This window comes from Collinsella aerofaciens (assembly GCF_040910245.1).
In the GTDB taxonomy this organism is placed as follows: Bacteria; Actinomycetota; Coriobacteriia; order Coriobacteriales; family Coriobacteriaceae; genus Collinsella.
This window is the reverse complement of sequence record NZ_JBDGAY010000002.1, coordinates 1-57,671: the sequence shown is the minus strand read 5'-3', so window position 1 is coordinate 57,671 and position 57,671 is coordinate 1. Positions and strand designations below refer to the sequence as shown.

The window sequence follows — 57,671 nt, the reverse complement described above, 5'->3', positions numbered from 1 at the left end:
TAATGCACGCGAACGGCGCGGTTGCGCACGCTCGTGATGAGCAGCTTCTGGCGGCGCTTGACGTCGTCGTAATCGAGCTGCGGGCACCACTGGAAGGGCGTTGCTGCCTTGGGGATAAAGACCGAAACAGAGATAGACACCGAGATAGACCTGCGGCGCGCCTTGGGCACCACGGAGCGGCCGAGCTCCAGCACATGATCGGCCAGGTTGGCGATAGCCACGATGTCCTCATCGCGCTCGCCGGGAAGGCCCATCATGAAATAAAGCTTCATACGGTTCCAGCCGGCCTCGAAGGCTGCCTTGGCCGCGCGATCCAAGTCCTCCTCGGTCACGTTCTTGTTGATGATGTCGCGCATACGCTGACTGCCCGCCTCGGGCGCGAACGTCAGGCCGCCCTTCTTTTCGCCGGCGACCGACTCGGCCATATCAACGCCAAACGAGTCCAAGCGCTGCGACGGAATGGACACGCGAATGCCCGTGTCCTCCAGGCGACGGTTGAGCCTACCGAGCACATCGCGGATGCAGGAGTGGTCGGTCGTCGAAAGCGAGGTAAGCGACACCTCGTCATAGCCAGTCTTTTCCAAGCCCTGGATCACCGATGACACGATTTGGTCGGCCGAGCGCTCGCGTACCGGACGATATGTCATGCCGGCCTGGCAAAAACGGCAGCCGCGGGCGCAGCCACGCAGGATCTCGATAGACAGGCGATCGTGGACGAGCTGCGCATACGGCACGCACGACTGAGAAAGCGGATTGGTTGCGCCAAAGTCCTCGACGACGCGCTTGTAGACTACCGGCGGGACGTCCTTGCCCTCGCGCGGCACGGTGTAGCCATGCGGCGAGCATGGCTCGTCATAGCGCACCTCATACAGGGACGGCACATAGGTACCGGCGACCGTCGCGAGCTGCTCGACAATCTGGGCGCGCGAGACACCCTCGTCGCGCAAGCGGCGATGCAGCTGGCAGATCTCGAGCAGCGACTCCTCGCCCTCGCCAATGAGAATGGCATCGAAAAATGCCGCGTACGGCTCGGGGTTATACACCGAGGGACCACCGGCGACGATGATGGGATCGTCCTCGGTACGGTCGGCAGCCAGCAGCGGAATGCCGGCGAGATCGAGCGCTTCGAGGAAGTTCGTCACGGCCATCTCGTGCGGCACGTGCATGCCGACGATGTCGAACGAGGCCACGGGCGCTGCACCCTCGAGCGACAGAAGCGGAATCCCCGCCTCGCGCATGGCATCGCCCATATCGGGCCACGGCACGTAGCCGCGCTCGCAGGAAATGCCCTCGGCCTGATTAAGAATGTTGTAGAGAATGGCGATGCCTTGGTTGGGCAGACCGACCTCATACACGTCCGGATAGATCATGCAGCAGCGATAGTCGGCATCGGCCTTTGAGAGCGTCCCCCACTCGTGGTCGATATAGCGACTCGGCTTTTCGACCTTGGCGAGCAGCGGCTCGATCAGATGAAAACAGTCTTGGTATGGAACGCGCAAAAGAAACCCCTAAGCAGCGAGATCGGATGCATCCTCGAAAGGACTCATGGGACGGGTGGCACCGGCGACCGTGGTCACCAAGTCGCGAACGCGCGAGAACGTGGCAGCAGCGACCTCGTTGGCGCGGCTGTAGTCCACATCGCGCTCGTAGAGCGACACGAGCGCGCGGCCCATGCCATAGGTACCCGCGGCGGCGGTAAGCGCCTTAACGACAAAGCCGATGTGCGGCGTCTGCTTCACCAATGCGCGGGTGACGGCGCGAATCACCAGACCGCCGGCGAGCACGCCCGCCACCTCGTAGCCGCGCTCGGGCTTAATGCCGCGGCCAAAGATGGCCGCGAGCTCAAAGAGCATACCCACCTGCGCCAGAGCCATCACGGGATAGTCGGCACCCGGCAAAAACACCAGGGCGCCCGTCGCCATGTTGGTGAGCGCGCACGAGGTAATGATGCGATTTGCCGCCGCGATGCGCATAAAGGCAAAGTTGGCGGCAAAAGCCGTCTCCTTGTCCGTACGATCGAGGATCCAGCGGGCAAGCGTCTCGAGCAGATAGGTCTTATCGGTCGCCGCCACCACGCCGAGCATGGGCGTAGATTCCTCAACGAACGGCACCTCGACGGCGGACTCGGCAAGCAAGCACACGGGCGCGCCGGCAATCACGAGCTCCTGCACAGCACTCTCCAGGCGGTCGGATCCGCACGAGAGGACCAGCACCACGTCGGTATCGGCCTTGGGAACGATACGGTCCTCCCCCAGGCGATCAACACGCACAATGCCCGAAGTCGTCTGCGGCACAAAGGCATCGCGCACCGTCTCGACCAAAAAGCGAGACGCAGTCGAATCAAGGTAAACCGAGACACGCACCGGTGTATCGGAATCCTTCTTAACAGACGCGCCCATCTTAAAAGCGCTGGTCAACTTATCTACGGGAATCTTCATGGCAAACCCCTCCAGCGGTTACGCGGCGCCCGAACGATGCCGCCATATGGATTGTACGATACCCACCGTCAGCAACTGAATCATCATCGACGACGAACCAAAACTAATAAACGGCAGCGGAATACCGGTAATCGGCATCATGCCAATGCACATGCCGATGTTCTCGAAGGTCTGGAACGCCCACATGCCGACGATACCCACGCACGACAGGCGCAAGAACAGTGACTCGCACTTAAAGGCGACGCGAATCGTCGAGAAGATCAGCAGCACGTAGAGGCACAGGAGCAAAAAGGAGCCGCAGAAGCCGAACGTCTCGGACAGGAAGGCGAAGACGAAGTCGGTGTGGAACTCGGGTAGAAAGCCACCGGCCGACTGAGTCGCGTGGCCCAGGCCCTTACCAAAGAAGCCACCCGAGCCGACGGCAATGAGCGACTGCTGCAGGTTGTAGGCATCATCCGAATCGGCTTTGTCGGGGTTGATGAAGACTGTCAGACGATTCATCTGATACTGCTTGATAAGCACGTCGTGTCCAAGGAGCGAATCAAAGACCGAGTCGAGCGCCAAGATGAGCGCAATCAAACCAACCAGCAGGGCCAAGGTCGACAGCACCCATTCGCGGCGTGCACCGCTCATGCAGATGACGATTGCGCCCGACACCAGCACGACCAGACCCGAGCCCAGGTCGCCCATGGCGACGACGGCCAAAAACGGAATGGACAGCATGCCGCAGAGCTTAATGTAGTCGCGAACGGTATCGATACGCCCGTTGTACTGCGAGCCAAGCGTGGCCATAAAGAAGATGGTGATGAGCTTGGCGAGCTCAACGGGCTGGAATGTCAAACCGATACCGGGGATCTTGATCCAGCCCGTCATGCCCAGACCGCCCGTATAGGACAGGCCCGGAATCTTAGGCGAGAAGATCACGATGAGATCGATGACGAGCAGGGCCGTCGAAAAGTTGGAAATGCCGCGCAGGTCGGTGCGCCAGACGAGTACCGCCAGAACCGCGCCAATACCGATACCCAGCAGGTGGCGCGAGAACGAGGCATCGGCCTTAAACTGCGACGCCGACCAAATGATGATGGCGCCATAGGCAACGAGCGCGACGGTAGCCAGCAGCACGCCGATGTGTACCTTCTGGCGGAACGTGCCGCGCGAGGCCGAGAGCTGCTTGTTAACGCGGTCCAGGCTGCTACGAGAGCCGGTTTTGGTTGAGCGGAACAGGTCCGCCGGCGAAAAGTCCATCGCAACCTCCTATCGAACCGAGGAATCGCCCGTGGCCGTCGACGTGTCGGGCTCGTCATAAATCGCACCGAGAACATCGCGCACGACGTGCAACGCGGTATCGGAGCCGCCACCGCCCTGCTCCAAGATGGTGGCAATCACGTACTTGGGGTCATCGGCCGGCGCGTAGGCGCAAAACCACGCGTAATCGTCCTCGCCGCTCTTCTCGCCCGTGCCGGACTTGCCGTAGACCGTAGGGGTCAGGGAGTTAAAGTGCGCGGCGGTCGAAGTCGATGCGGAGTAAATCACATCGTGCATGCCGTTGCGAACAAGAGCCAAATCCGAATCGCTGTTGATCTTGGCCTCCAGGCGCTTCTTCTTGCCCTTGCCGTTGTACTTGTAGGCGTCACCGTCGCCATCGCGCGACACCGCCGACAAAAACACATGCGGCACATACTGCTTGCCGCCGTTGGCAATGCCCATATAGGCACAGGCCATCTGCAGCGGTGTCACCAGGATGTCGCCCTGGCCGATGGCAATGTTGGTCATATCGCCGGCATTCCACTTGCGGTCCTCGGCAGATGCGTCGGTAAAGTAAGACTCTTTCCACTCGGCGTCGGGAATACGGCCCATGCCCTCACTCGGCAGGTCGATGCCGCAGGTCTTGCCCAGGCCCCAGCGACGAAAGACCTCCTGCAGGCCCTCGGGGTGCTGGTCGTTGTAGAAAAACGCCTTGCCCATATCGTAGAACACGGGGTCGCAGGAATTGGCGATACCGGACTGCAGCGTCATCGTGCCGTGACCGGAGTGCAGCCAGCAGTATTTTCCCCAAGATTTGCCCAAGCCGGTCCAATATCCCGTGCAGTTGGTCGTTTGACTCGAAGTGTACGTGCCAAACTCAAGGCCCGCCAAGGCCGAGAGCGGCTTAATGGTCGAAGCGGACATGTACTGGCCGCTAATGGCGCGGTTGAGCAGCGGGTGCGAACCCTCGTCGTCGTTGAGCTCGGTCCACACGTCGTTGGAGACGCCGCCGATAAACACCGAAGGATCGAACTTGGGCTCGCTGGCCATGCCCAGAATCTCGCCGTTATTGGGGTCGAGGCACACCACGGCACCGTTGCCGGCGTCGCTGTGGCCTGTGGTCTTAGCGAGCTCAATGGCACTTGCAAGCGCCGTCTCGCAGGCTTGCTGAATCTTGAGGTCGAGCGTGAGCTTAATGTCGGAACCGGCCTTCGCGGGCACGGCGCCGGCCTGACCGGTCACATTGCCCGAGGCATCGACCTTCACCGTCTGCTCGCCGCGAATACCCTGCAGCAAGTTTTCGTAGTAGCTCTCGACGCCCGCCTGGCCCACGATATCGCCCGACTGGTACGTAATCTGACCGGCGGCGCTATCGTTATCGCCCGAAGCCTTCTTGTTCTGTGCCTCGAGCTGCTCGGAGGTAATGGTGCCGGTATAGCCCAAAATGTGACAGGCCGTCTCGCCGTACGGGTACTGGCGCTCGGTGCGCTCGGCAATCTTCACACCCGGGAACTCGCCGGCATGCTCCTTGATATAGGCAACCGTGGAGCGGCGCACGTCCGTTGCGATGGTATGCAGGCTCTGGGCGCCCTCGGAATTGTCCTGAATGTTGCGCAAAACCGCGACGTAGGGCATGCCGAGCACATTCGCGAGGTGATGCACCAGCACGGTGTCATCGGCCAGGTCGCGATAGGCGACAACGGCAAGTGAGGGACGGTTTTGCACAAGTGCCACGCCATTGCGATCAAGGATTCGCCCGCGCACAGCCGGCGTGGTGACGGTACGGGTCTGGTTGCTCTTGGCCTGCTTGTCGTAGTAGTCCGACGAGACCATCTGCATGCCCCACAGCTTGACGGCGAGTGCGGCAAACATTGCGCCCACGCCGGCGGTGAGGATGGAGAAGCGACCCTTGAAGGCGGTCGCGGCGGTATTGCCCTCGCCCTCAGTGGCGCGCGGGGCCGTTCCATGCTGCGTGTCGTAGGTAAAACGGGAATCGCCGCGGCGCATGATGACCAGCGCGACCACAATGGCCACGACAAGCACGATACCGGCGATGATAACCGTCATCTGGGAAGACATCTATGAGCCTCCCCTATTTGAGTTTGCGGGTCTTGGGCTTGAAGCGCATACCCGTCTGATGACCACCGCGTGCGGAGAATCCGTAACCGGACTGCGGCACGACACCGGACATCAAAAACGGAATGGCAACCAGACCCGTCAGGATCGAAGACGGCAGCGCATGGCCAAAAACAGCCACCACAAAGCTCGTCTCCAGACCCATAAACAGCAAGATGATGCTGTAGACCACGTTGATGGCAAGCGCGAAGGCGCCCACGGTAATACCGCGCGCGCTCGGGGAGCCGCCCGTCTGACCGGCCGCGCTGTGCACCAGGGCAAAACTGCCCACTGTCAGCAGTAGCGACATAACGCCCACCGGCACAGCAGCGGAAAGATCATAGAACAGGCCGCTGCAAAAGCCGCAGACGACAGCCCGCGTGGGATCGCCCGAGAACACGCTCAGGCACACCAGGATAATCATAAAGTTGACGCGACCGCCCGCAATGGAGATCTGCGGCGCCAGACCCGCCTGCAACAGCACGCACACAATGGCGGCGATTACAAACATGCGGGAGCTCATCCCCTGCTCGTGTAGATCCATGGACATGCCCCCTATTCGCTCGAGCCGGAATCGGTCGTCTCGGACGTGTCGGAACTGTCATCCGAGCTCTCGTCCTTCGTCTTGGTCGCAGCATCGCGCGACGTTCCCTGCGGCGTGCTATTAGCGGTGCTCACATCCTCATCCGAGGCCGACTGTTCGTCGGTCAGCGAGGTAATGACGAGCACCTCCTCGTTATTCTCTGCCGTGGTCTGGGCGCGCACCACAATGGTGTAGTACACATCGTTGGCCGACTTCTCCACCGAGGAAACGGTGCCGAGCGGCAGGCCCTTGGGGAACACGCCGCCGATGCCAGAGGTCACGATGATGTCGCCCACTTTGACGTCGGAGTCGACGCTCACGTACTCAAGGCGCAGGGTGCCATCGGGCTGGCCCTGCAACATACCCTGGGCGCGCGTGTCCTGCACCATAGCCGACACGCCCGAGTTCTCGTCGCCAATCAGGCGCACGGTAGAGGTCTTGGCCGATACTTCGATAATCTGGCCGATAACACCGGCAGAACTCGTCACGGGCATGTTGATGGTAAGGCCGTCGGCAGAGCCCTTGTCGATGGTAACGGTCGAGGTCCAGGCATCGCCTGAGGCGCCCACGATGCGAGCAGCGGTCGACTTAAGGTTGTAGGTCGATTGGAGCCCAACCAGGCCCTCCAGGCGCTCGGCAGTCTTTTGAGCCTCGGAAAGCTCGGCGACCTTAGAGGTCAGCACCTCGTTTTGCTTCTTGAGGTCGTCGAGCGACTCCTGCGAAGCCGTGAGGTTGGAGAACACGTTGCCGATCGCGTTGAAGGGAGCCGCCACGACCGAGCCCACAAAGCGCACCGGCGAGGTAATCGTCGTCACACCCGAGCGCACGGCATGAATCGGCCCGGCCTCGCCCTCACGGATATAAAAGGTGAGCAGCAACACTGAAACCAGGCTGAAAACAATCAACGGGCGCATACCCGTTGATTGTCGCTTGGTATTCAGATTTGGAGAGAAACCCGAAGATCGTGCCAAATGGAATCCACCTTTTGGAAATTAAGCATTGGTCTGGACGAAACCACCGTCAAAGGCGTTGGCCTCGAGCACGCGGGCGCAGCCGTTTACGACGTTATCGAGCGCCGTGGGGCTGACGTTGACCGAAACGCCGGTCTCGTCGCGCAGGCGCACGTCGAGGCCGCGAAGCAGCGCACCGCCGCCGGTCAGCAGAATGCCATAGTACATAAGGTCCGAGGCAAGATCGGGCGGCGTGGCGTCCAGAGCGTCCTTAACGGCCTTGACCATCTCGTCGAGCGGCTTGTTAAGCGCGCGACGAATCTCCTCGCTCTCGATACGCACGGTCTTGGGCAGGCCCGTGATAACATCGCGGCCGTTGACCTCGACGTCGAGCTCATCCTTGAGCGGCACGGCGGAGCCGACCTTGATCTTGATGTCCTCGGCCGTGCGCTCGCCGATAGCTAGGTTGTAGGCATCGCGAACATGGGTGAGGATCGCTTGGTCGAACTCGTCGCCGGCAATGCGGATGGACTGCGACACGACAATACCGCCCATAGCGATAACGGCAACCTCGGTGGTGCCGCCGCCGATATCGATGACCATGGAGCCCGTGGGCTCCTCGACGGGCAGGTCGGCGCCGATGGCAGCCGCCATAGGCTCCTCGATCAGATAGGCCTGGCGAGCGCCTGCCTGGATCGTGGCCTCAAAGACGGCGCGCTTCTCGACCGACGTGACACCGGAGGGGACGCAGACGACAACGCGCGGACGCGGGGTCCACGGATAGCGCTTCTCGGACGCCTTGTCGATAAAATAGCGAAGCATGGCCTCGGTGACATCGAAGTCGGCGATGACGCCGTCCTTAAGGGGACGAACGGCCACGATGTTGCCGGGCGTACGGCCGAGCATGCGCTTTGCCTCGATGCCGACTGCCAGGATGCGCTCGTCGTTCTTGTCGATAGCGACAACGGAGGGCTCGCGGATGACGATGCCCTTGCCGCGCACGGAGACGAGCGTATTGGCGGTGCCGAGGTCGATGGCAAGATCGCCCGCATAGCTACCGAAGAACATATCCATCAAAGAAAACAACGCAACTCCTGATGTGTTGGATGATTGCTGGAAAACTACTAGCCCATCATACTAGCGCAAGCCCGGCACCTCACTTGCGGTGAAGCGCCGGGCAAAGCCAAATCTCATAAGGTCACTACTGGTTGTCAGCAGCCGAGAAATCGATGTCGAAGGAGGAAACGGCCCAACCGATATGGTTGTCGGAGCGCACGAATTTAACGGTGTACTCCTGCTCGCCGCCCTTGGACAGCGAAGCCTTCACCTTGGCGGTGGTCTCGGTCATGGACTGATCCATACCCTCGATGGAGACGGTGGCGCCCTGCGGGATCGAGGAGATGATCATCGCCTTGGCGTCCTCGGACAAGCTCGAGGCCAGGCAGGACTCGGCCTTGGCGGTATCGCCGTCACCGGCAGCCTGGAACAGGTCGGTGATGACGGACTCCTGCGAGGGGCAGCCCATGCCGCGCGTATAAGCATAGCCAAGACCGCCGGCAGCGATCACGATGAGCAGAAGCATTACCAGGAAGATCTTGAGACCCGTGTGGCGGTGGCGACGACGAACCTTGGCCTGCTTGCGGTCCTGCTGGACCATCTCGGACTCAGACAGCGTAAAGAAGCCAGTGTCAGAGGGGTCGGGCATAAACTGACCGGTCGCGCCCGTGGGATCGAGCGGGTCGACAGCGGGAGCGTCCATCGCGGGAGCCGGGGCCGTGAACATGGCCGTCTGGGCCGAAAGCGCGGCGAGCGAGTCGTGCACGCGGGCAAGCTCGTCAGCCTGCTCGGGCGTGAGCTGGTAGATGCCGTCGGCGGTGGCGGCGTTAAAGGCATCGAGCGCATCGGAGGGACGGCCGGCGGCGGAAAGCGCTTGGCCCATGCCGGCGTTAAGGGCGCGCGTATCGTCGCGCGGACCGGCAAAGTCGATAGCCGTGCGGTAGGTCTCAACGGCGTCCGCGGGGCGGCCGAGCTTGATGAAGCAGCGGCCCAGATCGCCGAGGGCGGCGGCAGGAGCCGGGTTGGCGCCGTCGATGGCAGCCTGACGGAAGGCGGTGCCGGCGTTGGCATAGTCGCCCGACTGGAACAGCGCGTTGCCCAGACCCAGGTAGGCCTTAAACGGTGTGGCGTAGGAAGCGTCCTGGGTGGCTGCAGAGAACGCCTGGGCAGCCGTGGTGTAGTCGCCCACCGCGGCGAGTGCCTTGCCGCGGTTGGTGAGCAGGGCACCGCGCTTGCCATAGGCGCCGTCGTTGAGGGCGGCGGCGTAGGCCTCGGCGGCCTCGGCGTACATGCCCAGATGCATCAGGGCGTTGCCGCGCAGGTGGTCGGCCTCACCCATGATCTCGTTGGGAGTCTTTGCCGCGCCAAGCATCTGGGCGGCAGCGGAAAAATCACCCGCGCGATAAGCGGCGCGGCCCTGTTGGATCAGCTGGCTATTCAAGGAAGTCCCCTTTACTCGTGAACGATCTCGACATGAACGATCTCGTCGCCGGCGCGCAGCTGCGAGATGACGTCGAGGCCCTCGACCGTGGTGCCAAAGACGGTATAGCCGGAGTCGAGGTTGTGCTGGGCACCCAGGCAGAAGTAGAACTGCGAGCCCGCGGAATCGGGATCCATGGAGCGGGCCATGGCAAGCGCGCCGTCAACATGGCTGTTACGCGGATTGGTGGCGAACTCGCCCTTGATGCAGTAGCCGGGGCCGCCGGTGCCGGGCATGCCGTCGGGGCCCTCAAGGCCGGCAGCGACGTCGGCGCCGGACATATCGCGGGTATTGGGGTCGCCGCCCTGGATCACAAAGCCGGGCACATAGCGATGGAACTTAAGGCCGTCATAGAAGCCCATCGTGGAAAGCTCGCAGAAGTTCGCCACATGGATGGGGGCGCCCTCACCGTCAAACTTGACCTTGATGGTGCCCTTCGACGTCTCGATCACCGCGCACTCGTCACCGACGAGCTGGTACTCGGGCGTATAGAGCTCTTTCTTAAAACCAAACATGTGGTTCCTTCCTCGTGCGTTTAAAGCATATTTGTACGAATTGTAGCAATAAGCACGGGCTTACATCAATTGCGCACGCAGGTTATGCAGCCGGAGGGCAACTAATTACGAACGCTGCTGCGGCCTCCATGCGCTCACGTTGGCGTCGTACTGGTTAAGCGCGCTGTTGCCGCCTTGTGCGATGGGCGCCAGGATCTCGCTCTGACGGGCGCTCAGCGACTCGCCGTCGGGAATGGACAGCGAGATATCCCAGCTCTGGCAGATCACGTCGACACGCTCGTACATCCACTGGGCAAGCTGCTTTAGATGATCGATGTCCTCCGCATAGACCGTGTCGTCCTGAACCTTGAGGTTGTTGAGCTCATCCTGGGTCTTTTTAATCTGATCGCGCAGGGCATAGGCGCTCTGCGACAGCTCCTGACGGGTGGAGAGCGGCGTACGCAGATAGCCGTTATTAAACGAATCGATGACCTCGCCGATCTGATCATCGTCGCTGTACGACACGATGGTCTGATACAGGCCGTCGAGCCTGGTGTAGAGCTGGTCGTCGGTTAAGACGGTCTCCTCCTGAACGACCTCGGACGCATCCTCTTGCTTGGGCTCTTTCTCGGTGGCCTCGCCCTTTTGGCGCGACGGGAAGGTGGTCTTGGCGGCCTGGCCAAACTGGTCGTAGAAGCCGGGCATGACGCCCATGGGATCGGCAGTCACAAACCAATACGCACCACCGCACAAGGCGGCGAGCACCGCGATGACGATGAGCGGTTTGGGGATATGGCGCTTGTGCTTGTGATAGGCGTCCTCGTCGGGGTGGACCTTGCGCTTGGGCTTTTGCTTTTTGGGCTGGGCATCATCGCGCAGGGACACCGGCGTGGGGATATCGACCTTGGGGATGCCAAAGTCCTTATCGAAGGCAGGCAGCACGCAGGTCTCGTTGGGGTCGGCTGCGTCGGAGAGCACCGCGGCGGCAGATGCCGGCGCATGGGGCACCTCGGTATCGATCTGTTCCTGCGTCAGGCGCGGAAAGCCGGCCGTACGCCCTGCGGCCAGGTCGGATGCGGCCGCGTCCTCGGAAAGGATGCCAGGCGCGGGGCGACCGCACTTGGGACAGGTACGGTCATGCGGGGACAGACGGGCGCCGCAGCCGTCGCAGAACACGAACTCGGTATGCTCGGGGCCATCGCCCGGACCAACGTATGCGTTGCAATAGGGGCAGAACGAGGCGCCGTCCTCGATGGTCTTTAGGCAATGCGGGCAGATCACGGCATCCTCTTTCCGAAGCAATTCAAACAATTGATGTTAGAGCATAACATCGACACGGCCCCGCAAGCGCAAGGCACCAATTCAACATCGCAGGACATCCCTGAAGGCCGCGAACTACTTTTTCTTCTTGGGCATCGAGACTTTGATGCCCTGGGCCGATTTGGTCACGCGGGAGCGCTTGGCGCCGGCGCTCTTCTTTTTCTTGGGCTGGGTCTGGGCCACGCCCTCGAGTGCGTGTGCCTCGGCCTCGCGAGCAGTGCGGCTCTCACGGCGCTGCGCCATATCGGCGGCAACGCGCTTGGCAAAACGCTCGGCGGTCGATCCCGTCGAGCTCACCTTGCCGCCGCCACGACCCAAGCGAACGCGCACGCCACGGCCAAAGCCGGTGGCCGCATGACGGCGACGGGGCTTAAGCGAGTCCATCATCGTGGCAAGCTTAAAGAACACCGCGCAGGTAAAGACGACGATAACCGCCAAAATGACCATCTGGCCCATCGACAGGTTGGCAATCGACAGCAGCCCCGGGAACCCGATAACGCCCGTCAGGATGCCGGCGACGACAAAGACGAAAAGCACCACGCGCAAGGGCGTGAGCGGCTGCGAGATGCGCCAGATCAGGCTGACACTCGCCGCGCACGACGTGAGCAGGCACATGGTCGAAAGCGTAAGCTGGCTAAAGCCAAATACGCGCGCCACAAAGATATCGAGCGCCGCGGCCAAAATGACCGCAATCGACGCCGGCAGCGCACGCTTAAGCACGTTGGTCAAGAACGACCCCTTCACGCGGGCGTTGTTAGGCTCCAGGCCCAGCACAAAGCCCGGCGCGCCGATGCAGAAGAAGTTGATGAGCGTCATCTGAATGGGCTCGAAGGGATACGGCGGCAGCGCGATGCACAGCGCCGCCAGGCCCATCGAGAAAAGCGTCTTGGTCAGAAAGAGCGCGGCAGAGCGCTGCAGGTTATTGATGGAACGACGGCCCTCGGCCACCACAGCGGGCATCGAGGCAAAGTCGTTATCGACGAGCACGATCTCGGCCACATTGCGCGCGGCATCGGAGCCGGCGGCCATCGCCACGGAGCAGTCGGCCTCCTTGAGCGCCAGCACGTCGTTGACGCCGTCGCCCGTCATGGCCACGGTGTGCCCGCGGCGCTTGAGCGCCTGTACGAGCTCGCGCTTCTGTTGCGGCGTCACACGCCCAAAGACGTGATAGCGGTCCACCGCCGCATCAATCTTGGACGGCGTATCGAGCGTCGTAGCGTCGACGTAGGCATCGGCGCCCGGCACGCCCACCACGCGCGCGATCGACGACACCGTACGCGGGTCGTCGCCGCTGATCACGTTGAGGGTCACGCCCTGCTCGTTAAAGTAGCCGATAGTCTCGGCCGCCGAGGTGCGAATCTCATCGCGAATGGTCACAAAGCCCACGGGCTCGGCCTCGCCCACCATATCGCCGTCGGGCGTAAAGCCGTCCACGCGGGCTACCACAAGCACGCGGCAAGTGTCGGCAAGATCGGCCACACGATTCTCGACCTGCGCAAATGCGCGATCAGAGAGCACAAACTGCGCGGCACCCATCACATAGGAGCCCTGCGCAAACGACGCGCCGCTCCACTTTTTGGACGACGAGAACGGAATGACCGACAGCGGCTCGGACACCTCGACCGGACGATCGGCGTAGTAGTTGAGCAGCGCCTGACAGGTCTCGTTGGCATCCGCCGAGGTCGCACGTGCCACGTTGGCAAGCGCAAAGTCGAGCACCGTGGTCTCGACAGGGACAGCTGCCTCGTCCGAGTCCGCGCCAAAGCCAACACCCTCAACAGGCAGCGGGTAGGTGCCCTCGACCTCCATACGGCCCGAGGTAATGGTGCCCGTCTTGTCCAGGCACAGCACGTCGACGCGCGCGAGCGTCTCGATGCAGTAGAGCTGCTGTGCCAGCACCTTGCGACGCGCCAGGCGCACCGTGGCGATCGCGAGCACCGACGAGGTCAGCAGCACCAGGCCCTGCGGAATCATGCCCAGCAGGGCACCCACCGTGGACAGCAGCGCCGAAGAAGGCACACGACCAGCCAGCAGCTCGGAGAAGCACCAGGAAAGCGCGCTATCACCCGGGGTCCCCGCAGCATCCCACAGCTCGCTCACACTCGAGGCAAAGAGCGCCAGACCAAGCGGAATCATGATAATGCTCGCGAACCGCACGATGGCGTTCAGCGCGTTCATGATCTCGGAATTGACCTTCTTGACGTACTTGGCCTCGTTGTTGATCTTTGCCACGTAGTTATCGGCGCCGACATGGATCACGCGGGCGCGCAGCAGGCCCGAGTCGATAAAGCTGCCGCTCATGAGCTCGGAGCCCGGCTGTTTCTTGATGAGGTCGCTCTCGCCCGTCAGCAGGCTCTCGTTAACGAGCGCCTCACCCGACACTACCACGGCGTCGGCCGGAATCTGGTCACCGCGACCCAGGCGAATGATATCGTCGAGCACGATCTGGTCCAGGTCGAGCTCCACCTCGGCGCCGTCGCGCACCGCGATGGCCTTCTTAGAGGTGAGCAGCGTAAGCTTGTCGACCATCCGCTTGGAACGCATGGACTGAATGACGCCAATTGCCGTGTTCAAGAACACCACGAACAGGAACGTCAGGTTCTTAAACGAACCGGTCAGCAACACCAAAATCGCCAAGACCACGTTGATCAAGTTGAACAGCGTGCAGAGGTTCTCGATGATGAGCTCGCGGACCGACTTGGTCTTGAGCTCCATGTTGCGGTTGATCTTACCGGCGGCGATGCGCTCCTCGACCTCGGCGGTCGAGAGCCCGCGCTCGATATCCGTTGCTGCCATACCACGTCCCATCACGTCGCGTCGGTATAAGAAAACCGCCCGGACCATGCGAGGTTCGGACGGTCTTACGTTCGATGGTGCCCCATGTTGGATTCGAACCAACGGCCTTCTGCTCCGGAGGCAGACGCTCTAATCCCCTGAGCTAATAGGGCGAACGGTAGGCATTATACCCAAGTGCGCCACGGGCTAACAAAATAATAGAAAAAGCTTTGCAATTACGTGGGAGACGCGGCGCGACGGCGCGCTTTAGGCGGCAAAAGCGAGTCAGATAGTATAAACTCTCATGCACCATAGTAATGCGGCTCGCGATGCGGGCCGTTTTTGCAAGGACTATCCATCGAGGTGAGAGGCACACCATGATTGCGATTTTAAAGCAGAGCGCCAGCGACGAGGCCGTAAGCCACATCGTCAGCTGGATCGAGAAAAAAGGACTCAAGACCGACGTCTCGCGCGGCGAGAACGAGACCATCATCGGCCTGGTGGGCGATACGACCAAGATCGACCCGTTCCTGCTCGAGTCCATGGACGTCGTCGAGCGCGTGCAGCGCGTCTCCGAGCCGTTCAAGCGCGCCAACCGCAAGTTCCACCCCGAGGACTCCGTCATCGACTGCGGCCACGGCGTCAAGATCGGCGGCGACCAGTTCCAGGTCATCGCCGGCCCGTGCTCCGTCGAGGGCGAGAACCTCATCCGCATCGCCCGCCGCGTGAAGGCCGCCGGCGCCACGATGCTGCGCGGCGGCGCCTACAAGCCCCGCACCTCCCCGTACGCCTACCAGGGCATGGGCCCCGCCGGCCTGGACCTGCTGTGCGAGGCATCCGCCGAGCTCGACATGCCGATCGTCACCGAGATCATGGACCCGCGCGACGTGCAGGTCTTCCTCGACAAGAAGATCGACGTCATGCAGATTGGCGCTCGCAACGCCCAGAACTTCCCCCTGCTCAAGGAGGTCGGCAAGACCAAGACCCCGGTCCTGCTCAAGCGCGGAATGTCCGGCACCGTCGACGAGCTGCTTATGGCAGCCGAGTACATCATGAGCGAGGGCAACGACAACGTCATCCTGTGCGAGCGCGGCATCCGTACCTTCGAGACCCGCACCCGCAACACATTCGACCTCAACGCCGTGCCGGTGCTGCACCACCTGTCGCACCTGCCCGTCGTCGCCGACCCCAGCCACGCCACCGGTTACACCCGCTATGTTGAGCCCATGGCGCTCGCCGCGACTGCCTGCGGCGCCAACGGTCTGGAGATCGAGGTCCACGACGACCCGAGCCACGCTTGGTCTGACGGCGCTCAGGCACTCACCCCCGACCAGTTCGACGACACCATGCGCCGCATCCGCGCCATCCGCGAGGTCGTCTGCCAAGAGACCGTTCAGGAGTAGCCCATGGGTACGGTGAGAAACGCACGCGTTAACCAGGGTGGCCCCAAGTGCGCCGGTATCGTGGGCCTGGGCCTCATCGGCGGCAGCTTTGCCCGCGGCTATGCGCAGGCGGGCGTCCGCGTGCTGGCCTGGGACCCCGATGACGACGTCATGACGGCCGCCAGTATGGGTACCGTTGCCGGCGAGCTCAACGACGAGACGCTCGGCGAATGCGACATCATCGTCCTGGCATGCTACCCCGAGGCCTGCATCGAGTGGCTCGAGGCGCACGCCCAGGCACTCGCCGACGCCACCGACACCGAGGCCATCATGGGGCCCGTGGTGATCGACACCGTGGGCGTCAAGGGCATCGTGTGCGAGCGCGCCTTTGAGCTTGCCCGCGAGCACGGTTTTTACTTTGTGGGCGCGCACCCCATGGCGGGCACGCAGTTCTCGGGCTACGCGCATTCCCGCGCCGACCTGTTCCAGGACGCACCGCTCGTGCTCGTACCGCCCGCAGTGGACGACGCACTTAAGCTGGAGCTTTTGGGCCAGGTGCGCGAGATGGTACGCCCCTTAGGCTTTGGCAAGTTCAGCGTAACGAGCGCCGCCGAGCACGACCGCGTCATCGCCTTTACAAGCCAGCTCGCGCACGTCGTCTCCAACGCCTATGTTAAGAGCCCGACCGCTCAGGTCCACCACGGCTTTTCGGCCGGCAGCTACCGCGACCTCACCCGCGTGGCGCACCTCAATCCGCAGATGTGGTCCGAGCTCATGATCGACGACGCCGATGCGCTCGCCTTCGAGATTGACCATCTGATCGAATCGCTCGGCGCCTACAGCCGCGCCCTAAAGGACCGCGACCAGCGCTATCTGGAGAACCTCCTCGCCGAGGGCGACCGTATCAAGCGCGCGCTCGACGACGAGGCCTCCCACTAGACCACCCATCACGCCAGGTCGAAAGGACCGAAGCTTATGGCGATTACCATCGATATCGACACCGCACGCCCCTACCAGGTGCATGTGGGCACGTTTTTGCTGGAGCAGGCAGGCCCGCTCGTTCGTGCCACCGCCGGCGGCACCCGCGCCGTCATCGTGACGGACGCCAACGTGGGCCCGCTCTACCAGATGCCCGTTAAGCAGAGCCTGGAGGCCGCAGGCTACGAGGTGAGCATCTGCACCTTCGAGGCCGGCGAGGCCCATAAGCGTGCCGAGACCTACGTTGCCATTTTGGAGTTTGTGGCCGAGCACGAGCTTTCGCGCTCCGACGTGATCGTGGCGCTCGGCGGCGGCGTCGTGGGCGACGTGGCGGGCTTTGTTGCCGCCACCTACATGCGCGGCTGCAAGTTTGTGCAGATTCCCACAAGCCTGCTCGCCATGGTGGATTCGTCGGTCGGCGGCAAAACGGCCATCGACCTGGCAGCCGGCAAGAACCTGGCCGGCGCCTTTTGGCAGCCGAGCGTGGTCATCGCCGACGTGGGGTGCCTGGCGACCCTCACGCACGAACAGTTCGCCGACGGCTGCGGCGAGGTCGTCAAGCACGCCGTGATCGCCGACCCCGAGCTTTTCGCCGAGCTGGAGAAGACCCCGCTCACGCTTGAACTGCTGAACCGCGACGTGGCCCGCGTGGCGCTCATCATCGCCCGCAATATCGACATTAAGCGCGCCGTGGTCGTTGCCGACGAGCGCGAAACCAATCAGCGCAAGCTCCTTAACTTTGGCCACAGCGCCGGGCACGCCGTCGAGGCCTGCGAGCACTTTGAGCTCGGCCACGGCAACTGCGTGTCGATCGGCATGGGCATCATAACGCGTGCCGCGGCCCTGCATGGCGTATGCGATGCCGAGCTGCCCGATCGAATTGAGGAGCTCTGCGCCCGCCACGGCCTCAAGACCCGCTGCGACCTAGATGCCGATGCCGTCTTTGCCGAGGCGCTCCACGACAAAAAGCGCACGGGCGACACCATCGACCTGGTAATTCCGCATGACATTGGCCGTTGCAGCATCGACCGCATGCCGCTTTCCACCTTCCGCGATTTGATTGCCGAGGGCCTCGGCCAGAAGGGAGACGTTTCCGCATGTTAGCCCGCATCACCCCGTCCCCGCTCAAGGGCACCGTTCCCGCCATCGCGTCCAAATCGATGGCGCATCGCCTCATCATCTGCGCCGCGCTTGCCAACGGCGAGACGCACGTTGCCTGCAACACGACCTGCGCCGATATCGACGCCACGGTGCGCTGCCTCACGGCGCTCGGCGCCCGCATCGAGACCGTCGAGGACGGCTTCCAGGTCCACCCCACCATGAAGAGCATTGAATTTGGCCTGCTCAAGGCCCTTGCCGGCGGTACGCTCGACTGCGGTGAGAGCGGCTCCACGCTGCGCTTTATGCTGCCTGTCGCCTGCGCGCTGGGTGCGGAGGCCACCTTCGTGGGCCAGGGCCGCCTGGGCGCCCGCCCACTCTCCCCGCTTTCGGACGAGATCATTGCCACCGGTTGCGACCTGCAGGGCCTGGGCGGTTTTCCGCTCAAGACGAGCGGCCGCATGCGCCCGGGCACCTTTGTGCTTCCGGGCAACGTGAGCTCGCAGTATATCTCCGGCCTGCTGCTGGCGGCCCCGCTGCTGGCCCAACCCTCCTGCGTGCAGGTGACCGGCCTCATCGAGAGCCGACCCTACATCAACCTGACGATCCAGGCCATGAAGGCCTTCGGCGTCGAGGTCAACGTGGAGCGTATTCCGGCCAAGGACGGCCAGCCCGAGGTCACGAACTTCCGCGTGAGCAGCGGCTCGTACCGCACGCCCGGCAGCGTAGCCGTCGAGGGCGACTGGTCCAATGCGGCCTTTTGGCTGTGCGCCGGTGCCATCGGCACCGACCCCATCACCGTCGAGGGCGTGTCGCTGAGCTCCGCACAGGGCGACCGCAACGTGCTCGCCGCGCTTTCGCGCTTTGGCGCCCGCATCGTGCGCTCCACGAACGCCGCCACCGTCCAGTCCGACAAGCTCGCCGGCTTTGAGATGAGCGCCCACGACATTCCGGACCTGGTGCCCGTTATCTCGGCCGTAGCATCGCTGGCTCAGGGCCGCACGTTCATCCGTGACTGTGCACGCCTACGCATCAAGGAATCTGACCGTCTGGTCACCACCACCCGCGAGCTCACCGCGCTGGGCGCGCAGGTGCGCATCGCCGGTGACGACCTCATCATCAAGGGCGTCGATGCCCTTACCGGCGGCGAGGTCGATTCGCACAACGACCACCGCATCACCATGATGGCTGCCATCGCCGCGAGTCGCGCCACCGGCGAGGTCGTGATCCACGGCGCCGAGGCCGTCAACAAGTCCTATCCCGATTTCTTCGACCACTACCGCCTGTTGGGCGGCAAGGTCACGCTCGAGGAGGAATAGCATGTCCTCGACCTTTGGCAACGTTTTGCATTTGAGTATCTTCGGCCAGTCGCACTCCCCCGCCATCGGCTGCTCGCTCGATGGCATTCCGGCAGGTATCGCCGTTGACCAGGAGCAGCTGCAGGCCTTTTTGGACCGCCGCGCTCCCGGCCGTGACGAGACCGCGACCAAGCGCCGCGAGGCCGACGCCGCCCACATCATCGCCGGTGTGGTCGATGGACATACCACCGGCGCGCCCATCGCCGCGATTATCGAGAACACCAACACACACTCCAAGGACTACTCCGAGCTGCGCCGCAAGCCCCGCCCGGGCCATGCGGATTTCCCGGCGCGCGTGAAGTACCACAACATGCACGACGTCGCCGGCGGCGGACACTTCTCCGGCCGCCTGACGGCCCCCTTGTGCATCGCGGGCGGCATCGCGCTGCAGGCACTCGAGGCCCGCGGCATTAAGGTCATGGCGCACGTGGCGCAGATCGGTGGCATCTCCGATCTGCCCATGGACGACATGGCCTATCGCGAGGCCGACCGCAAGGCGATCCTTTCGAACGACCTGCCGTGCATTGACGCCGCAGCTGGCGGTCGCATGCGCGAGGAGATTCTGGCCGCGCGCGACGAGCTCGACAGCATCGGCGGCATCGTGGAGTGCGGCATTTACGGCCTGCCCGCAGGCATCGGCGACCCCATGTTCGACGGCATCGAAAACCGCATCGCGCAGATCGCGTTTGGGATTCCCGCCGTGAAGGGTGTGGAGTTTGGCATGGGCTTTGCCGTCGCCGCCATGCGCGGCAGCGAGAACAACGATCCGTATCGCATCGATGCAGAGACCGGCAAGATCGAGGTCGAGTCCAATAATGCCGGCGGCATCCTGGGCGGCATTTCCACGGGTGCGCCCGTCATGTGGCGCATGGCCGTAAAGCCCACGCCCTCCATTGGCCGCGAGCAGCAGACGGTGGACATGGACGCTATGGAAAATGCCGAGCTCTCGGTCCACGGCCGCCACGATCCCTGCATCGTCCCGCGCGCCGTCCCCGTAGCCGAAGCAGCCGCAGCGCTGGCCATCTGGGACGCCCTCCTAGAAGACGCCGCCCAGCGCTAGTTAATCCCCGTGGGGGCCAACTCCGGCCCCCACGCCCACCCAGTGATTTTTCTGGGACGGGGATTAAATAATCATTAGGTACACAATGATTATTTAATCCCCGTCCCAGAAAAATCACTGCAGCCCCGACACGTGAAAGGGGTCCCTATGGACCTTGCCGCCATTCGCCAGGCCATCGATGGCATCGACACCACGCTCCTCAACAGTTTTGTCGAACGCATGGACATTGCCACCGAGGTCGCCAAATCAAAAATCGAGATGGGCAAGGCCGTCTTCGACCCCGCCCGCGAGCGCTCCAAGCTCAACAACCTTGCCGGTCGCGCGCCCGAGCGCTACGAAGCGCAGACCATCACGCTGTTCCGCCTCCTCATGAGCATGAGCAAGGCCGAGCAGCAGCGCTATATCAACGAGCTCAAGGGCATCACGGTCTCGCAAAAGGCCCACGCCACTGCCGAGGCCTTCAACACGCCCTTCCCCCAGACTGCCAGCGTCGCCTGCCAGGGCGTTGAGGGCGCCTACAGCCAAATCGCCGCGTGCAAGCTCTTTGCCGTGCCCGATATCGCGTTCTTCGAGACATTCGAAGGTGTCATGCGCGCCGTGCGAGACGGCTTCTGCGAGTTTGGCGTACTGCCCATCGAAAACTCCACCGCGGGCTCGGTCAACGCGGTCTACGACCTGCTCGCGCAGTTCGACTTCCACATTGTGCGCTCGCTGCGCCTCAAGATCGATCACAACCTACTCGTCAAGCCCAGCACCAAGCTGCAGGATGTTCGCGAGGTCTATAGCCACGGTCAGGCCATCGCGCAATGCGCCAGCTTTATCGAGGCGCACGATCTGCATGCCACCAAGTATCCCAACACGGCTATGTCCGCCGAGATGGTCGCCAACTCCGAGCGTACCGACGTCGCCGCCATCGCCTCGCGCAGCTGTGCGGCGCTCTACGGCCTGGAGGTGCTGGAGCCCAACATTCAGGACTCGGACAACAACTACACGCGCTTTGTCGTCATCAGCCGCGAGCCACGCGTCTATCCCGGTGCCAACCGCACCTCGCTCATGATCACCACGGCCAATGAGCCGGGCGCCCTCTATCGCGCGCTCGAGCGCTTCTATGCGCTCAACATCAACCTTATCAAGCTCGAGAGCCGCCCCATCCCCGGTCGCGACTTTGAGTTTATGTTCTACTTCGATCTGGACTGCCCCTTTGGCAGCAAGGCGCTCGACGACCTACTCGATTCCATCGATGACGTGTGCGAGAGCTTCACCTACTTTGGCAGCTACACGGAGGTGCTCTAGATGACTGACGTCGCCACAACCCGCCCCTACGGCGTGCTGGGCCGCGTGCTAGGCCACAGCTACACCCCGACCATCTACAAGGAGCTCGCGGGGCTCGAGTACGTGCGTTTTGAGCACGAGCCCGAAGACCTCGCGGCCTTTATGAGGGGCGACGAATGGGAGGGCACCAACGTGACCATTCCCTACAAACGCGCCGTCATGAACTACCTGGACGAGCTGAGCCCGCTCGCCGAACGCATGGGCAACGTCAACACAATCACGCGCCTTCCCGATGGCCGTCTGCGCGGCGACAACACCGACTACTTCGGTTTCCAGTGCCTGGTCGAGGAGTTAGGCGTGGAGATTGCCAGCAAGAAGGTCCTCGTGCTCGGAGCCACCGGAGGCGCCGGCACCACGGCAAGTATGGTGCTGGGCGACCTGGGCGCGATCGTGGTTCCCGTGGGACGCACGAGCGAGGTCAACTACGACAACATCGCACAGCAGTCCGACGCCGCGTTGCTCGTCAACTGCACGCCTGCCGGCATGTTTCCCCACTGCCCCGACGCACCTTGCACGCTCGAGGGCCTCGACGCGCTCGAGGGCGTCATCGATATCGTCTACAACCCCGCCCGTACGGGACTCATGCTCGAGGCCGAGCGTCGCGGCATCCCCTGCATCGGCGGTTTGCTCATGCTTGTGGCCCAGGCGGCGCAAGCCGTCGAGCGCTATACCGGCCAGGTCACCCCGCGCGAGCGCATCCTAGACGTGACGGAGCGTCTGTCTCACCGCGAGCAAAACATCGCGCTGATCGGCATGCCGGGCTCGGGCAAAACCCGCGTGGGTGAGCAGATCGCCCTGCTCATCGGCCGCGAGCACATCGACCTGGACCGCGCCCTCGAGGAGCGTCTGGGCATGCCCTGTGCCGACTTTATCGTCGAGCGCGGCGAGCCGGCCTTCCGCGAGCAGGAAACGGCGGCGCTGGCCGACATCTCAAAGCGCAGCGGCCTGGTGCTTTCCACCGGCGGCGGCGTCGTCACACGAGACGAGAACTACCCGCTGCTGCACCAGAACAGTCAGATTGTGATGCTCAATCGTAAGCTCGATGAGCTCGCCCACAAGGGTCGCCCCATCACCGCCCGCGACGGTATCGACAAGCTGGCCGAGCAGCGCATGCCGCGCTACCGCGCCTGGGCCGACTACATCATCGACTCACGCGACTGCGCCGCCAACACCGCCCGAGCCCTCCTCGACACCCTCTAAAACCTGCCAAAAAGGGACAGGTTTATTTTGGCAGGTTTTATCTGGGCAAACGTTCAAAGACCACAAGACCGGCCACACCAACCAACCGCAAAGGAGCAACCATGAAAGCTCTCGTCATCAACGGACCCAACCTCAACATGCTCGGCATTCGCGAGCCGGGTATCTACGGCAGCGACAACTACGACCGCTTGGTCCAGATCTGCAAGGAGACCGGCGCTGCACAGGGCTTTGACGAGGTCGAGGTCTTCCAGTCCAACCACGAGGGCAGCATCGTCGACAAGATCCAGGAGGCATACGGCAAGGTCGACGGCATTGTCATCAACCCGGCGGCGTACACGCACACAAGCGTGGCGATCCTGGACGCCCTCAAGGCCGTCGCCATCCCCGCCGTCGAGGTCCACATCAGTGCCGTCGAGACGCGCGAGGACTTCCGCCAGGTGAGCTACGCCCGCCTGGCCTGCTTTGCCACCATCACCGGCGAAGGCCTCCAGGGCTACGCCCATGCGTTGGAGCTGCTGAAAGAGCATCTGCTACACTAATCCCTGGGACAACATAATCAGGTTTGTTTGTCCCAAAACTTAAGTAACTGTTCGATTGACATACAAAGGAGCATATCCATGTCCCAGTACGATTACCTCGTCGTCGGTGCCGGCCTTTCGGGCGCCGTCTTTGCCAACGCCGCCAAGCGCGCCGGCAAGTCGGTCCTGGTCATCGACCGCCGCGATCACATCGCCGGCAATATCTATACCGAGGACGTCGAGGGCATCCAAGTCCACCGTTACGGCGCCCACATCTTCCACACCTCCATGAAGGACGTCTGGGACTACGTCAACCGCTTCGCCGAGTTCAACAACTACGTCAACTCGCCGGTCGCCAACTTCCACGGCAACATGTACAACATGCCCTTCAACATGAACACCTTCGCCAAGATGTGGCCGGGTGTCGTCACGCCGGCCGATGCCCGCGCCAAGATCGCCGAGCAGGTGGCCGCCGAGAACATCGGAGAGCCGACCAACCTCGAGGAGCAGGCGCTGTCCCTCGTCGGCCGCGACATCTTCGAGACGCTCGTGAAGGGCTACACCGAGAAGCAGTGGGGCCGTGACTGCCGCGACCTGCCCGCGAGCATCATCAAGCGCCTCCCCTGCCGCTTCACCTACGACAACAACTACTTCAACGACCGCTACCAGGGCATCCCCATGGGCGGTTACACCAAGATGGTCGCCAACATGCTCGAGGGCGTCGAGGTGCGTTGCGGCGTGGAGTACAAGGAGCTGATCGCCGCCGAGCCCGATATCGCCGCCAAGACGATCTACTGCGGACCCATCGACGCGTTCTACGACTTTAAGCTGGGCACGCTGGAGTACCGCAGCCTGCGCTTTGAGACCGAGACGCTCGACGAGCAGGACCACCAGGGCGTGGCCGTGGTCAACTACACCGAGCGCGAGATCCCCTACACGCGCATCATCGAGCACAAGCACTTTGAGTTCGGCACGCAGGACAAGACCGTCATCACGCGCGAGTACCCGGCCGACTGGAAGCCCGGCGACGAGCCCTACTACCCCATCAACGACGCCAAGAACGAGGCCCTCTACAAGCAGTACGAGGAGCTGGCGGCGCAGGAGGGCGACGTGATCTTTGCCGGTCGCCTGGGCGGCTACAAGTACTACGACATGGACAAGGCCATCGCCGCGGCCTTCGAACTCGTCCGCAACGAGCTGGGCGTGGAGCCCACGGAGGCGTAAGGGTCCAAAACGGGCCTCTGCACGAGCCGAAAACAACACAAGCAGGCGCGCCAACTCCGGCAGGAGCGATTTCGCCCCTGCCGGAGTTTTAGTATGGAGACGGTATTGGCTGTTCTGCCCATTATCTAGTCGAGGTATTGCAGGAACACGGCCTGCCGCAGGGGCGAAAATCGAAAGTATGCGGCAAATTCTAGACATGCCGAGCACGCCGGGATGCCGCAACGCCTCTACCTGCGGTTTCTCTGCGTGAAAAGGGCGGTGTGCTCGGGGGTTCCGGAATTTGCCGCATACTTCCGGCGAGCGGTTCCGGAAGTGCGGGGTAAAACCGAGATCGGCCGACCAGACTCCAGTTTTGCACTTCCACGACCTGCAGTTTTGTTAGCAAAAATCAGGTTGTGCTTGGAGGTTTTCGATTTTTCCCCGCACTTCCGGAAAACAAGGCAATACTAAGCGTCCTGAAGCGGAAAACGCAACAAATTCCATTAGGATAGCAACCTCTTAAACGCAAAAACCGCCTTTCGGCGGTTTCCACGGACCAAGCCGGACGTACCGTCGCAAGGCCTCCTCACAACTAGAACTTTAAGGAAGAGCCCAATTCCAGTCAATCCTCAACCGGGAAACGCGCAGCGAATTAAGGCCAAGCGACCACGCGTCAGTAAAGTTACATGCGGGCAGAAAAACACCCGTAATTTCGTCTTTTCCCAATTGAGATGTAAGTTTTGACAGGTCGAATCTTACATCCAAAAAAGAGGGCCGACACATCAACCCTCTTCAGGTGTCGCCCGAAGGCTTCCACCGCAATTGACTCTTTTTTGTCGATATCCTCCGTTTGTCTACAAACTCGACCACAAGTCGAAACCACACGATCGAGACCGACAAACTTGGCGAAATATTCTTCTCATCATGGACGCAAAGAGAGAGACGGCCGTCCAGAAGAACAGCCGCCTCTCCGCAGGACGCAGGCCCGTAGGTTGGCTGCGTCAATGCCGCTAATTCACGCTAGTATCCTATTCGTGCCCCAAAAGGTCAATCCAATTCAAGGCAGAAAGCAACCCAGCATGCAGCCTCTTTCGTGGACCCATGCTCTAGCAAGCCTGATCGAACTCGACTATCCAACCAGATACGGCCCTATTACATCGAATATCTCGCCTACCTTGGTTGCAGGATTTTGCGCAGACGGTTTAATGTTGCCCAGCGCCCTATGGTGCGTGTCGAGACGCCCAGCACGCTGAAGTGCCTCGCCCCGCTTATCATCCACTGCTCCGAACGTCCCGTCCAGGTTCTTGCGGTACTCGATGCCCAAGTCCTTAGACATCGCCTGAGCGAGGGCACGCTGACACTCCGCGGCCGACATGGGGGCGGTCGTATAACGAAAATGCAGAAGCGGCCACAGTTCGAAGCAGGGGTTCGACCACAACGCATGGAAGGTCCTCGAACCATCGGAGAGCTCGGTGCACTTACGCTCCATCGCGTCGAAGTCGGACGCAGGGAAGTCATCCTTGTCATACACGAGCCACACGTGGTCGAACGTCTCGGGCGCATAGCGACAGTGTTCGACAGCGAAGTCAAGCAGGTCGAGCGTGTGTTTGCCCGTTCCCTTAACGATAACGGCAACCTTGCGTTCGTTTGCCGCGCACAAAGCAGCACGCACGCCCTCGAAGTAGCGAGGCTCAGTCTCCTTGCCCTCGGTCACCACGAGGTGGCGCGTCATCTGCACCATGCGCGAGCGAACCTCGCGTTTGCCACTACGCCAGCCCTTCGACTTCTTCGCTGCCATGTAAATCCCACTCCTCGATGCGGGTGAGATACGGGTCGGCACCGTAACGACCAGACAGGTACTGCTTATCGAAAGCAGCATTCTTGCTAACCAAGTTGCCATTAGCCTCGTGGATGTCGGCGAGCGACCACAGTTGGCTCGCCTCCCCCTCGCCGCGTGCGGCGAACCATATCTCGTCGCGGCGGAACACGTCGTTTCGCATTGTGGACACGTCCTGGGACGAGAAGATGAGCTGCGCGCCGCTCTTGTTGACCTCGGGATCCTTAAACAACAGAATCACGTAGCGCAGGAGCTTCGGGTGAAGCTTAGCGTCAAGTTCGTCGACCACAACGGTAGCGCCGCGCTCGAGCGCAGTCATCAGATATGCAGCTAGCCCCATGAGCTTCTGTGTGCCGGCTGACTCCTCAGAAAGGCGCAGCTCATAGCCCTTGCCGTCCACCTCGCGCCTGACAAAGACGCGCTGGCCGCGCCATTCCGGGGCCTTCTCCACCCTAAAGCCATCGATGCGTACGTCGACGGCGCGCAGAAAACGCGTGACCTCGGGCGACTCCGCCTCGTCTAGCAATTGCTCGAGCATCCGCTCCAGGTAAGAGCTGTTGTAGTTCAGGAACACGCCATCAAGAAACCAGCTGGCAGCCTCCTTGATCACCGGCGCGTCAAAGTTGATACAGAGGAACGACAGGTACGGCAGGCTCGGGTTGAATCTCGCAGCCGTCACAAGTTTGCACAGCGTGGGACCGAGCTCGACCTCAGCACCCTCGCGCTCGAACAACATCGCCGTACGCGAAGCTCCCAATTTGCGCCGCCACAGTCCCTCGGACACGATCTCGCCGGCATGCACGGACAGGGCATAACGGAACTCATGCTCACCCACGCGGTAGTAGAGCTCGAACTCGGTAGGCTCGAGAGCAGACACATCATCGAACTCGAACGCCGAACAACGGGGTATCGAAGGACGATCGCCCTCTGGCGCATCAGAGCTAGATGACAGCAATCTGATCGGACTGGCCACAGCCGAACGAACGTAGTCAAGAGCTTCGAGCAGGTTGGACTTGCCGCCAGCGTTGGGTCCGTACACCGCAGCCACCGGCAGAAAGCTCTGCCCATCGGGACACTCAATAAGGGAGCGCTCAAACTCCCTCATCGGCGTCGCTTGCATGGAAAGCTCCGCCTCGTCGCGATAGGACCTATAGTTCCTGAAGGAAAACTGACAAAGCATCGTCCTCAACTTTCCTTTCATTGTTTTGAAAAGATATTTCAGAGTTTTTATTTGATTATAGACCTTAAGAAACGTCAATCAAGTGCTTGCCGCATCTGGAGCAAAGGGTACAAGGCCAAAACTCGGAAGTATGTGGCAAATCCCTAGCGTGCCGAGCGCTCCGGAATGCCGCAATGCTTCTGCCTGCGGATCCTTTATGCGGAAAAGCCGTTGTGCTCGGGGGTTCCAGAATTTACCGCATACTTCCGGCAAGCGTTTGCGGCTGCGGACACGCTAATCCATGCCCGCAGCCGCAATGGCGTCAAGCCCCTATCCTCTCGGCGGGAAGGGATCGTGCCCATGGGAATCCTTTGCGCGGATTCTGCCATCGGGACGATGGGTGATTAGCTCAGAGTGCTGATTAGAACTAATTTGACGACCACGCTTTATAGCTTCGCCCTGGGTCGTCGTAACAAAGGAAGCGCGACGCGCTCCCTCGCCCTTAACCTGCCATTTGCCATCCGCCCGCTTCGTAACGTGCTGGTTTCTACCTTTCATACTCACCTCGCCTTCACGACCGATTGGTTAACGTACTCGCAGCATGAGGCTTGTAGCAAGTTCACTCGTGCCGCTTTGCTTAAAGCATAAATACCGGCGCGGACATAAATCGGACCTGGAAGGTGTCAGTATGGGATCCCGAAGAAGCGCAAGCCGGCCTCATACTGAAACCGCCGTATCGCGCATAGCCCAATAAGCGCGGAACATAACGCCAGGACAAATACGCCTCATCCATGTCCGGCGTCGGGTCTGATAAGATTCCCATAGCGGTCTTCGTCCTTTCCTAGAACCTGTTGTTGTGGTGATTTCAGATTCTAGGACGAGGGCCGTTTTTCGTTAAACGGGCGCTAGGGTGTCACCCTTACACCAACATTTTCGTCGCAATCTAGGGCGTCACCCTTACACCAACATTTTCGACGCGATTGTCGTTGCTAGATTTAAACGACTGAAAATAGGGGTATCAACCGCCACTGATACCCCTAATGCGAAAACGCAATTATTCCCGTACGCCTTGCTTTATTATTTTTATTACCCTCTTTTTAACAGGGGATAGAGTGCGCCTAATCCTCTCCCCAAATCCCATGGAAGCATATTTCTTTCGACAATAGTCGAGCCCATGCTGCTCCCAATCGGCCCTAAAGGAATTAAAATTATCTGGTTTAGGAGACGGAGCTTGAAGGTTGCGCTGTGTGCACTCATCCAGGCTAACTTCAAAACACTCAAAAGAAGTCAAGATTTCAGTAATCAGATCTTGCCCCTTTTCGGTATTAACTATGATTGAAGAAACGCCAAGCTTGTCTTCGAAATCCGGCTTCACGTTATTTATGTTCCAAAAATCACCAATTGTGATATCGCCTGGACGATTCATACTGGCGAAGGGACACGAATAGCATGAATCTCTCAATAGGTAATTTCCAGTAAAGAGGCGATAATATTCATCTTCCCAAATGGGATTATGATAAATATCGCCATTATTGAACTCTATCCAAAGTTCTTGGTTTCTCCAGCCGTATTGTTTATTCCTAAAGCTCAACTTGGAAATTTTTGAGGAATATTTCTGCTCCAAAGCGCGAATATGTTCATCAAAGGAACCGGGGCTTGGAGTACCGTGGCAAATAATATCTACTGTCACGAGATTGTCGTAAGGAACTCCGAGATAACGCTTCAAGCCAGCGACTTCGCAAGGTGTTCCCGTAAACAAAACTGAATTGCCGGCTTTTAAATCGCGTTTAACATCTTTAAAGATATCACCCTTAAAACTTTGAACGTATTTTGAGCCCTGAAACTTCCTGACTGATTCGATTGAGTCAGCCCTGTCGTGCATCGCACGGTGCTCATCATCAAGCCTAACACCATACACAATGCCGTCAGACCCAAGCACAGCTTTAGCGACTTCGATAAATACCGCACCAGAGCTGCTCCGCGCACGCTCATCGTTGTCTTTATTTTTGACCGCATAGGCAATTTTCGAAAACTTATCGTCCGCTGACCCATCAACCTTTAAAGGGCAAACTTTTTGACATAGACCACACTCCACGCACTTTGAGCCATCGATCTTGGGATAGAGAAAGCCTTTCTGGTCCTCTAGCATGGAAATCGCCTGCTTCGGACATATGTTAAGACATGCCGTACACCCACAGCACTGTTCAGCCTTTTCAAATAGTTCAACCATTACCCTATTTACCTCCCCAATAGCGAATTTAGCCTATCAACGATGATGTGAAAGCTCTTGTGCTCAAATATGGCATGGAAACCGAGAACAATCGCTAGGCCCAAAACGAGATTACAGGCTCCATACAAGAGCCATGTCAGAAGACTTCCCGGCCAGGTGCTAAAAATAAAATGCGACAGGATAGCTATTGCTGCCACCATAAACAACATCTCTATCATGTTTTTAAGAGTTGGTCCGACCGAAAGATGCGTTACTGTTTTTGGAATGAAGAAAAGCAAGTCGACACAACGGTAGAGGTTGGACAAACATGAAGCCGCCATTACGCCGATCAAACCGAATTTAAATCCAAGAACAACACCTCCGACAAGCAAAATTGCCGCTTGAATGGTGCTTTGAATTCTTGTTTCTTTATATAAACCCGCCGCAATAACAAGCATGCCCTGTGGAGTCTTCAGATTGTAAAAAACGCCATTCAAAACGAACAGCAGGGCGAAGTATAGATTCGTATATTCGACATCCGTTACACCATGAGTGTATACGTGGACAAACGGCAGAATGGTTGCAAGCGTTACGCCGTAAACTACACTTGCCATTACATAGTAAAGATATTCAAAATCCCGATACGCCTTCTTAAATGCCTGACTGTCATCCTTGACCAATAACTCTCCGAAACCAGCAGACACACCCGTAGAGAAAACTGACATTATTCCGTTAATACCTGACATGACCATGTTATATACAGAATAAACGCTCACCATTTTAAGGGTCGAGAACAGGGTGATTAATACGGCGGGCGATGCATTTTGCACAGTCTGCACAATTTGGAGGTATAGAGCACTCCAGCGCTTATCCATTGCAGCATAGTCTGGCTCAGCGTCATAGCGAATGAATTTATAGTTCACCTTGATGTAAACGAACAAGATCATGCTACGCGCAAATATTGAAAGCAATGCTACGACGCGTAAAGTTAGGATATTAACCTTAAGCAGTGACATCGTGACAACGATTACCGTATTTAGAATCGTATATACGATAGATGCGAAAGAAATTACGTAAGTTTTTTGGTCTGCGGTCAGCAAGGCTCTATATTTTGCAAGAGTAAAAAATTCCAAAGCCCCGTTTACGCCAAGAACCAACACAAGAAGAAAAATAGTCTGATGATCCAAGACCTCAGTATGGGTAATCCACGGATAGACTATTGCCAGAACAAAAACTAGGCCAACAAAAATGAAGCCTGATTTTATATAGAAATTACGAGCCGCGGTTACGATGCGATTTATCTTGCCATGATCATTTTCAGCGATTGGCTTATAAAGCGAATATACAGCCGCACTCGAGAGCCCCGCTTCGACCAGATTAAAGTAAGTAATAAACTGGTTGATTGAGGAAATAAGACCGTTAACATCGGATCCGTATGCCATCAGTAAAAAGCGGGGGGTGATGAACCCAGCCACCATCGTCACTACTTGCAACAAAGCCGTCGAAGCAGAATTTAATACAAATTTACTCGTTCTTCCCATTCATCTCACTTCTTTAAAGATAAACCCACCGCCGTAGCGCATGCATACGCACAGTCCTTAAGCGAAGCAGCTTTTAACCGAAGCAATCTAGCAAAACAATCACGCGCTTTATCGCCATCGCAATGCTGATTTGCTATTCGTAGATACAGCCGCGCAAAATGGACAGCAACCAACTTTTGATAGATTGCGTTATCGCTCTCGGAACAAATGGATGCAATCAAACGTTTCAATAAGCGCTCATGCTCCTCAAACCGTCTCAATTGCATATTTTCGTTTTGGAGACCGTCATTTGAATGACTAGAGGGATGTAGAACATATTTGTACAGAACTTTGTCAATGTATCCATATTGATATCCATAGGCCATAGGCAAGAGCAGTTGATAGTTCTGCCCAGCACGGCTTTCATCAATCGCCAGACCGGGATAAGATTCGACAAATGCCGAAGTTTTCATTATGTAAATACCAGGGCAAAAATATACATTTTTACTAATCAGCAAGTCCCGAAATAGATTATCGTTCTTATCAGGAACCCGCTTTAAGAGCCCAAGGCTATTCCCAGCTTCATCAATATATTCAGCCCACGAAATACCCAAAGCATAATCGGGATGGGCGGTCATGAACTTGACCTTCGCTGAGATGTTATCTGGGCAGAGAACATCATCGGAATCAGGCCAGATGAAATATTCGCCACGAATATGCGGAAATGCCAAGTTCAGCGCTCTTGCCTGTCCACCGTTTTCTTGATTCAAGTAAACGAATCGTATGCCCCGACACTCGAACAGTTTTTTATATGAGAGGATCTTATCCTCTGTATCATCAGTTGATCCATCATTAACGATAATCATCTCGTAATTATCGTAATCTTGCTCTAAGACAGATAGGAAGAAAGAATCCAGATAGCCCCCCGCGTTATAAGCAGGGGTAATTATGCTAACTAACGGATTCATTTAGAATAACCCTCCCTAGGACTTATATATTTCAAATAAATGGTGACTACTACAGCAAATACCATCAACTGACAGGCATAGTAAATTGTGTTGCCCGTCATGCTATATATCGCGATAAGAACAGCCCAGTAAAATGCCGTTAAGTTGAAAATATTTGGATCCTTCTTTGCAGAACGGCCTAAACCAAATATCAAAATGGCCAACATGCTGACAAACAGCAAAAGCCCAACGATTCCAAGCTCAGCAAGCAGTTGCAAGTAAACGTTATGCGCCTGAAATTGCCAAGGTTCACCGTAGTATAAGAAGCCCCTGCTGTTCACATATGCATTGAATGACAGAAAACCCTCTCCCAATAACGGAGAACTTCTAAACATTTCCATTGCATATGTCCAAAAAACTTCTCTACCGCTTAATGGATCTCCGTTGTCAGCTAAAAAACGCTCAAACACAAGCGAAACTTGAGGAACAAACGTATACGTAACTGCCAGGCACACAAACACCGCAAGTAGGACCGCCATAGCTTTTGCCACTCTATGACTTCGAGAGAAAAACAAAGCGAAGGCGACGATGCTGACTAAGGGAATCAGAAATAAGGTGCGTTTGCCGGTCATCATCAGCGCACCAAAAACAATTCCCAACTGAATAATGAATTTTGGATTGAGACCCCGGGTAAAAATTTTGGCGAAAAGAACTCCTATCCCCATGTTGCAGAGGAACGCCGCATCTGCCTTTTCAAATGCTAGCCCGGCAATTGCTATACCATCAACCGACCTAACAACTAAGTTTTTCCCCAAAGACAAGAATGAAAATACAGATCTAAACAAACTTGGGCTTATCAATTCCAAATACATAGAGGCAATAAAAACCCATAATAACAAGCTAAATAATTTGAAGAAGATGGAATAAAAAAAGTTGTCGAATTCGAATACAACGAAAACAAGGGCGGCGATTATGTAGGGAATGTAGTCCTTAAACGCAGAACGATCTCCGGTATAAATAAAACTGATTCCAATTAAGAAAACAAACCCGAAAAATAAGAATTTCAAAGGAACCCCCCTGCTAAATCTTCTTTTCGAAGCTATCGAGAGAAAGAGCACCGCTGAAATCATGAGAAACGCAACAGGCTTCATGAACAAAATGAGACGATTGTTAGTAGAAAATACTAATATCAGCAGCAGCAGTGGAATAACATAGTCTTCAATTGGAACTAATGGAATAAATTGCTTATATCTACTCATCAACACAAATACCGTTCAGATAAGACAGGGCACGAGCCTTTTCCTCAGCAATTACCTTGCGAGCTGTACCAAAATCGCGGTATATATCTAATTTGCAGTCATCCAAGGATTCGATAATGGAGTCAGTAAGACCAGTCAACTTCAACAGATTCTCAGCACGATCGTTCTTCTTGAAATCTTTTTGCTTAGTTTCTACGTAAAACTGGCGCTCAAAGATGATGGAAAAAGCAGTTCCGTGGAAAGAATTAGTTACAACATAGTCAGCGTTCTTGAACAGGCCAAGGAATTCCTGTACCGAAGTGTCCATTCCACCGTAAAAATCGCGGTTCTTCAACCTGTCAATATAATCTTGGCCTATGTTTACAATCTTCTTACCGGTCTTTTTAGCTAACAACCTTGCAAAATCATTAATGACATTCGACTTGTTGAGGCGATAGATGAGGATATAGTTATCGAAGTCAGGGTCTTTAGCGAGCCGCGACCACTCTGCCGCATCAAGCAAAAATACAGGATCGACGTGCAGCTCACTATCTTTGCCCGCAAGCTCACGGACCATTTTTTTACCAGACTCCTCACGAACCGAAATATGATTAAATCGAGATAACAGTCGAGCATATTCCGCCCGATACTCAACCGGAATATTGCTAATACCGAACGATGCGGCATACGAATTAATCTTCTGTTTGTCATCGACAAATGATAGGAAGTAATTCTTATCAAAATCAGAACAGGCATAATTAAACACCTGGTCACTACCAGTAATGAACACGTCGTATCGCTCGTTCGACTGATTAATGGTTTCTGAATCATACACTGGACTCATCTTCATGTTTTCATTTACCAACGAACGAAAACTCATCATTTTTCTCTTTGCGGGAAAGTAATTCATAAAACTACGGATATTTTGTTTAACTGATTTGGTCGAGAAGCCACCGATCAGCTTATACAACTCCTCCATATGATCACAGCGATAATCGATAACTTCCGAATCGAAGCCCAATCCCGTTAAGGCTTTTTGCAAAGCATAAGTCTGCAAAGCGGCTCCATAGTTAATGGCACGATGAAACGTAATGACTCCGACTTTCATAATTATCCTTTCAGGGCAATTAGATTGAATACAGCTGAAATTAATCGAGGTTTTCTTGTTAACAGCAATTTATAAATTGCTGCATTAATTAAGTTCGACGGCTGATAGGCTGACAAACAGTTGTATAGCTTTTCATCATTTACAAGGGCATCGAAAAAAGCCGTACGACCAGCACCGCAAGGAGCGCGCCTCAAAGAAAATCTAAGCGATGCAAATGCTCTGCCTGCATTTCTCTTACGGAAATCGAATCTATACAGTCTCCGATCAAACTCGTCCGCAAGAACTTGGCTTAGAGCATTTATCCTTTTAAGAACATCGTCATTCACGCGTTTTGAATAAGACTTGTCACTAACGTGGTATTCGTACAAACAATTGGGAACGACACTGACCCTCGAAGAAGAAGCGAGAGCTCTAAGCTTAAAAACTAGATCCTCTGAGTAGACATCTCTTTCTGACGGAAACTGAACCCCATTCTCTTCAACCAGCAGTCGACGGTAAACAGAGTCCCAAACAGCGATACAGCCCGCACCGTCGTCGTGACATGGAATGGAAACCAAATCCGCCATGTATTTATCAATTTCACCTTTACCACGCAGTTCCATGGATCCAGCAGGATGACTTTTAACAACGGCACCATTCAGCAAGTCGTAATAACCGCCAACGACGACATCGCTACCGGAATCTCTTGCCCTGCTCAGCAACGTTTCATACATTGCCTTCGTACAGGTATCGTCTGAATCGACAAAAGCAATGAATTCCCCAGTCGCTAAATCTAAACCATAATTACGAGCAATTCCCTGGCCCGCATTTTCTTTTGTGAAAACCCTGATGCGATTGTCCTTGGATGCAAGCTTTTTGCACTTCTCAAGACTATCGTCTGTAGACCCGTCATCGATGAGTAAAATCTCCAAGTCATCAATGGTTTGCGAAACAAGAGAAGCGACACATTCCTCAATCGTCTCGGATGAGTTGTAAATGGGAACCACTATGCTTAAAAGGGGATTAGCCACAATGCCCTCCTCACTATCCTAGCGACAGTCGCCACAAACCAGAGCGCCATAAAAAGATTCAATTCCATTGGATTGACTCGGATAATCTTGCTTCCATGAAAGCTTGAACAACCTTGTATCAGAGGTGAGTCCGTCCCAGATGTGCTGGTCGAGGGGTTCGTCCAGCAGCGAGATGAGATCGTCGCAACGGGGGTTGTTGGGCTCGATCGACGCGAACGCCGCGGCGATCGAGGGGTCATGCCTCTGCGCAAGAACGATGAGATAGTCGGTGAGCAGATAATCCACAAGTTCATTACTCTGGGCCCAATACTCAAGGTAAAAGTCCCTAAGCGTTGCGAACACCCGACGGTTAGACGAATCGCAGCCAAGCGAGTAGTTGGCAAACATACCGCAGGCGACGGATGCGTGGAGATAATCGGGGCGTTTGATGGACCAGATCGGAAGGTCCGTGTACTCATCAAGCGAACCGGTGCAGAAGAACGTCGCGTCGAGCCACAGGCCGCCGTGCTCCGCAAGCAAGGACAGCCTTAAAAGGTCAGAAAGATGGGTGCGCGACATGACGCCCGCGCGCACCTTGTCGAAAACCCAATCGGGGATATGAACATAGTCGGAGAGATTCTCGTCCGTGATGACGATGACCTCGTGTTCGCCCGCGTTGCGGCGCACGGAGTCGATACACGCCCTGACAATCTCAGGCGCGTTCTCCTCGCCCTGCCACCAGCACATCCAGATCTTCCCCTCGAGGGCGGGATCGGATGAGGGCAGCGGCGTATCGTAGTCGTATGACTCGAAGAAATCGCCGAAGCGGTTCTCGAGATACTTGAGAACGGTCTCGTGCTTTCGCAGCAACCGCTTCTTCACTGCAGGCGGTTCCTTGTACCCGTTGCGGCTCATGACCTGGATATCGAGCTTCGCCCGAAACGTGTTAATCGCCTCGGGCCACGACGTAACCCTGGCGATTCGGAACGTTGCGACGATCTCCTCGCAGGAGCGATGCACTATCCTCTTGATGCTGTTATGGCCGTTAGCCATCGATTGACTCCTTATATAGGTTCACGAGATCGTTCATAAACTTCTCGCGCGAGCAGTTTTCCATGACGTAGGAGCGGCAGTTGCGCTGCAGCATCGAGTAAGCGGACCGATCCAAGAACGCACTCGTGCCGCGCGATATAGCATCTGCCATCGACTGGACGCCCCCGGGCTCGCAAACGAATCCCGTTTTCCATTCGTCGACCAACTCGGGGATTCCGCCGATATCCGTGCCGATGACAGGCGTGCCGGCAGCAAAAGCCTCCACGATCGAGTACGGCATGTTCTCTCGCCATCTCGAACTCGAGATGGCGAGAGAAGCCCTCTCGACATACGCTTGCAGTGCCCCACCGGTCTGATAACCGGCGAACTCAATGCGAGCTGCACAGCCCAACGAAGACGCCAGCGTCTTGAAATCGGCGGCATCGGGGCCGTCGCCGACTACAACTAAGCGCATATTCTGCGGAAGGCTCGGCAGGGCGGCATCGAAGGCCCTCAGCAGCGTGTCGACGCCCTTCTCGGCAGAGAGCCGCCCGAAGAACAGGAGGTAGGGGTTCTCCCTGTCGGTCGCATCCGCCCCGGCATTCGCCGCACGGTCGAGGATCGCGTCGTCTGCGAAGTTCTGCAGGAAGACGACCTTGCCCTCGGGCCAGCCGCCCTCGATGAGCTTGGAGCGCATGAACCTGGAGGGGGCGATTACCCTGTCGATCCTTCGGTTTGACTTATGGGCCCTGTTGAAGGACGCCTCCATCGCCGCCAGCGCGCTCTTCGCGCGCGACCCCTTCACGCAGCGGTTCTCGATGCAGTGGCGGTAGCGCCCGTCCTCGAGGCATGCGTCGCAGACGCGCCCGCCGCCGTCGAGCATGAGGTAGCCGGGGCAGACGGTCACGTAGTCGTGGGCCGTGTAGAAGACCGGGACCTTGTTCTCCCCCAGGTAGGGGGCGTCGAGGATGGACAGCGTGATCTGCCTGTGCACGTTGTTGAGGTGGACGACATCGGGGCGGAACTCCTCGCAGAGGGCCTGGAAGTTGCGCTTCGCCTCCGGCGAGTAGATCAGCGCCATGCCGTCGCGCGCCGCCTTGAGCGGGTCCTTGACGTTGTTGTACTCGCGCTGCGTCACGAAGTACTTGTCCCACTCGCACGGCAGGTTGTCAGGGTGCCTCATCGAGAAATAGGCCACCTCATGCCCCATGCGCTCCAGCTCGGATCCGACGGTGAGGTAATAGGTCTCCGCGCCGCCCTTGCGGTAGTGGAATTTGTTTACGAGAAGGATCCTCATCGGCCTTCACCCCCGTAGACTGCAAGGGTCCGCCCGACGACGGAATCCCAGTTGTAGGTTTTCTCGACATGCGCCTTGGCGGCGGTGCCGAGGACTCTCCCGCGGTCGCCTTCAGCAAGTAGGCCTTGCAGCGCGGCCCGCAGGGAATCGGCACTGCCTTTCTCGAACGTCACGCCGTTGCCGGCGAGGACGTCCGCGCACTCGGGGATGTCGCTCGTCACGCAGCAGCGGCCGTATGCCATGGCCTCCAGCAGGCTCATGGGCATGCCCTCCACGTCGGAGGGCAGCACGTAGGCGTAGCAGTTGGAGTACAGCTCCTCCAGGGGCTCGCCGTTGACGAACCCGGTGAAGAGGACGCGGGGGTCGCCCTGGGCGGCCTCGCGAAGGGACGCCTCGTACTCGGAGGTATCGGAGCCGCCGCCAGCGATGACAAGATGCTTGTCCGTATCGAGCTCCTTGAAGGCCTCGATCAGGAGCTCAGGACGCTTCTCGGGGACGAGCCTGCCCAGGTACAGCAGGTAGGAGCCCGCATCGAGCCCCCACTTCTCCTTTATCTGGTTGACCGGCATCGGCCGCTTCGACTCGATACCGTTGGGGATGAACGTCGCCGTGCGGCCGTAGGCGCCCTCGAAGTAGGACCGGGCCGATTTGGACAGGACGATGAGGCCGTCGACCTTGGTGGCGGCCGCCTTCTCCCCCATCTTGATGTACGCGCTGGCGAGCTTTCCCCACTTGGCGCGCTGCCAGTCCAGGCCGTGGATGGTCGCCACGGTCCGGATGCCCGCGCGATTGGCCAGGGGAAGCGGCACGCAGGGGCCCTCGGCGTGGTAGTGGATCACGTCGGGCCTGTCCTTGATGGCCGCCAGGGTGGCGAAGTACGAGGAGCTCAGCGCCGCGAGCCCCTTCTTGTCGATCGTCCTCACGGGAACGACGCGCACGCCGTCGACCATGCGCTCGCGGCCATCCGCTGCGTCGCCGGTCATGACATCGCTGCCCGAGCGGTCGTAGCAGGTGACCTCGTGGCCGAGCGCCGCCATGCGGCGGGCGAGCTCGGTCACGACGACCTCCACGCCACCCTCGCGGGAGCCGTATCTCTTATGTCCTATCATCGCGATGCGCATCTAGCACGCACCCTTGCCGGTGATGACCTCGATCACCGTGAGGACGACGATCTTGAGATCGGTGATGACGCCTCGGCTGGCGATGTACTCCAGGTCTCGGCGGACCATGCCGTCGAACCCGGTCGAATTGCGCTCCGTCACCTGCCACCAGCCGGTGATCCCGGGCTTCACGGCCAGGCGCTGCAGGTCGTACTCGGTGTACTCCGCCACCTCGTTCGGCAGAGGCGGGCGCGGGCCGACGACGGACATCTGGCCCAGGAACACGTTCAGGAACTGCGGGAACTCGTCGATGGAGTGCTTGCGGATGAACCTGCCGATCTTGGTGACGCGCGGGTCGTCCCTCATCTTGAACATGGCGCCGGCGATCTCGTTCTGCCCCTTGAGCTCGACGAGGCGCTTGTCGGCGTCTTTGAACATGCTGCGGAACTTCCACATGCGGAAGGTGGAAAGGCTGCCGTCGCGGTGGGTCTGGCCCACGCGGATCTGGCTGTAGAACGGGTTGCCCTCGCTCTCCAGGCGGATGGCGGCGGCCAGCACCAGGCTGGGTATGGCGATGGCGGCCAGCACGCAGCCGCTGAACACGATGTCAAAGGCGCGCTTTACGGCCCTGTAGCCCAGGCGCGTACGGTCCCAGTCCTTCACGGCCTGCATGGCTTTGTAGCGAACGCCCACCTCGCCACCGCTCATGGCCTGGGCAACAAACGCGGCCCCCACCGGCGCGTTTTGCCCTGTCATTTCTTTAGTAGTCAAACTCAAATCCACGTCCCTGTCCCCAGGGATCCCCCAATCGATGAATTCAAATTGCGAATGAATTGCCAGTGCGACGTCCCCTTACGTCTTACTTGGCACGTCCAACGGAAGCAGCTCTCTAAAAGCGGAGTCACCTTCGCCCACGTCTACCAGGCACCAGCGCTTATGACGGTCAATCTTCTTTACACGGGCCTCTTGCCCCACCAAGGGCCCCTGCTCTATGTGCAGCACACCGTCTTCTATGCGCGCCACGCTGTTGCGCACCACGCCGTCGTCGTCGAGCACGCTGCGGTACCAGTCCTGCGCATCGTCCGGCATGGGCGCGTAGGCCCGCTCCCTGCTGCCGGCAATGCGGCAGCCAAAGCTCAGCTGGGCCAAAGCCTTGTCGAGCATGGCAGCATCGCGCGTGGCGACGAAGAAGTATTCCTTGTACATGGGTTTGGTTTGAAGCGACCAGGTGCCGTCCCGCTTAAACCAGAACTCCTTTTGCATCACGAAAGCGTCCTGCATCAGCTCATGCGGGATAATGCGGCGAACCTTTTCGCAGGTCTCGCGCTCTTTACCGTTGGGGGTGTGGACCAGATACCAGCGGACACGGCCTTGCTGGCTGTTGGTGACGGCGCCACTAAAGGCGCCGGGCAGCTGCTCTTGTCGCCGCATCGTCTGTTCCATCTCTCGCCCCTTAACTTGCATCCGCGACGCATGCGAATACAGAGCGTTAAGAACAGGCTTCTCGCTCGCAGCTAGGCGCAGTCGCAAAAGTACAGTTTTTCGTATCTTTCGACGAAGCTCATTATACGAATAAATCCAGACCGTTTTCCCAGATTGCGTAAATTGCGGCGCGAGCGGACGCATCTCCATACCCCACTACAAAAATCTGTACATTTTTGCGCAACAAACAAGCCGCTCTACCAGCGGCTTTTCCCGTATTGAGGCAATAATACTTTTTTATGGGGTCATTTTGTTTTGGCAAACGGTTACGGGGCTTGTCGGCATATTGTGAGCGTTGCGCAACTGCAACTAACTCTTCCCAGCCCCACGCTCGGCATAAAAAACGCGGCTGCCCCAACAGGTGGGACAGCCGCGCATGCGTGCGGTTTATAAACCTATGAGCTCGCCTTAGGCGCGAGTCTTGATCTCCTCGAGCACCTTGGCCACAAACTCGTCAACGCTCATCTGAACGGTCTCATTGGAACGATCGCGGACGGAGATGTTGCCGGCCTCGACCTCCTTCTCGCCCAGGATGAGCATATAGGGCACGCGGTCGATGCTGCGGGCCTCGCGGATCTTGTAGCCGATCTTCTCGTCGCGGTCGTCGCAGACCACACGGATGCCGGCCTCCTCCAGCTTGGCGCATACCTCGTGGGCGTAGTCGCGGCTCTTCTCCGAGACGGGAAGCGCCTTGACCTGCACGGGAGCCAGCCAAGTGGGGAACTTGCCCGCAAAGTGCTCAATCAGAATACCGATGAAGCGCTCGATGGAGCCAAAGCACACGCGATGCAGCATGATGGGGCGCTTCTTGGTGCCGTCGGCGTCCACGTACTCCAGGTCAAAGTTGAGCGGCATCTGGAAGTCGAGCTGGACGGTGCCGCACTGCCAGGTACGACCGAGCGAGTCCTCCAGGTGGAAGTCAATCTTGGGGCCGTAGAAGGCGCCGTCGCCCTCGTTGACCTCGTAGTCCATGTGCAGCTGCTCCAGAGCGGTGCGCAGGCCCTCCTCGGCGCGAGCCCAGTCCTCGTCCGAACCCATGGAGTCCTCGGGGCGGGTGGAAAGCTCAACATGGTACTTAAAGCCAAACTTCTGGTACACGGAGTCGATGAGGTTGACCACGCCCACGATCTCGTCGGTCAGCTGGTCGGGACGCACAAACAGGTGGGCGTCGTCCTGGTTAAAGCAGCGCACGCGGAACAGACCGTGCAGGGCGCCGCGCAGCTCGTGGCGGTGCACCAGGCCAATCTCGCCGGCGCGAATGGGCAGCTCGCGATAGGAGTGCGGCTTGGAGGCGTACACCAGCACGCCGCCCGGGCAGTTCATGGGCTTAATGCAGTACTCTTCGTCGTCGATGACGGTGGAGTACATGTTGTCCTTGTAGTGGTCCCAGTGGCCCGAGGTCTTCCACAGCTGCTTGTTCATGATGAGCGGCGTGGAGATCTCCACGTAGCCGGCCTTGTGGTGAATCTCGCGCCAGTAGTCCAGCAGCGTGTTCTTAAGGATCATGCCGTTGGGCAGGAAGAACGGGAAGCCGGGGGCCTCGTCGCGCATCATAAAGAGGTCCATCTCGCGGCCGATCTTGCGGTGGTCGCGCTTCTTGGCCTCCTCCAGCATGTGCATGTGCTCGTCGAGCTCCTCCTTGGTGGCAAAGGCGACGCCGTTGATGCGCGTGAGCATCTTATTGTCCTTGTCGCCCTTCCAGTAAGCGCCCGAGACGCCGGTGAGCTTAAAGGCCTTCAGCGCCTTGGTGTAGCAGATGTGGGGGCCGACGCACATGTCGATGTAGTCGCCCTGCTGGTAGAAGGTGATGCGGGCGTCGTCGTCCAGGTCGCCGATGTGCTCGACCTTGTACTTCTCGCCGCGCTCCTCCATAAGGGCGATGGCCTCGGCGCGGGGCTTCTCGCACACGGAGAACTTGAGGTTCTCCTTGACGATCTTCTTCATCTCGGCCTCGATCGCGGGGAAGTCGTCCTCGCTGATCTTGACGCCCTCGGGCAGGTCGACGTCGTAGTAGAAGCCGTTGTCGGTCGCGGGGCCGTAGGCAAAGTCGGCCTCGGGGTACAGGCGCTTGATGGCCTGCGCCATGATGTGCGCGGCGGAGTGGCGGATGACGTGCGTGACCTCGTCCTGCGGGAGCTCGGCCACCGAACCGTCATTGTAGAGTGCCTTCATGGGTATGTTTTCTCCTCTCGGATGCCTAATGCAAGTGCGTGCGATGCGCTCGGCGTTTTTGACTTGCATCATTATAGGCAGGTTGCCTTGGTATACAAGCGCCCGCCGCACCTTAATGGCACGGCGGGCGATTTTCTACGCATGCTTCATCGTGTGGGGGCGGGGTGCGCGTGCTTGCGGCACGCCCGTGGCTTACGCCGGCCCGGCGATGGATGCGTTACTGGATGCGAGTTCGGCAGTAGGGGCAGACCTTCCAGTGCGCGTCGAGCGGGCGATGGCAGCTGGGGCACACGTTGCGAACCTGGGTGTCGCACACGGGGCAGACGACAAAGTCCTTCTCGATGGGCGCGCCGCACTGCGGGCAGGTGCCGTACTGGGCAAGCTGGCGCTCGCGCAGGGCCATGTCCAGCTCCTGCTCCTCGCGGTCGGCCGCGTAGGAGTGCGGGCGCAGGACCAGGTAGGCGATGAGGCCCACAAACGGGATCAGGGCGATGATGCCCCATGCCACGTAGGCGCTGGCGCCGCGGCGGCGAGCGTCGATGAACACATAGACGACCGACAGCACGTACAGGGCGATGATAAAGCCCACGAAGGCATAGATGACGCCCATAAGCTGCGGCGACATGAGCTCGTTGATGTATTTGGACATTGAGGTGTACCTTTCGGAATATTTACAGTCCGGTCAAGTTTACCACGGGGTTTGTTTATATGGGACCACGGCTGGATACGGGGCTGGCGCGGACACAAACATCTCAATCTGTAACAGGTGGAGGCGGAATCCGGGTCTAGATGTTACAGATCGAGACACAGGGGTCCCTCCCCGACTTCAATCTCGATCTGTAACATCCTGAGCCCCAAAACCCCTTTTACTGTTACAGATCAAGATGAACGGACAGACCGCCCGATGATTATCTCAATCTGTAACATCTAGAACCCAAATCCACAGCTAACTGTTACAGATCGAGACAAAGACAACCGCCCAAACAGAATGTCTCAATCTGTAACAACTACTCGGCAAAAACAGTCCCAGATGCTACAGATTTAGACAAACCCTTCTCTCCCCGACTTAAATCTCGATCTGTAACATCTAGAACCCAAAAACAGTTCTTGCTGTTACAGATCGAGACATTCAAAATCCGTCGGAAAGTTTGTCTCAACCCGTAACAGAAAGGGTCCAAAAACCCTGCCAGCTGTTACAGATCGAGACATACACATAACCGGACGGGCTAACGTCTCGATCTGTAACACGTAGGACCACAATCCCCCCCTCCTACTGCTACAGATCAAGACGAACGTGCGTCTGTGGACTTAACGTCTCGATCTGTACCAGGTAACGGCGCAGAACGCGAGGTTGGGCGGGAAGAACTCGGTTCTAACGTGGCCGGCATCCGTGCCGGGCCGGCCCTCGCCTGCCGTTGGCGGGTGTTGCGGGGCTGTTCGCCGCATTGCCGCTGCGCTGGGGGTGTGCAGACCGTAGGATAGTCTTATTGACAGCCTGTCAACTTGTCTGGGAGGCACTGTGACGGAAACGTTTGATATCGCGATTGTGGGCGCGGGCATTACCGGGTGCGCCATCGCGCGGCAACTCGCGCGCTATGACCTGTCCATTTGCGTGGTCGAGGCGGCCAACGACATCGCCCTGGGCGCGTCGAAGGCCAACGGCGGCCTGGTGCACGCCGGCTACGATCCGGCTCCAGGCACGGTAAAGGCGCAGGTCAACGCTCGTGGTTGCGAGCTATATGGCACGTGGGCCCAGGAGCTAGGCTTTTTGTTCCGCCGGACCGGGTCGATGGTGCTGGGGTTTAACGACGAAGACCGCGCACACCTGGAGAAGCTGCGCCAGAATGGCCTGGCCAACGGCGTGCCCGAGCTGTCGATTGTCGGCCCCGAGCGCATCCACGAGCTGGAGCCGCGTGCGAGTGCCCAGGCCACGTGCGCACTATGGTGTCCCTCGACCGGTTTTGTCGATCCATTTGAGGTCGCCATCGCCGCGCTGGAGAACGCAGTTGCCAACGGCGTGACGTTTATGCGGTCCGCGCCGGTGGAAGCGATTGAGGTTGCTAGTGGCGAGGCTACCGACGGGGCTGCGCGCTTTACGCTGGTAACGCCTGCCGGCGATGTGCTCTGCCGTTATCTGATCAACGCCGCGGGCAACGGCGCCGCCGACATCTCGCATATGGCGGGCGCCGAGGAGTTCCAGATGGTCTGGCGCCAGGGAAACATTGTGGTGCTGGACAAGGAGCCGCGCGCGCTGATGCCGCTCTACCCCGTGCCCACGCCGGTGTCCAAGGGCGTTATCGTCACAGGCACGGTCCACGGCAACACCGTGATCACCGCGACCGCTGCCGTGCGCGAGCCGGGCGACACACAGACTTATGCGAGCGATGTGAACGCGCTGCTGACGGGAGCACGCAAGCTGGTGCCCGATCTGGACACGCGTCGCGTGGTACGCGCATTCGCCGGCGGGCGTCCGGTCATTAAGGGAACGAACGACTTCTTTATTGGGCAGTCCGCCGTGGTGCCGGGGCTGTTTCAGGCGGCGGGCATTCAGTCGCCAGGCGTGGCGAGCGCGCCGGCCATTGCCGAGCGCATGGAGCACGTGATGCGCGAGGCGGGCGTTGCTTTGCGCGAACGGGCCGACTGGGACCCGATTCGCCGCGCGCCGGACGACTTCGACCGTGCGCCGCTTGCGCGCAAGGAGGAACTCATTGAGTCCGACCCTGCATGGGGGCAGATCGTCTGCCGCTGCGAGACGGTGCCCGAGGCCGAGATTGTAGCCGCGATCCGACGCCGCCCGGGTGCGGTTTCGCTCGAGGGCGTCAAACGCCGCTGTCGCGCGGGCATGGGCCGCTGCCAGAGCGGCTTTTGCCAGAGCCGCGTGGTGGCGATTCTGGCCCGTGAGCTGGGGTGTGACCCCAGCGAGGTGCTGCTGGAGGACACTGGCTCGTGGCTCGTTGAGGGACCTTTGAAGGGGGTGCGCTAGGATGGCGGAATTCAAATCGAGCGCGATTGCTAGCGATGCCGTTGAGGCAGTACCTACGCTGGCCTTCGACGTGATTGCTATCGGCGGCGGACCTGCCGGCATGGCTGCCGCACTTGCCGCGCATAAGGCCGGCGCGCGCGTGGCTATCGTGGAGCGTGAGCAGCACTTGGGCGGCATCCTGCGCCAGTGCATCCACCCCGGCTTTGGCCTATCGCACTTTAAGCAGGAGTTAACCGGCCCCGAGTATGCGCAGCGCTTTATCGACCAGGTGCGCGCGACCAACATTGCGTTGTTCTTGGACAGCATGGTACTTGAGATTGATTCGGGTGAGTCCACGGAAGACGCCGAGGCCCACACCGTCACGCTCATGAGCCCCACCGGCATGTTGCAGCTCACCGGGCACGCGGTCGTCCTTGCCATGGGTTGCCGCGAGCGCACCCGCAGCGAGATCAAGATCCCCGGCAGCCGCCCCGCCGGCGTGTTTACGGCCGGCCTGGCGCAGCGATACATCAATATCGAGAACCTCAAACCCGGCTCTCGCGCCGTCATTTTGGGCTCGGGCGACATCGGGCTGATCATGGCACGCCGTTGCACGCTCGAGGGGATTTCCGTCGAGGGCGTGTACGAGCTCATGCCCTACGCCAACGGCCTGCGCCGCAATGTGAAGAACTGCCTGGACGACTTTGGCATTCCGCTGCACCTGTCCACCACCGTCACACGTGTGATCGGGCACGACCGCGTGGAGGCCGTCGAAGTGAGCCAGGTCGACGAGCATCTGGCGCCCATTCCGGGAACCGAGCGCATCGTTCCGTGCGACACGCTACTGCTTTCGGTGGGCCTGATTCCCGAGAACGAGCTTTCGGTTGCCGCAGGCGTTGAACTTGACCCACGCACGCGCGGCGCTGTGGTGGACCAGAGTCTGCAAACGGGCGTGCCGGGCATTTTTGCCTGCGGCAACGTGCTGCACGTGCACGACCTAGCCGATAACGTGACGACCGAGTCCGAGCGTGCCGGTGCGGCAGCGGCGGCGTGGGCGTTGGGCGGCGACGCAGGGGCAAACGCTGCGGGCACGGGTTGCCAGCTCACGGTCTCCCCCGCCGGCATCGCAGGCTACGCACTGCCGGGCCGCATTACGACCGTCGGGCTCACTAAGCTCAACTTCCGCGTACGCCGACCGGTCGATGCCGCCCGCGTACGTATCCTGGCAGGCGACGAGGAACTGTTTGCAGGCAAGATCCGCCCGTTTAAACCGAGCGTCATGGAGAGCTTCCCGCTACCGGCAAAGGTGATTCAGCGCGCACTCGACCTAGGCGCCAACGAGATAGTCCTGTCCGTCGATCCCGTCGAGGAGGTATAACGTCATGAGCACGAATGTGATCGAGTCGCTGCAGTTCAACTGCACCACCTGCCCATCCGAATGCCTCCTGACCGTGGAGGTCGAGCGCGGCGCAGACGGTGCCGTGGTAGAGGTGCGCTCCGTGACCGGAAACAGCTGCCCGCGCGGTGATAAATTCGCGCACCAGGAGCTCACCTGCCCCATGCGCGTGCTCACCACCACCGTGGCCGTATCCGGCGGCGACGAGGCGCTGCTGCCCGTGCGCACGGCCGAAGCCATCCCGCTCGAACTCCACGCCCAGGCGATGGACCTCATCCGCGGCTTGGTCGTCAATGCCCCCATCAGCATGGGCGACGTCGTGCTGGAGAACCTCCTCAACACCAACATCGACCTCATCGCCAGCATGGACATCGACCTCGCCTAAGTAGCCCATTTGGGACGGGACTCTTTTAACTACCCCACCATCAACTCCATCCCCTCCTCAGTTGCGGTGAAATGGTTCCTGATTTCCGCCAAAACCCCGGCATCCAGGAACTATTCCACCGCAACTATCCTTGGAATCGGTATTTAGCTTGTGCCTACTTTAGTGCCATTTCAAAACTATGCCGGATTACGGGGCTGATTCGGAGACCCCCATCCATACCGGCTTTTTTCGATTTTTGATAAGCCGTCTACCTGCGGTTTTAATTTCGCGATTATTCCCATGGTCAAGTAATACAGGTCCAGCCCCGTAATCCGCCATAGTTTTGAAACCAGCCCATTTGGAACGGCCTCTTGTGACTACTTTTACCTATCATTCCGCATGTTTGACGCAGCTAAAATAGCCCCTTCCCAAATTGACCACCCTGGCATTAGGGATACCATGGTGGCACCCTAGCGAAAGGATGTTTCATGGCACATGTCGATGACCAGCGCGTGGCGCGCGTGCTCGATGCGCTCGAGGCTCAACACCCCGGCGCGCAGTTGCTCGTGAATGACCCGTGGTCGATCTACTATCTGACCGGCTTTTATGCCGATATGTTCGAACGATTTTGTGGCGTGCTGCTCACGCGCGATGCCGAGCCGGTGATCTTGGTCAACGCCCTGCATCAGCTGCCCGAGTACGACAATGCCCGCGTGGCCTACCACAACGACACCGACGTCGTGACCGACGCCATCGCACGCGAGATCAATCCTGCCAAGCCCCTCGGCATCGATACCGTTATGCGCTCAGGCTTTTTGATGCCCCTTATAGATCATCATGCCGCGAGCGAGTTCTTCCTGGGCGACTTTGCCGTCACCGCCGCACGCGCCCACAAGGACGAAGCCGAGCAGGAGCTCATGCGCGTGTCCTCGGCCGCCAACGACGCCGTGATGGCCGACGCCATCAAGCTCGTTCACGAAGGCGTGACAGAGCGCGAAATTGCCGACCAGATGCTCGGTCTGTACCGCAATCACGGCTGCGAGGGCTTTAGCTTTCCGCCCATCGTAAGCTTTGGCGCCAACGCCGGCGACCCGCATCACGAGCCCGACGACACCGTACTCAAGCGCGGTGACGTGGTGCTGTTCGACATTGGTGGACGTCGCCGCAACTACTGCTCGGACATGACGCGCACGTTCTTTTGGGGCGAGCCGGACGAGGAAACCGCACGCATCTACGACATCGTGCGCCGCGCCAACGAGGCCGCCGAGGCGCTCATCGCCCCGGGCGTGCGCATGTGCGACCTGGACCGTGCCGCGCGCGACGTGATTGAGGACGCTGGCTATGGGCAGTTCTTTACGCACCGCCTGGGACACTCGATCGGTCTGCAGGACCACGAGCCTGGTGACGTTTCCCTTGTCAACGAGCAGGTCGTAGAGCCGGGCATGACATTCTCCATCGAGCCGGGCATCTACCTCCCCGGCCACACCGGCGTCCGCATCGAGGACCTTGCCCTGGTCACCGAGTCCGGCGTCGAGATTCTCAACGGCTACCCCCACGACCCAGTCCGCCTCGACTAGCCCTTACCCAATAGCCCCTCAATTAGTTGCGGTGGAATAGTTCCCAGATTGGCCCACAGAGGCATAATCCAGGAACTATTTCACCGCAACTGCCATGGGGCCAAGTCGACCAATTTGACAGTCTAGAGATGCGCCACGAAAACGGGCTATCTACTACGTTTAATCCACATGGGTCGACCACACCCGCGTTTTCTCAAAACTGGCAAGCCATCTACCTGCGGTTTTGCTTTCGTAATTCTCAGCGTGGTCGAGGGCAGTCGATTAAACGTAGTAGATAGGCCCATTTCGTGGCAAGCATGCCAATTAGCTGCCCACCAAAAGAGGTTAGCGCAGCAGACCGGCAACTTCGCCGGCTAACGTGATGGTGCCGGCTGCTACGAAGGGCTCGCCCGCGGCTTCGAAAGCTGCGAGGGCTTCGGATACGCTGGGGTATACGCCCGCGAGCTTGTCGGCATCCACCAGGGCAGCGAGCTCCTCTGCCGGCAGGGCACGATCGGAATCGGTCTGCGTTACGACCACACGCGGGAAAGCCGGAATCAGCACATCGACGATACCCGCCACGTCCTTATCGGCCAGCGCGGCACACAGCAGCGTGGGGCGGTTCTCCACGCACGGATCGATCTCGTCCAGCGCGCTCACAAAGTTCTCGCAGCTCTGAGGGTTATGGCAGGCATCGATCAGCTTGAGCGGATCAGTTCCCAGCACATCAAATCGGCCCGGCGTGGGACAGCCCATAAGCGACGCATCGAGCTTGTCATGATCGAGCTCGCGACCCAGGTACCCCTCGCAAAGCATAATCGCGCACGCGGCATTCTGCGGCTGATACGCCGGCTTGACCATACTCGACGTATAGATCGCGCGCGGCGTGGTGCAGCTAAACTCCACCGTATCGCCCACATGCGCCGGCACCTTGGTCGTGGCGTGGCTCACCACCAGCGGAACCACACCGCACTCGCGACAACGGGCATCCATCACGCGCTGAACGCTCGCCTCGTGCGTACCCTCGCCCAGCACAACCAAGCGTCCGGGCTTGATGACCGCAGCCTTCTCCCCCGCAATGGCCTCGAGCGTGTCGCCCAGGACACGCGTGTGGTCGAGCCCGATGCCGGTGATGGCAACGGCGACGGGATCGGTCGCACTCGTGGCGTCCCAACGGCCGCCCATGCCGACCTCGAGCACAGCAACGTCCACTGCAGCCTCGGCAAACACCACCAGCGCGGCAGCCGTCAGCAGGTCAAACGGTGTGATGGTATAGGCGCGCTCCCCCGCCGCCACACGACGAGCATTCACGCGATGTCCAGCCTCAACAGCTGCCGAAACGCCACGGGCAAACGCCTCATCACTCACAACGCGCCCATCGACCTCCATGCGCTCGGGATAGCGCACCAGCTGCGGCGACGTATACAGCGCGGTCTTGAGCCCCTCACCGCGAAGGATGGCAGCCGAAAAACGCGTGGTCGAAGTCTTGCCATTGGTACCGGCAACCTGAATGCAATCGAAATACTCATCCGGACGTCCCAGCTCATCAAGCATATCGACAACCGTCTCAAGCAGAGGACCAGCATCCCCAGAAATCCGCCCAGTATCAGCAGCAAGCCCCACAGCCTCATCAAACGAAAGCAACTCAAACGAGAAAGGAACGACATACGACCCAGAACGCTTAGCCATAACCCAAAGTCTCCAATTACAGAAAAAGAGGCCCATCAAAAAGAATGAGCCCCTCGCGTTGACAATATCAGCCTTTATCCGCTTGCAGCATGATCAAGGCCACAACCCAGTGGCCCTAACCTACCAGTTGTAAACAACCACGTAAACGAAGTAGGAGCGGCCCGATGCTTTGCTCGCCGCAAGTTCCGCACGCAAAGGACAGCACTTAATGTGCTGTCCGTCTTGCGCAGGACTGTCCGCAGCGGAGAGCAAAGCATCGGGACGCGCCCCCAAGTTAGACCTACGAGAAGTCAGCAACCTGAGCAGTCAGCGCCGCCAGGATCTCCTTGAGCTCAGCTGCACGGTCCCTCTTCTTCTGGACCACCGCGGGCGCGGCCTTAGCCACAAAGCCCTCGTTGGCGAGCGTCTTCTCGCAGCCGGCGAGCTCCTTCTGGGCCGCGGCGATCTCCTTCTCCAGGCGTGCCTTCTCGGCCGAAAGGTCAACCTTGCCCTCGAGCACCACAAAGACCTCGACGCCGCTGTCGACCACAGCAATGCTCGCGGCCGGCTTCTCAACGTCGGTGCCCATGACCAGCGAAGCCGTGTTCGCCAGCGGCTCAATCGTGGAGCGCAGGCTCTCGAGCTTCTCGATGTCCTCGGCACCGGCACGCACGACCACGTCGAGCTCGGCCTTGGGGCTCAAGCGATAGCGCGAACGCGTGGCGCGGGCGGCGGAAACGACGGTGCGGCACAGCTCAAACGCGCGCTCGGCGTCCTCGTCGACGTACTTGGCGTAATCGGCGGGCTCGGGCCACTTGGCGATCATGAGCGCCTCGGCGCGGTCCACGTTGCCCTCGGCGTCCAGGTCGAGCACGCTCGCCGGCATGTTGTCCCAGATCTCCTCAGTGACAAACGGCATAAGCGGGTGCATCAGGCGAATGGACGTGTCGAGCACAAAGATCAGGTTGCGCTGCGCCTGCAGACGGCCTTCGCCCTTCAGGCGGGCCTTGGTGACCTCGACGTACCAGTCGCAGACCTCGTTCCAGAAGAACTGCTGCACGCCGCGGGCCATGTCGCCAAAGGTGTAGTTCTCGATACCTTCGGTGACCATCTTGACGGCCTTGGCCAGGCGGCTGAACATCCAGGCGTCAGCCGGCGTCTCCACGACGGGCTCGCCGGGCGTGTAGCCCTCCATGTTCATAAGCAGGAAGCGGCTGGCGTTCCAGATTTTGGTAACAAACGACTTGGCCTGGTCGGTACGCGGGCTGTCGATAAGCTTCTTGGTCTTCTTGTCGATATTCGCGTCGAACTTGACGTCCTGGTTGTTGGTGCACAGCGTGAGCAAGTTGTAGCGCATGGCGTCGGCGCCGTACATACCAATGAGATCCATGGGGTCAACGCCGTTGCCCTTGGACTTGGACATGCGGCTGCCGTCCTTGGCAAGGATCGTCGGGTAGATGACGACGTCCTTAAACGGCACCTCGTCCAGGAAGTACAGCGAGCTCATGACCATGCGGGCGACCCACAGCGCGATGATGTCGCGCGCGGTGACAAGCGCCGTCGTGGGGTGATGGCCCTCGAGCAGCTCCGGCTTTTGCGGCCAGCCCTGCGTGGCGAAGGTCCACAGCTGCGAGCTAAACCACGTGTCCAGCACGTTCTCGTCCTGATGCACGTGATGGCCGCCGCACTTAGGGCACACGTCGGTGTCCTCGGTCAGGGCGTCCTCCCAGCCACAGTCCTCGCAGTAGAACACGGGGATACGGTGGCCCCACCACAGCTGGCGGCTGATGCACCAGTCCTTAAGGTTCTCCATCCAGGTGGTGTAGGTCTGCGTCCAGCGCGCGGGATGGAAGGTGACCTTGCCAGAGTTGACAGCGTCGAGTGCCGGCCCCTTGAGCTTGTCGACGGCGACAAACCACTGCTCGGACAGCCACGGCTCCAGCGCGGCGTCGCAACGGTAGCAATGCATGACGGAGTGGTCGAGGTCCTCGACGTGATCGAGCAGGTCGTGCTCCTCGAACCACTTGATGACGGCCTCGCGGCACTCGTCGCGGTTCATGCCGGTGAACTCGCCGTAGCCCTCGACGACCACTGCGTGCTCGTCGAAGATGTTGATCTGCGGCAGGTCGTGAGCCTGACCCATGGCGTAATCGTTGGGGTCGTGGGCCGGGGTGACCTTAACGAAGCCGGAACCAAAGTTGGCATCGACATGCCAATCCTCAAAGATGGGGATCTCTCGGTCGACAATGGGGAGCTTGACGGTCTTACCCACAAAGGCGGCCTTCTCGGGATCCTTCGGGGAGACAGCGACGCCCGTGTCGCCGAGCATGGTCTCGGGGCGCGTGGTGGCGACGACGATGTAATCCTGGCCGTTGACCGGCTCGGTCAGCGGGTAGCGCAGGTGCCACAGGTGGCCCTTCTCGTCCTTATACTCGGCCTCGTCGTCCGAGATAGCGGTGGTGCAGTTGGGGCACCAGTTGACGATGCGCTTGCCGCGGTAAATCAGACCATCGTGGTACCAGTCGCAGAAGACCTTGCGCACGGCCTGCGCGTAGTCCTCGTCCATGGTAAAGCGCTCGTTGTCGAAGTCGACGGAGCAGCCCATGCGCTTGATCTGCTCGACGATGATGCCGCCGTACTCGTGGGTCCAGTCCCAGCAAGCGTCGACAAACTTATCGCGGCCAATCTCCAGGCGGCTGATGCCCTCACTCTTGAGCTTCTTGTCGACCTTGGTCTGCGTAGCGATACCGGCGTGGTCGGTGCCCAGAACCCAGCGCGTGGACTTGCCGCGCATGCGGGCCATACGGATGATGGCGTCCTGGATGGAGTCGTCGGTGGCGTGACCCATGTGGAGCTTGCCGGTCACATTGGGAGGCGGAATGGTGACGGTGCAGTCGCCCACACCGGCGCGGCGCTTGTAGTAGCCGCCGTCAAGCCACTTCTGCAGGATCGCCGGCTCGTTGGTCGACGGATCGTAGTTCTTGGGCATTTCTTCCATATATCTCTCCCTGTCCCGCCGGGGAGGAATGTAGGCCCGCCAGGGCCTACATTCCTCCCCTTAGGTATCGATTACTTCAGTCTGAACGACTTCGCTGAGGCTTAAACAGACACACAGAATAACACAGGTAGTTGGGGTTATTGCGCATATATAAAATAGCCTCCGACCGCGGGTGGCCGGAGGCTATTAGCAAGCACGTTTTAGGCAGGTCTAGCCGTAGATGCGCTGTGGCTGCTCTTCGCCCTTGACGGCGGCTTCGGTTACGACGACCTTGGCAACGCCCTCCTCGCTGGGGAGGTCGAACATCGTCTGCTGCAGAACGTCCTCGCAGATGGCGCGCAGGCCGCGGGCGCCGGTCTTACGGGCAAGCGCCATGCGGGCGATCTCGTGCAGGGCGGCGTCCTCAAACTCAAGCTCAACGTCCTCGAGCTGGAACATCTTGCGATACTGACGCACCACGGCGTTCTTGGGCTCGGTCAGGATCGACACCAGGTCGTCCTCGTCGAGCGCCTGCGTCTGAGTGACGACGGGCGTACGACCCACGAACTCAGGGATCATGCCAAAGGCGTTGAGGTCCTGCGGGAGCACCTGGCGCAGCAGGTCGTTCTCATCGACCGAAGTGGGGCCGGCGATCTCGGAGTTAAAGCCCACGCCCTTGTTGCCCACGCGGTCGGCGATGATCTTGTCTAGACCAACGAAGGCACCGCCGCAGATGAACAGGATGTTGGTCGTGTCGATCTGCAGCAGCTCCTGCTGGGGATGCTTGCGGCCGCCGGTGGGCGGAACGCTGGCCACCGTGCCCTCAAGAATCTTAAGCAGCGCCTGCTGAACGCCCTCGCCCGAAACGTCACGGGTGATGGAGAGGTTCTCGGCTTTGCGGGCGATCTTGTCGATCTCGTCCACGTAGATGATGCCCACCTGCGCGCGCTCAATATCGCCATCGGCGGCGTTGATGAGCTTGAGCAGGATGTTCTCAACGTCCTCGCCAACGTAACCGGCCTCGGTGAGCGCGGTGGCATCGGCAATGGCAAACGGCACCTCGAGAATGCGCGCGAGCGTCTGGGCCAGCAGCGTCTTACCGGTACCGGTGGGGCCGAGCAGCAGAATATTGGACTTGGCGAGCTCCACCTCGTCCATGTCATCGTCAAACTGGGCGCCCATGCCCGATGCCTCGTCAAGGGCGGACACCGCAGCACCGCCCTCGATCACGCGACGGTAGTGGTTGTACACGGCCACCGACATGGCGCGCTTGGCGTCCTCCTGCCCCATAACATAGGCCGAAAGCTCGTCATAGATCTCGTGCGGTGTCGGCACGTGCGTAATCACCTGACGGTCGTCCTCAAGCTCAAAGCCCTCCGTCTCGGGGTCAACGGCGGGCTGAGACGCAGCCTGGCCGTGGTCGTTGAGAAAACCCGGGAGATTGCCGTTGCGGGCGGCGTCCATAAAGTCCGAAGCCAGCGACTCCTCAAGGATCTCGGAGCAGGCGGCGACGCACTCGTCACAGATAAAGATGTTGGTCGGACCCTTAACAAGGCGGCGAACCTGTCCCTGCTCTTTTCCGCAGAAGGAGCAGCGGATGGGGTTGCCGTTCTCGTCAAAGTTGTCCTGCATGTTACCTGCCATCCTAGGCGTCCTTCGCGGCGAGGTCGCGCGAGGTGACGATACGATCGATCAGGCCGTAGTCGAGGGCCTCGGCAGCGGTCAGGTAGTTGTCGCGCTCGGTATCGGCCTGGACCTTCTCGATGGGCTGGCCCGAAGCGTCGGACAGGATCTGGTTGAGCTCGCGGCGGGTCTTCTTGATCTCCTCGGCCACAATCTCGATCTCGGTCTGCTGGCCCTGGGCACCGCCGCTGGGCTGGTGAATCATGACCTTGGAGTGCGGCAGGCAGAAGCGCTTGCCCTTGGCGCCGGCCGAAAGCAGCACGGCAGCCATGGACGCGGCCATACCCACGCAAATGGTGGAGACCTGCGGCTTAATGAAGTTCATGGTGTCCAGAATCGCCAGGCCGGAGTAGACCTCGCCACCGGGCGAATTGATGTAGAGCGAGATATCCTTCTCGGCATCCTGGCTCTCAAGATGCAGCAGCTGGGCAACGACCAGGTTGGCGCTGACGGAGTTGATCTCCTCGCCCAAGAAAATGATGCGGTCGTTGAGCAGGCGCGAATAGATATCGTAGCTGCGCTCGCCGCGCGGCGTCTGCTCGATAACGTATGGCACGAGGGCGGAATCGAACTTAGCGATCATACGCATCTCCATTTCTCTCTTGCGGACCAAATTGGTTCTAGATAAACGTACGGTGCCCGCATGCTATGCATTGGCTGGCACCGTACGAAGCAACCGGATAACCGGCTTATAACTTTACCCTATCACGGGCGCATCCATGCGCTCGCGGAAAAGGTGGCGAGAATTACTCGGCGTCCTTGGCAGTCTCATCGACCTCGGTCACCTTGGCGTTCTCGACCAGGTGATCGACGGCCTTGGAGCGACGGATGGACTCGCGGACGGCAGGCATGCGGCCATCGGCAATGAACTCGGCCTTGGAAGCCTCGACGTCCTTGACGCCGGCCTTCTCGAACTCGGCGTTGATGTCGTCCTCGGTGACCTCGATCTTGAGCTCACGGGCGAGCGCGTCGAGCGCCAGGGACTCACGGGCAACGTCGTTGGCCTGCTTGTGCAGGTCGCCGATGAACTGCTCCATGGTCAGGCCGGAAGCGGGCAGCCAGGTGTCCAGCGTCATGCCGCGGGCAGCGAGGTTGGACAGGAAGTTCTGACCAAGCTCCTCAAAGACGGACTGCTCATAGTCGGCGTCCATCTCGTCGAGCTGCAGACGCTCGGCGAGAGCGGAGACGCAACGGTTCTCCTTCTCGGCCGGCAGGCGGGAAGCCTTGTCCTGCTCAATCTCGATCTTGATGGCGTCGCGCATAGCGTCGATGCTGTCGAAGCCAAAGTCGGACTTGACGAGCTCGTCGGTGAGCTCGGGGGTGTTGCGGACCTTGATGCCCTTGACGGTGACCTCGACGGTGTGGGTCTCGGCCTCCTCGCCCTCCTCGACCTCGTCGGTCCAAGTGACGGTCTTGACGTCGTCGACGTTAGCGCCGATCAGGGCCTCGTTGAACTCCTTGGGGTTGCTGTCGCTACCGGCGATGAGCATACGGCCCTCGGCGGCGAAGTTGTCGGCGTTCTCGACGGCCTTGAGGTCGACGGTCACGTAGTCGTCAGCCTCGACGGCGCGACCCTCGACGTCCTCGAAGGTGGCACGGTAGTTGAGGAGCATCTCGACCTGGTTGTTGATCTCGGACTCGGTGACCTCCGCGGGAGGCATCTCGATCTCGACGGCGTCGAAGGAGGAGAGCTCAGCGGCAGGACGCAGGGAGAACTCGACGGTGTAGGTGTAGTCCTCGTGATCCTTGGCGAGGTCGAGCTCCTTGTAGTCACCGCTCTTGGTGGGGACGATGTCCAGCTCGTTGAGGACGACGGGCTCGTTGGCGGCAATCAGGTCGTTGGTGGCCTGAGCGAGGGTAGCCTCGGCGCCAAGAGCAGAGTCGATGACCGGACGGGGAGCCTTGCCGGCGCGGAAGCCCGGGAAGCGGTACTTCTTGGCGGTGTCCTTGTAGGCCTTCTTGATCGCGGCGTCGACGTCGGCGGCCGGGATGGTGACCGTAGCGGTGAGCTTGGCGTCCTTGACGTCAGAAGCGGTGATGTTCAACACGTTCCTCCTCATACTGCCCAGCTTATCTGAGGTGCTGGTACCTTTATGCAACAAAGAGTCGCGACGGCGGGAGCCGACGCAGGTGCGTTGGTGCGGGCGAAAGGACTCGAACCTTCACGGGAATCCCACCAGAACCTAAATCTGGCGCGTCTACCAATTCCGCCACGCCCGCATGAGCGCACAGACTAGGAATGATAGCAGATACGAACGGCAAGCGCACGCACACGTTTTACAGGCTCACGACCTCACCACGAGTTACAGCGGAACAGGGTAGCTAATTTGGGACGGGGCTTTTTAGCTACCCCCACAAGCGGGGTAGCTAAAAAAGCCCCGTCCCAAATT

General features: G+C 59.3%; 45 protein-coding genes and 2 tRNA genes (1 of these 47 running past the window's edge). 13 read left to right on the top strand and 34 right to left on the bottom strand.

Going from position 1 to position 57,671, the window contains the following annotated elements; translation table 11 throughout:
* The 12 genes from AB5Z20_RS01085 to AB5Z20_RS01030 all read right to left on the bottom strand — a co-directional run.
* Positions 1–1,499: the 5' portion of a TIGR03960 family B12-binding radical SAM protein gene (locus AB5Z20_RS01085; protein WP_368155945.1), read on the bottom strand. The gene continues 379 nt to the left of window position 1, outside the view; 1,499 of the gene's 1,878 nt are visible here — the first part of the coding sequence; the start codon lies at positions 1,497–1,499; its stop codon lies off the left edge, out of view.
* A 9-nt stretch (positions 1,500–1,508) separates the two neighbouring features.
* Positions 1,509–2,438: a YcjF family protein gene (locus AB5Z20_RS01080; RefSeq protein ID WP_368155944.1), complete on the bottom strand. Its 930-nt coding sequence runs from the start codon at positions 2,436–2,438 to the stop codon at positions 1,509–1,511.
* 18 nt (positions 2,439–2,456) lie between these two features.
* Positions 2,457–3,683 carry an FtsW/RodA/SpoVE family cell cycle protein gene (locus AB5Z20_RS01075; RefSeq protein WP_368155943.1) on the bottom strand — a complete coding sequence of 409 codons (1,227 nt, stop codon included), beginning with the start codon at positions 3,681–3,683 and terminating at the stop codon, positions 2,457–2,459.
* Between the two features lie 9 nt (positions 3,684–3,692).
* Positions 3,693–5,762, bottom strand: a complete 2,070-nt coding sequence (gene mrdA / locus AB5Z20_RS01070; RefSeq protein WP_368155941.1) for a penicillin-binding protein 2 — start codon at positions 5,760–5,762, stop codon at positions 3,693–3,695.
* A gap of 13 nt (positions 5,763–5,775) precedes the next feature.
* The gene (locus AB5Z20_RS01065) at positions 5,776–6,342 is read right to left on the bottom strand and encodes a hypothetical protein (protein WP_368155939.1); all 567 of its coding nucleotides are present in this window, start codon (positions 6,340–6,342) and stop codon (positions 5,776–5,778) included.
* A gap of 11 nt (positions 6,343–6,353) precedes the next feature.
* On the bottom strand, positions 6,354–7,295 hold the full coding sequence (mreC, locus tag AB5Z20_RS01060) for a rod shape-determining protein MreC (protein WP_368155937.1): 942 nt from the start codon (positions 7,293–7,295) through the stop codon (positions 6,354–6,356).
* A 78-nt stretch (positions 7,296–7,373) separates the two neighbouring features.
* Positions 7,374–8,405: a rod shape-determining protein gene (locus AB5Z20_RS01055; RefSeq protein WP_368156060.1), complete on the bottom strand. Its 1,032-nt coding sequence runs from the start codon at positions 8,403–8,405 to the stop codon at positions 7,374–7,376.
* Positions 8,406–8,532: 127 nt separating this feature from the next.
* Positions 8,533–9,828, bottom strand: a complete 1,296-nt coding sequence (locus AB5Z20_RS01050; protein ID WP_368155935.1) for a tetratricopeptide repeat protein — start codon at positions 9,826–9,828, stop codon at positions 8,533–8,535.
* 11 nt (positions 9,829–9,839) lie between these two features.
* On the bottom strand, positions 9,840–10,382 hold the full coding sequence (locus tag AB5Z20_RS01045) for a peptidylprolyl isomerase (protein ID WP_055249980.1): 543 nt from the start codon (positions 10,380–10,382) through the stop codon (positions 9,840–9,842).
* Positions 10,383–10,487: 105 nt separating this feature from the next.
* Positions 10,488–11,642: a zinc ribbon domain-containing protein gene (locus AB5Z20_RS01040; RefSeq protein ID WP_368155933.1), complete on the bottom strand. Its 1,155-nt coding sequence runs from the start codon at positions 11,640–11,642 to the stop codon at positions 10,488–10,490.
* A gap of 114 nt (positions 11,643–11,756) precedes the next feature.
* Positions 11,757–14,477 (bottom strand): HAD-IC family P-type ATPase, encoded by a 2,721-nt coding sequence (locus AB5Z20_RS01035; RefSeq protein WP_368155931.1) that lies wholly within the window; start codon positions 14,475–14,477, stop codon positions 11,757–11,759.
* A gap of 75 nt (positions 14,478–14,552) precedes the next feature.
* Positions 14,553–14,629, bottom strand: a tRNA-Arg gene (locus tag AB5Z20_RS01030).
* 204 nt (positions 14,630–14,833) lie between these two features.
* On the opposite strand from AB5Z20_RS01030, the gene aroF reads away from it, so the two are divergent.
* The 9 genes from aroF to glf all read left to right on the top strand — a co-directional run bounded on the left by aroF (position 14,834) and on the right by glf (position 24,606).
* A complete protein-coding gene (aroF, locus tag AB5Z20_RS01025; protein WP_343006995.1) occupies positions 14,834–15,859 on the top strand; it encodes a 3-deoxy-7-phosphoheptulonate synthase in 1,026 nt (341 codons plus the stop codon).
* A 3-nt stretch (positions 15,860–15,862) separates the two neighbouring features.
* Entirely contained in the window at positions 15,863–16,777 is a 915-nt protein-coding gene (locus AB5Z20_RS01020; protein WP_117635289.1) for a prephenate dehydrogenase, read from the top strand.
* A 36-nt stretch (positions 16,778–16,813) separates the two neighbouring features.
* A complete protein-coding gene (aroB, locus tag AB5Z20_RS01015; RefSeq protein WP_368155929.1) occupies positions 16,814–17,920 on the top strand; it encodes a 3-dehydroquinate synthase in 1,107 nt (368 codons plus the stop codon).
* Positions 17,914–19,233 (top strand): 3-phosphoshikimate 1-carboxyvinyltransferase, encoded by a 1,320-nt coding sequence (aroA, locus tag AB5Z20_RS01010; protein WP_368155927.1) that lies wholly within the window; start codon positions 17,914–17,916, stop codon positions 19,231–19,233. Before aroB ends, aroA begins: the two co-directional genes overlap by 7 nt.
* Position 19,234: 1 nt before the next feature.
* The gene (gene aroC / locus AB5Z20_RS01005) at positions 19,235–20,332 is read left to right on the top strand and encodes a chorismate synthase (protein WP_368155925.1); all 1,098 of its coding nucleotides are present in this window, start codon (positions 19,235–19,237) and stop codon (positions 20,330–20,332) included.
* A gap of 147 nt (positions 20,333–20,479) precedes the next feature.
* Complete coding sequence (gene pheA, locus AB5Z20_RS01000) at positions 20,480–21,625, top strand: prephenate dehydratase (protein ID WP_368155923.1); 1,146 nt, start codon at positions 20,480–20,482, stop codon at positions 21,623–21,625.
* Positions 21,626–22,864 (top strand): shikimate kinase, encoded by a 1,239-nt coding sequence (locus AB5Z20_RS00995; protein WP_368155922.1) that lies wholly within the window; start codon positions 21,626–21,628, stop codon positions 22,862–22,864.
* Positions 22,865–22,965: 101 nt separating this feature from the next.
* Positions 22,966–23,403, top strand: coding sequence for a type II 3-dehydroquinate dehydratase (gene aroQ / locus AB5Z20_RS00990; RefSeq protein WP_368155920.1), 438 nt, complete (start codon positions 22,966–22,968; stop codon positions 23,401–23,403).
* A 78-nt stretch (positions 23,404–23,481) separates the two neighbouring features.
* Positions 23,482–24,606 carry a UDP-galactopyranose mutase gene (gene glf / locus AB5Z20_RS00985; RefSeq protein ID WP_368155919.1) on the top strand — a complete coding sequence of 375 codons (1,125 nt, stop codon included), beginning with the start codon at positions 23,482–23,484 and terminating at the stop codon, positions 24,604–24,606.
* Positions 24,607–25,714: 1,108 nt separating this feature from the next.
* On the opposite strand, the gene AB5Z20_RS00980 is transcribed toward glf, so the two are convergent.
* The 16 genes from AB5Z20_RS00980 to AB5Z20_RS00905 form a co-directional block, all read right to left on the bottom strand.
* Positions 25,715–26,383, bottom strand: coding sequence for an RloB family protein (locus AB5Z20_RS00980; protein ID WP_368155918.1), 669 nt, complete (start codon positions 26,381–26,383; stop codon positions 25,715–25,717).
* Positions 26,352–27,542: an ATP/GTP-binding protein gene (locus AB5Z20_RS00975; protein WP_368155916.1), complete on the bottom strand. Its 1,191-nt coding sequence runs from the start codon at positions 27,540–27,542 to the stop codon at positions 26,352–26,354. The genes AB5Z20_RS00980 and AB5Z20_RS00975 overlap by 32 nt, the downstream gene beginning before the upstream one ends.
* 369 nt (positions 27,543–27,911) lie before the next feature.
* Positions 27,912–28,139, bottom strand: a complete 228-nt coding sequence (locus AB5Z20_RS00970) for a DUF2188 domain-containing protein (protein ID WP_195534616.1) — start codon at positions 28,137–28,139, stop codon at positions 27,912–27,914.
* A 496-nt stretch (positions 28,140–28,635) separates the two neighbouring features.
* Positions 28,636–29,811, bottom strand: coding sequence for a Coenzyme F420 hydrogenase/dehydrogenase, beta subunit C-terminal domain (locus tag AB5Z20_RS00965; protein WP_368155914.1), 1,176 nt, complete (start codon positions 29,809–29,811; stop codon positions 28,636–28,638).
* Between the two features lie 8 nt (positions 29,812–29,819).
* Positions 29,820–31,331 (bottom strand): lipopolysaccharide biosynthesis protein, encoded by a 1,512-nt coding sequence (locus AB5Z20_RS00960; RefSeq protein WP_368155913.1) that lies wholly within the window; start codon positions 31,329–31,331, stop codon positions 29,820–29,822.
* A 5-nt stretch (positions 31,332–31,336) separates the two neighbouring features.
* The gene (locus AB5Z20_RS00955) at positions 31,337–32,278 is read right to left on the bottom strand and encodes a glycosyltransferase family A protein (RefSeq protein ID WP_368155911.1); all 942 of its coding nucleotides are present in this window, start codon (positions 32,276–32,278) and stop codon (positions 31,337–31,339) included.
* Positions 32,275–33,516, bottom strand: a complete 1,242-nt coding sequence (locus AB5Z20_RS00950; RefSeq protein WP_368155909.1) for an O-antigen ligase family protein — start codon at positions 33,514–33,516, stop codon at positions 32,275–32,277. The genes AB5Z20_RS00955 and AB5Z20_RS00950 overlap by 4 nt, the downstream gene beginning before the upstream one ends.
* Positions 33,509–34,603, bottom strand: a complete 1,095-nt coding sequence (locus AB5Z20_RS00945; protein ID WP_368155907.1) for a polysaccharide pyruvyl transferase family protein — start codon at positions 34,601–34,603, stop codon at positions 33,509–33,511. The genes AB5Z20_RS00950 and AB5Z20_RS00945 overlap by 8 nt, the downstream gene beginning before the upstream one ends.
* A 2-nt stretch (positions 34,604–34,605) precedes the next feature.
* Positions 34,606–35,613 carry a glycosyltransferase family 2 protein gene (locus AB5Z20_RS00940; protein ID WP_368155905.1) on the bottom strand — a complete coding sequence of 336 codons (1,008 nt, stop codon included), beginning with the start codon at positions 35,611–35,613 and terminating at the stop codon, positions 34,606–34,608.
* Positions 35,614–35,631: 18 nt separating this feature from the next.
* Positions 35,632–36,645, bottom strand: coding sequence for a capsular polysaccharide synthesis protein (locus AB5Z20_RS00935; protein WP_368155903.1), 1,014 nt, complete (start codon positions 36,643–36,645; stop codon positions 35,632–35,634).
* The gene (locus AB5Z20_RS00930; RefSeq protein WP_368155902.1) at positions 36,638–37,921 is read right to left on the bottom strand and encodes a glycosyltransferase family 4 protein; all 1,284 of its coding nucleotides are present in this window, start codon (positions 37,919–37,921) and stop codon (positions 36,638–36,640) included. The genes AB5Z20_RS00935 and AB5Z20_RS00930 overlap by 8 nt, the downstream gene beginning before the upstream one ends.
* Entirely contained in the window at positions 37,918–39,030 is a 1,113-nt protein-coding gene (locus AB5Z20_RS00925) for a glycosyltransferase family 4 protein (RefSeq protein WP_368155901.1), read from the bottom strand. Before AB5Z20_RS00925 ends, AB5Z20_RS00930 begins: the two co-directional genes overlap by 4 nt.
* Before the next feature lie 12 nt (positions 39,031–39,042).
* The gene (locus tag AB5Z20_RS00920) at positions 39,043–39,792 is read right to left on the bottom strand and encodes a sugar transferase (RefSeq protein WP_368155899.1); all 750 of its coding nucleotides are present in this window, start codon (positions 39,790–39,792) and stop codon (positions 39,043–39,045) included.
* Positions 39,793–39,873: 81 nt separating this feature from the next.
* Entirely contained in the window at positions 39,874–40,464 is a 591-nt protein-coding gene (locus AB5Z20_RS00915) for a hypothetical protein (protein ID WP_368155897.1), read from the bottom strand.
* Positions 40,465–40,911: 447 nt separating this feature from the next.
* A complete protein-coding gene (thrS, locus tag AB5Z20_RS00910; RefSeq protein ID WP_368155896.1) occupies positions 40,912–42,675 on the bottom strand; it encodes a threonine--tRNA ligase in 1,764 nt (587 codons plus the stop codon).
* 217 nt (positions 42,676–42,892) lie between these two features.
* Positions 42,893–43,324 carry a double zinc ribbon domain-containing protein gene (locus AB5Z20_RS00905; protein WP_089571655.1) on the bottom strand — a complete coding sequence of 144 codons (432 nt, stop codon included), beginning with the start codon at positions 43,322–43,324 and terminating at the stop codon, positions 42,893–42,895.
* An 870-nt stretch (positions 43,325–44,194) separates the two neighbouring features.
* Between AB5Z20_RS00905 and AB5Z20_RS00900 the strand changes: the two genes are divergently transcribed.
* The 4 genes from AB5Z20_RS00900 (at position 44,195) to AB5Z20_RS00885 (ending at position 48,974) form a co-directional block, all read left to right on the top strand.
* On the top strand, positions 44,195–45,658 hold the full coding sequence (locus AB5Z20_RS00900) for an NAD(P)/FAD-dependent oxidoreductase (protein WP_368155894.1): 1,464 nt from the start codon (positions 44,195–44,197) through the stop codon (positions 45,656–45,658).
* Position 45,659: 1 nt separating this feature from the next.
* Positions 45,660–47,015, top strand: coding sequence for an NAD(P)/FAD-dependent oxidoreductase (locus AB5Z20_RS00895; protein ID WP_368155892.1), 1,356 nt, complete (start codon positions 45,660–45,662; stop codon positions 47,013–47,015).
* Positions 47,016–47,019: 4 nt separating this feature from the next.
* A complete protein-coding gene (locus AB5Z20_RS00890) occupies positions 47,020–47,418 on the top strand; it encodes a DUF1667 domain-containing protein (protein WP_368155891.1) in 399 nt (132 codons plus the stop codon).
* Between the two features lie 467 nt (positions 47,419–47,885).
* A complete protein-coding gene (locus AB5Z20_RS00885) occupies positions 47,886–48,974 on the top strand; it encodes a M24 family metallopeptidase (RefSeq protein WP_368155889.1) in 1,089 nt (362 codons plus the stop codon).
* Positions 48,975–49,298: 324 nt separating this feature from the next.
* Here AB5Z20_RS00885 and AB5Z20_RS00880 read toward each other — a convergent pair whose 3' ends face one another.
* The 6 genes from AB5Z20_RS00880 to AB5Z20_RS00855 form a co-directional block, all read right to left on the bottom strand.
* Entirely contained in the window at positions 49,299–50,642 is a 1,344-nt protein-coding gene (locus AB5Z20_RS00880) for a folylpolyglutamate synthase/dihydrofolate synthase family protein (RefSeq protein ID WP_368155887.1), read from the bottom strand.
* A gap of 280 nt (positions 50,643–50,922) precedes the next feature.
* Complete coding sequence (locus tag AB5Z20_RS00875) at positions 50,923–53,619, bottom strand: valine--tRNA ligase (RefSeq protein ID WP_368155886.1); 2,697 nt, start codon at positions 53,617–53,619, stop codon at positions 50,923–50,925.
* A 210-nt stretch (positions 53,620–53,829) separates the two neighbouring features.
* The gene (gene clpX / locus AB5Z20_RS00870) at positions 53,830–55,242 is read right to left on the bottom strand and encodes an ATP-dependent Clp protease ATP-binding subunit ClpX (RefSeq protein WP_368155884.1); all 1,413 of its coding nucleotides are present in this window, start codon (positions 55,240–55,242) and stop codon (positions 53,830–53,832) included.
* A gap of 1 nt (position 55,243) precedes the next feature.
* Positions 55,244–55,864 carry an ATP-dependent Clp protease proteolytic subunit gene (locus AB5Z20_RS00865; RefSeq protein ID WP_022095182.1) on the bottom strand — a complete coding sequence of 207 codons (621 nt, stop codon included), beginning with the start codon at positions 55,862–55,864 and terminating at the stop codon, positions 55,244–55,246.
* Between the two features lie 163 nt (positions 55,865–56,027).
* Positions 56,028–57,329 (bottom strand): trigger factor, encoded by a 1,302-nt coding sequence (tig, locus tag AB5Z20_RS00860; RefSeq protein ID WP_368155883.1) that lies wholly within the window; start codon positions 57,327–57,329, stop codon positions 56,028–56,030.
* 88 nt (positions 57,330–57,417) lie between these two features.
* Positions 57,418–57,501, bottom strand: a tRNA-Leu gene (locus AB5Z20_RS00855).
* Between the last annotated feature and the right edge of the window lie 170 nt (positions 57,502–57,671).

Bases quoted from the DNA above. Each gene is read 5' to 3' on its own strand.
- AB5Z20_RS01080 (WP_368155944.1), bottom strand. From the start codon at position 2,438: ATGAAGATTCCCGTAGATAAGTTGACCAGCGCTTTTAAGATGGGCGCG.
- AB5Z20_RS01075 (WP_368155943.1), bottom strand. From the start codon at position 3,683: ATGGACTTTTCGCCGGCGGACCTGTTCCGCTCAACCAAAACCGGCTCT.
- mrdA (WP_368155941.1), bottom strand. From the start codon at position 5,762: ATGTCTTCCCAGATGACGGTTATCATCGCCGGTATCGTGCTTGTCGTG.
- AB5Z20_RS01065 (WP_368155939.1), bottom strand. From the start codon at position 6,342: ATGGATCTACACGAGCAGGGGATGAGCTCCCGCATGTTTGTAATCGCC.
- mreC (WP_368155937.1), bottom strand. From the start codon at position 7,295: ATGCGCCCGTTGATTGTTTTCAGCCTGGTTTCAGTGTTGCTGCTCACC.
- AB5Z20_RS01055 (WP_368156060.1), bottom strand. From the start codon at position 8,405: ATGGATATGTTCTTCGGTAGCTATGCGGGCGATCTTGCCATCGACCTC.
- AB5Z20_RS01045 (WP_055249980.1), bottom strand. From the start codon at position 10,382: ATGTTTGGTTTTAAGAAAGAGCTCTATACGCCCGAGTACCAGCTCGTC.
- AB5Z20_RS01035 (WP_368155931.1), bottom strand. From the start codon at position 14,477: ATGGCAGCAACGGATATCGAGCGCGGGCTCTCGACCGCCGAGGTCGAG.
- aroF (WP_343006995.1), top strand. From the start codon at position 14,834: ATGATTGCGATTTTAAAGCAGAGCGCCAGCGACGAGGCCGTAAGCCAC.
- AB5Z20_RS01020 (WP_117635289.1), top strand. From the start codon at position 15,863: ATGGGTACGGTGAGAAACGCACGCGTTAACCAGGGTGGCCCCAAGTGC.
- aroB (WP_368155929.1), top strand. From the start codon at position 16,814: ATGGCGATTACCATCGATATCGACACCGCACGCCCCTACCAGGTGCAT.
- aroA (WP_368155927.1), top strand. From the start codon at position 17,914: ATGTTAGCCCGCATCACCCCGTCCCCGCTCAAGGGCACCGTTCCCGCC.
- aroC (WP_368155925.1), top strand. From the start codon at position 19,235: ATGTCCTCGACCTTTGGCAACGTTTTGCATTTGAGTATCTTCGGCCAG.
- pheA (WP_368155923.1), top strand. From the start codon at position 20,480: ATGGACCTTGCCGCCATTCGCCAGGCCATCGATGGCATCGACACCACG.
- AB5Z20_RS00995 (WP_368155922.1), top strand. From the start codon at position 21,626: ATGACTGACGTCGCCACAACCCGCCCCTACGGCGTGCTGGGCCGCGTG.
- aroQ (WP_368155920.1), top strand. From the start codon at position 22,966: ATGAAAGCTCTCGTCATCAACGGACCCAACCTCAACATGCTCGGCATT.
- glf (WP_368155919.1), top strand. From the start codon at position 23,482: ATGTCCCAGTACGATTACCTCGTCGTCGGTGCCGGCCTTTCGGGCGCC.
- AB5Z20_RS00980 (WP_368155918.1), bottom strand. From the start codon at position 26,383: ATGGCAGCGAAGAAGTCGAAGGGCTGGCGTAGTGGCAAACGCGAGGTT.
- AB5Z20_RS00975 (WP_368155916.1), bottom strand. From the start codon at position 27,542: ATGCAAGCGACGCCGATGAGGGAGTTTGAGCGCTCCCTTATTGAGTGT.
- AB5Z20_RS00970 (WP_195534616.1), bottom strand. From the start codon at position 28,139: ATGAAAGGTAGAAACCAGCACGTTACGAAGCGGGCGGATGGCAAATGG.
- AB5Z20_RS00965 (WP_368155914.1), bottom strand. From the start codon at position 29,811: ATGGTTGAACTATTTGAAAAGGCTGAACAGTGCTGTGGGTGTACGGCA.
- AB5Z20_RS00960 (WP_368155913.1), bottom strand. From the start codon at position 31,331: ATGGGAAGAACGAGTAAATTTGTATTAAATTCTGCTTCGACGGCTTTG.
- AB5Z20_RS00955 (WP_368155911.1), bottom strand. From the start codon at position 32,278: ATGAATCCGTTAGTTAGCATAATTACCCCTGCTTATAACGCGGGGGGC.
- AB5Z20_RS00950 (WP_368155909.1), bottom strand. From the start codon at position 33,516: ATGAGTAGATATAAGCAATTTATTCCATTAGTTCCAATTGAAGACTAT.
- AB5Z20_RS00945 (WP_368155907.1), bottom strand. From the start codon at position 34,603: ATGAAAGTCGGAGTCATTACGTTTCATCGTGCCATTAACTATGGAGCC.
- AB5Z20_RS00935 (WP_368155903.1), bottom strand. From the start codon at position 36,645: ATGGCTAACGGCCATAACAGCATCAAGAGGATAGTGCATCGCTCCTGC.
- AB5Z20_RS00930 (WP_368155902.1), bottom strand. From the start codon at position 37,921: ATGAGGATCCTTCTCGTAAACAAATTCCACTACCGCAAGGGCGGCGCG.
- AB5Z20_RS00925 (WP_368155901.1), bottom strand. From the start codon at position 39,030: ATGATAGGACATAAGAGATACGGCTCCCGCGAGGGTGGCGTGGAGGTC.
- AB5Z20_RS00915 (WP_368155897.1), bottom strand. From the start codon at position 40,464: ATGGAACAGACGATGCGGCGACAAGAGCAGCTGCCCGGCGCCTTTAGT.
- thrS (WP_368155896.1), bottom strand. From the start codon at position 42,675: ATGAAGGCACTCTACAATGACGGTTCGGTGGCCGAGCTCCCGCAGGAC.
- AB5Z20_RS00905 (WP_089571655.1), bottom strand. From the start codon at position 43,324: ATGTCCAAATACATCAACGAGCTCATGTCGCCGCAGCTTATGGGCGTC.
- AB5Z20_RS00895 (WP_368155892.1), top strand. From the start codon at position 45,660: ATGGCGGAATTCAAATCGAGCGCGATTGCTAGCGATGCCGTTGAGGCA.
- AB5Z20_RS00890 (WP_368155891.1), top strand. From the start codon at position 47,020: ATGAGCACGAATGTGATCGAGTCGCTGCAGTTCAACTGCACCACCTGC.
- AB5Z20_RS00885 (WP_368155889.1), top strand. From the start codon at position 47,886: ATGGCACATGTCGATGACCAGCGCGTGGCGCGCGTGCTCGATGCGCTC.
- AB5Z20_RS00880 (WP_368155887.1), bottom strand. From the start codon at position 50,642: ATGGCTAAGCGTTCTGGGTCGTATGTCGTTCCTTTCTCGTTTGAGTTG.
- AB5Z20_RS00875 (WP_368155886.1), bottom strand. From the start codon at position 53,619: ATGGAAGAAATGCCCAAGAACTACGATCCGTCGACCAACGAGCCGGCG.
- clpX (WP_368155884.1), bottom strand. From the start codon at position 55,242: ATGGCAGGTAACATGCAGGACAACTTTGACGAGAACGGCAACCCCATC.
- AB5Z20_RS00865 (WP_022095182.1), bottom strand. From the start codon at position 55,864: ATGATCGCTAAGTTCGATTCCGCCCTCGTGCCATACGTTATCGAGCAG.